The following is a 57,671-nucleotide window of genomic DNA, read 5'->3' as shown; positions in this document are numbered from 1 at the left end:
GCCTCCTTGCGCTTGACGCCGTCGAGCCGCAGCGGCAGGGCGACGTTCTCCAGGCACGTCAGTTCCGGTACGAGTTGGCCGAACTGGAAGACGAACCCGAATTCGCCCCGACGCAGCGCGCTGCGTTCCCGGTCGGACATTGCCGACAACTCCTGGCCCCGGTAGTGCACTTGGCCCGAGTCGGGCCGAACGATGCCGGCGAGGCAGTGCAGCAGGGTGGACTTGCCCGAGCCGGACGGGCCCATGATGGCGACGATCTCGCCGGCCGCGATGTGTACCGACGCGCCGGCCAGGGCGGGTGTGGACCCGTACGCCTTGTGCAGGTCGGTCGCGGCGAGCAGCGGGGTGGTGGTGGGCACGTCGTACTCCGGTGGGGGTGAGGTGTTCATCCGCGGACCGTCGCAGCGAGTTGGTCGAGCCGTGCGGTGGTCAGTTCCAGCCACCGCAGGTCGGCTTCCAGGTGGAACAGCGCGTGGTCGCAGATGAGCTGGTCGGCGAGGTCACCGCCGGCCTTGCGGCGGGTGAGTTCGCGCATGAGACGCAGGTGTTCGGCGCGCTGGGTGTCCAGGAGTTCGACGGCACCTCGGCCGGTCAGCAGGGCGAGTAGCACCTTGGTGTAGAGGGTGCTCTGCAGGTAGGCGTCCGGCTTCTCCGGCTGGGACAGCCAGCGTTGCACGTCGGTGATGCCGGCGGCGGTGATGGTGTAGCGCTTGCGTTCCGGCCCGCCGCCGGGCTCGACCCCGTCGACCTCGACGAGTCCCTGCTTCAGTAGCCGAGCCAGGGTCGAGTAGACCTGGCCGTAGTGCAGTGGGCGGCTGTGCGCGAACCGTTCGTCATATTCGCGCTTGAGGTCGTAGCCGTGTCGGGGTTGGGCTTCCAGGAGCCCGAGGAAGGTGTGTCCGACTGACATGTCGAAGGACTATACGCGAGGCGTATACACCGCGTGTATACGCCTCACGTATAGCTGTTGAGCAGGTGTTATCTGGATCGGGTGTCAGTTTCCGTGTCCGGGTGGGGGGCTACCAGCCGAAGCCGGCGGCGTACGACACATCGGCGAGCACCCGCTGGCCGCTCGCGTTGGGGTGGAAGTAGTCCCAGCCGGAGAGCTGCCCGAGGGTGAATGGGTAGTTGAACACCGCGTTGCCGTCGAACTTGCAGTTGGCGCCGTATGCCGCACACGCCTGGGCGAGCTGGGTGTTGAAGTCGGCGACCCGCTGACGTACCCGGGCGCGACGGTCGACGTCAGCCTGAGCGGTGGAGGTCGGGTTGGCCAGCAGCGACTGGCAGATGCCAAACAACGACCAGGTGTTTCGGGCGCTCGAGCTGTCCTTGCCGACGAACCACAGCCGGTGTACGTCCGGAATGCTGATCAGGTAGACCTTGGCGTTCGGCAGGCCCGACTTCAGTTGGTTGAGCGCCGCGTCGATGTTGGCCCGGTACGTGGTCACCGACGTCATGCTCGACTCGGAACTGGTGCAGGCATCGTTCGCGCCGATCAGCATGGTGACGTACCCGACGCCCTGGGAGACCGCGGTGCTCGCCTGGCCAGCCATGTCGGCGGACTTCGCGCCGGACTTCGCGTCGTTGTGGTTGCGGCCGTTGATGGCGGAATTGACCGCCCGGATGCGCGGGTAGTGGCCGTTGACCGAGGAGTCGTCGCCGGTGCTGAACGAGCGGGAGGTGCAGTCGACGTACCAGCCGCAGGCGTTGAAGCCCCGGGTGATCGAGTCGCCCAGGCTCGCCATCGAACTGGGCGGGGGACCTGGATCTGCGGCTGCCGGGCCAGCTGCCGGGGAGGCGCTGGCGGGGGCGGCGGCCAGTGCGGCGGCTGCGGTGACGGCGGAGAGGAGGATGGGGAGGAGACGGCTGCGTCGAGCGAGCGGCATGGTGGCCTCCGGATCGCGGTAGGACCGGGGGAGCGGAGCTCCGGTGGCCGGGATCGTATAGACGTCAATCACTTGTTACAACCGCTGGTCGGCTGCTGTCGAGGGTGGGGAGAATTAGCATTCAATCGGTTGTATTCGATCTCGTGTGCGCGAATAATCCTCGCCCCGTACGCGAATGGTCCTTACGCGTACACGAAGGCCCTGCTGGTTTCGACGTGTTGGCTGGTGCGCGTTCGGACGCTGACTGGCGAGCGTTCGGATGCCGACTGGCGCGCTTGGGCGCTGGCTATCGCACGTCGGCGACGGCGGTCGAACGACGTGCCACGCGGCGGGTCGCCAACACCACGACCGTTGGCCAGCACGCCTGAGTGCCGGCGGCTATCCGTTCGGACAGACCAATCCATGAACCACGGGACTGAAGTTCGAGCGCGAACCAACCCACCAGTACGAGCAGGAACCCGGTGACCGCCAGCGCCACCGGTGGTCGCAGCGCCCAGACCAGGCTGCTCACGGGTACCCCGGTCGGGCGCCCCACCAGTACGGCCCCGGCCGGCCAGATCGCGACCGAGAGGCAGGCGATCGAGGCGGTGACCCCGTGGGCATCGGAGGGGCCCGCCTCGGGTTGCGGAAACAGGGTGACCAGCATGGTGGCGATCCCGCCGATGGCCAGGATGGCCCGGCCGGTCACCGGCACCGGGCGCAGGCCGGCGGCGGTCACCACATAGCAGAGGCCGACGGCCAGCAGGGTGACGTTCATGATCCAGCGGTCGGCGGCACCGTTCGCGGCGAGTTCGCTGATCGTGTCGTTGACCCCGTTGTAGCCGTCGGGCTGCCGTTCACCTGCCACGGTCCAGCCGGCGAAGAGCAGCACCGGTGCGGCGGCAGCCGACGGTAACGTCCACCATGGCGGAGGTCGCACGCGGTAACCGTATGGTCACCTAAGAGTCGGGTGGTTCGAAATCCGGGAACCCGGCACGTTCCAGAACGGTGCTTTGACCGGTGCGGGATGCCGGCTGTCCGGCCCGTCCTGACCGAACGCCGGACCACCCTGACAGAATGCGGGGCAGCACTCGTACTCCGGTGGGACCGCGACCAACGCGGGCCATCCGGACGCTCGGTACCCGTGAGGAGACGCTTTCCGTGATCCGTACCCATGACGCCGGCAGCCTGCGCGCAACGGACGCCGGCACGACGGTGACGCTCGCCGGCTGGGTGGCACGCCGACGCGACCACGGCGGCGTGATCTTCGTTGACCTGCGCGATGCCTCCGGCGTGGTCCAGGTGGTGTTCCGCGAGGAGATGGAGTCCGCGCACGCCCTGCGCAACGAGTTCTGTGTCCGGGTGACCGGTGAGGTGACCCGCCGGCCCGAGGGCAACGAGAACCCGGAGCTGGCCACCGGTGAGATCGAGGTGACCGCCACCGTACTGGAGATCCTCTCCGAGGCGGCGCCGCTGCCACTGCCGGTGGACGACCAGATCGAGGCCGGCGACGACGTACGCCTCAAGTACCGCTACCTCGACCTGCGGCGCAGCGGCCCGGCCGCCGCCCTGCGGCTGCGCTCCAAGGCCAGCCAGCTGGTCCGCAACGTGCTGCACGACCGGGACTTCCTGGAGATCGAGACGCCGACGCTGACCCGCTCCACCCCGGAGGGCGCGCGGGACTTCCTGGTGCCGGTACGCCTCCAGCCCGGCACCTGGTACGCCCTGCCGCAGTCCCCGCAGCTGTTCAAGCAGCTGCTGATGGTCAGCGGCATGGAGCGCTACTACCAGATCGCCCGGTGCTACCGGGACGAGGACTTCCGGGCCGACCGGCAGCCGGAGTTCACCCAGCTCGACATTGAGATGTCCTTCGTCACCCAGGACGACGTGATCGAGCTGGGCGAGGCGATCGTCGGCACGCTCTGGAAGGAGCTGGCCGGGCACGAGATCAGCCTGCCGATTCCCCGGATCACCTGGCACGACGCGATGGACCGGTACGGCTCCGACAAGCCCGACCTGCGCTACGGCGTCGAGCTGACCGAGCTGACCGACTACCTGCGCGGCACCGAGTTCCGGGTCTTCGCCGGGGCGATCGACGCGGGCGGCTACGTCGGTGCGGTGGTGATGCCGGGCGGCGCTTCGCAGACGCGTAAGGAACTCGACGGCTGGCAGGACTGGGCCAAGGCGCGCGGTGCCCGGGGCCTGGCCTACGTGGTGCTGGACGCCGAGAGCGGCGAGGCTCGTGGCCCGGTGGCCAAGAACCTGTCCGAGGCACACCTGGCCGGGCTGGCCGACGCGGTCGGGGCCAAGCCGGGTGACGCGGTCTTCTTCGCCGCCAGCACCAATCGTCGCGAAGCGCAGGAACTGCTCGGCGCGGCCCGGATCGAGATCGCCAAGCGGGCCGGGCTGATCGACGAGAGCGCCTGGGCGTTCTGCTGGGTGGTCGACGCGCCGATGTTCGAGCCGGTCTCCGACCAGGGAGCCGGCGGAGCGGGTGGCTGGACCGCCGTGCACCACCCGTTCACCTCGCCGAACGCCGACTGGCTGGACCGCTTCGAGTCCGCGCCGGACGAGGCGCTGGCCTACGCGTACGACATCGTCTGCAACGGCAACGAGATCGGCGGCGGTTCGATTCGTATCCACCGGGCCGATGTGCAGCGTCGCGTCTTCGAGCTGCTGGGCATCACCCCGGACGAGGCGAACGACAAGTTTGGCTTCCTGTTGGAGGCGTTCAAGTACGGCCCGCCGCCGCACGGCGGCATCGCCTTCGGCTGGGACCGGACCTGCATGCTGCTGGCCGGGGCGGACTCGATTCGCGAGGTCATCGCCTTCCCGAAGACCCGGGGCGGGTTCGATCCGTTGACCAGTGCGCCGACGCCGATCACCGCGCAGCAGCGTACGGAGGCCGGTGTCGACGCCAAGCCCAAGCCGCCCGTACCGCCGGTGCACACCGGCACCGCCGGCGTCTCCGCCCCGGTCGAACCCTCCTGACCCACTCGCCCCGTCTTTCCCCGTTGATCAAGAGATTTGCGTCACGCGGCACGTGTCCACCTGACGTAAATCTCTTGATCAACACGGTCTGAGAGGTAGGGGCCGGTGACGCTGCTGGTGGTCGGGGCGAGTGGACACCTCGGGGGTGAGGTGTGTCGCCGGGCGCTTGCGGCGGGACAGCGGGTGGTCGGGACGTACCACCGGGCACCGGGTGCGGTCGAGGGTGTGGACTGGCGGCCGTTGGAGGTACGGGATCGGGCTGCCGTGGGCGCGCTGATCGGCACCCTGCGGCCCCGGGCCGTCGTCAACTGCGCCTCCGAGTACGCCAGTTGGGCGGTCACCGCGGACGGAGCCGCCCACGTGGCGCTCGCCGCCGCCGAGGCGGGTGCCCGGCTGGTGCACCTGTCCAGTGACGCCGTACACGGGGGACGCTCCACTGCCTACCTCGACGACGAGCCACCCGCCCCGGTCTTCCCGTACGGGGCGGCGAAGGCGGCCGCCGAGACCGCCGTACGACTTGTCGATCCGAGCGCCGCGCTGGTGCGTACCTCGGTGATCGTTGGTGATGCGGCGAGCCTGCAGGTGCAACTCTGCCTCGATGCGATTGCCCAGCGAAACGGCGTCGCCCTCTTCGCCGACGAGATCCGCTGCCCGATTTCGGTCGACGACCTGGCAACGGCGGTGCTCGAGTTGGTCGAGTCCGACCATGTGGGGCTGATCAACGTGGCTGGCCCGGAGGCGGTCAGCCGGGTGGAGTTCGGGCTGCTGGTGGCCCGCGCCCATGGTCTCGACCCGGCCCGGATGCGGACCACCACCATCGCCGAGTCGGGTCTTGTGCGCCCGCCTCAGGTACGGCTCGACTGTGGTCGGGCTACCGCGCTGCTGACCACCCGATTAAAGGCGGTCAGCGAGTTTCTGTCCCGACCCTGACCGTTCGGGTGGCCGTAGGCGTGGCGTCACCAGAGGGGCAGCGGCGAGCCATGGTGCTGGATCGGACACCGCAGGAGCGTATCGCGCACGATCACATGGATCATCGGCCCACGGTCATGCATAAAACTTGTGCACAGATTCTATGCACAGTTATTGTGCATCCATGGCAACGTCTACTCGACCGGCTGGTGACCGTCAGCCCGAGGTCTGGCTCGACAGTCGACAACTCCGCGTCCTCGCCCACCCGCTGCGCTCCCGGCTGTTGAGCGCACTGCGCCTCGACGGGCCCGCCACCGCCACCGGACTGGCCCAGGTGCTCGACACCAACACCGGCGCGACGAGTTATCACCTGCGCCAACTCGCCGAGGTCGGGTTGGTGGTCGAGGAGCCGGGCCGGGGCGCTGGTCGGCAGCGCTTCTGGCGGGCGGCGCATGCCAACCACGGTTGGTGGCTCACCGACCATCCGGACGACCAGGCCGCACTGGACTGGCTCGCCGAATACCAGGTGACCGCCTTCGCCGAAGAGGCGGCCAAGTGGCGGTCAGCGCAGCACCAGATGCCCCGGGAGTGGCAGGACGCGGCTTCGCAGAACGACTACAGCCTTCGGCTCACTGCCGAACGCCTGCGGGCGCTCAACGACGAGTTGGCCGAGGTGATCGTGCGCTACCACAACGAGGCGGCCCGCTCCACCGATGACCAGCCGACCGAGGAGGTGGCGGTCTTCTTTGCCAGCTTCCCGCGCGTGACGCTGGGGAAGCCCGGAGCGCCCGGGAAGCTCGAAACGCCCGACCGTGGCTCGGAAGAGTCCGGAACGCCCGGCCGGGAGCCGGGGAAGGCCGGAGCACCCGATCGTGGGCCGGGGAAGGCCGAAGACGCGACGGCAGACGGGCAGGTGGAGGACTGATGGCGGCGCTCACCGTACGTCAGGTCCACCGTCGCTATCTGATCCTGCACGGCCTGCGTTGGCTGCCCACCGGCCTGCTGATCCCGATCATGGTCCTGCTCATGTTGGAGCGTGGACTGTCCATCGCCCAGTTCGGCATGGTCGTCGCCGTTCAGGGCCTGGTCGTACTCGTGTTGGAACTGCCCACCGCCGGTCTGGCCGACGCGCTGGGCCGAAAGCCGTTGTTGATCGCGGCCGCGGTGATCAACCTGGCGTCGCTTGCGCTCTTCTCCGTTGCCCAGACAGTCGGCTTCTTCCTGGCGGTCTTCATACTTCAGGGGATCTACCGGGCCCTGGACAGCGGCCCGCTCGACTCCTGGTACGTCGACGCCGCGCTCGCTGCCGACCCGGATGCGGACATCGAACGCGGGCTGAGCCACGGCGGTACGGTGCTCGGCCTGGCCATCGGAGCCGGCGCGCTGCTGAGTGGGGGACTGGTGGCGCTCGGCCCGCTCGGCGGGGTCGGCGCTCTGACCGTGCCGGTGCTGGTGGCCGTCGGCCTACAGGTCGCCGCGCTGATCGCGCTGATGCTGCTGCTGGTCGAGGTACGGCCGGCGAAGGGCATCGCGGCGTTGCGTACCTCCGTACGGCAGGTGCCGAGCGCCATCGCGGGTGCCTTCGGTCTGCTGCGTCGGTCCCGGATCGTGCTCGCGCTGGTCGCAGTGGAGTTGTTCTGGGGCTTCGGGATGGTCACCTTCGAGTCGCTGCTGCCGGTCCGGCTGGCCGAGGTGGTCGGTGACCCGGACCGGGCGGCGGCCCTGCTCGGCCCAGCCGGCTCGGCGGCCTGGGTGGCCTCGGCGGCGGGTGCGGCCATAGTCCCGTTCGTCAGCCGCCGGATCGGCGTGGCCCCGGCGGCGGCGCTGCTGCGCATCCTCCAGGGCGCGACCGTCGTCGGGATGGCGCTGATTGCCGGCCCGATCGGGCTGATCGCCGCCTACCTCGCCTGCTACGTCACGCATGGAGCCTCCAACCCACTGCACATGGGTCTGTTGCATCGCCAGGTCGACGGGCCGTACCGCACCAGCGTCGTGTCGCTCAACTCGATGGTGGCCCAGCCGGCCGGTTCGCTCGGCGGGGTGACCCTGACCGCCCTGGCCGGGGCCACCACCACCAGCATCGCCATGCTCGTCGGAGCCGGTGTGCTCGCCCTCGCCGCGCCGCTCTATCTGCCGGCATGGCGGAGCAGGCAGGCCGTCGAGCCGGCCGAACCCCGCCCTTGCTCCGCGTCGGCCACCGGTCGAGGAGCCCACATGGAGATTGACGGACAGTGACGTTGGGTACATCCGGATGGACCTGCCGGATACCCCCACTGGAGGGCCACATGCTTGCCATCGCCGCTGCTGTCGTCTTCGGCTTCACCTTGCTGTTGGACCTGCTCAACAGCAATCTTGGTGCCCCGGACCTGTTCAACTGGCAAACCCTCACCCTGATCGGGCTGCTGCTGCTCGCCCTGCACCTGGGCGGCGTCGGCCACGGTACGGCCGGCAGCGGTCGTCGCTGGTATCGGGGCCGCCGCCCGGGGCGGGGCTGACCTCGCAGGACAGGGACAGCAAGCCACCGGAGAAGCACACATAGCGAGGCCGGCCGGCCAGGCCATGCTTGCCCGGTCGGCCGGCCAGCCACCTCCGGCCCGATTTCAGCGAATTTTCGGCACCTGACACCGGGCCGGTACTGTCTTCCTGATGGAGTCCGACGCCCTGTTCACCCTCGGCAACCCCGGTGGCTCGCCCGGCGCAGCCAGCGGTATCGATGGGTTCAACGCCCCCGACGCGGACTCGCCACTGCCGGTACGGATGCGCCCGACCAGCCTGGACGAGTTGGTCGGCCAGGAGCACCTGTTGGCACCGGGTGCTCCGCTGCGCCAGCTGGTGAGCGGTTCGACACCGATGTCGGTGATCCTGTGGGGGCCGCCAGGCAGCGGCAAGACGACCATCGCGCATCTGGTGGCTGGGGCGACCGACCGCCGTTTCGTGGCCATGTCTGCGCTCACCGCCGGGGTCAAGGACGTGCGCGCGGTGATCGAGGCCGCCCGGCGCGCTCGGCGGGTAGGTGCGATGCCCACCGTGCTCTTCATCGACGAGGTGCACCGGTTCAGCAAGACCCAGCAGGACTCGCTGCTCGCGGCGGTCGAGGACCGGACGATCACCCTGCTCGCGGCGACCACCGAGAACCCCTACTTCTCGGTCATCTCGCCACTACTGTCGCGGTGCGTAATGCTTACCCTCCAGCCGCTCGGGGACGAGGCGGTCCGGTCCCTGCTGCGCCGCGCGGTCGCCGATGAGCGCGGCCTGGGTGGGGCGGTGTCGCTGGAGACCGAGGCCGAAGACCATCTGGTACGCCTCGCCGGCGGCGACGTACGCAAGGCGTTGACCGCGCTGGAGGCGGCGTCCGGTTCGGCCGTGGCCCTGGGGTCAGGCCGGATCGACCTGGCAACCGCCGAGCAGGCCGTGGACGTGGCGGCTGTCCGCTACGACCGGGACGGCGACGCGCACTACGACGTGATCAGCGCCTTCATCAAGAGCATGCGTGGATCCGACGTGGATGCCGCGCTGCACTGGCTGGCCCGGATGCTGGTGGCCGGTGAGGATGCCCGGTTCATCGCCCGCCGGCTGGTCATCTTCGCCAGTGAGGACGTCGGCATGGCGGATCCGACTGCGTTGACCGTGGCGACCGCGGCCGCCCACGCCGTCGAGTACGTCGGCCTGCCCGAGGCCCAGCTCAACCTGGCCCAGGCAGTGATCCACCTGGCCACGGCCGCCAAGTCCAACTCGGCGACCGCCGCGATCGGTGCGGCCATTGCCGACGTACGCGCTGGGCGCGGCGGGTCGGTGCCCCGCACCTTGCGGGACGCGCACTATCCCGGCGCCCGTGGGCTGGGGCACGGTGCCGGCTACCGCTACCCGCATGACGATCGGCGTGGCATCGTCACCCAGCAGTACGCGCCGGACGACCTGGTCGGGATCGAGTACTACCGTCCCACCGGTCACGGCGTGGAGCGGGAGGTCGCGGCCCGGCTCCCGTTGCTACGGCGCATCGTCCGGGGGGAACCAGCTCCCGTCTCGGCCACCGAGCCGAGCAACGGCCGCGTGCCGGCCACCGAGATCGCTAACGGCCAGCCTGTCGCCACCGAGCCGGCCACCGGTCGGGTGACTGTGGCGACAGTGGATGATGTTGAAACGGGTGTGCCAGCGAACGGAAAGGACCCCGTATCGGCGGTCGGCCGTCCGGGTTCGACAAGTACGGACCTGATGGACGACCGGAGAACAGACGACAGCGGCAGGGTGCCTGCCGGGGAGGAACATCAGTGAGATCGCGCGGTTCCGATCGGCCCGAGAACGGCCCCGACGAGCGGCGGGATCCACCGGCCAAGGGACGACGCTGGGGTCGGGGCAGGTCGGAGGGCCCTACCGAGGAGCCGGTCAGCGGCGAAGAACTTGGTTGGATCGCCGACCTGCGTACGGCCAAACAGCAGCGCGCCGACCTGGGGCCGGAAGCGGCTGGCGGCGGGCTGCCGGAGGCGCCGACCATGGGGAGACCACCACAGCCGCCTGCTGGCCGTCCGGTCGAGGCTGCGCCTCCCGGCGGGGAATTTGGACCGGGCAGCCTGCCGGAGGCCGGCACTGGTCGCCGGCAGGCCGGTGTCGCCACGCCCCCGATCGGCGAGCCGGCGGGCCGTCCCGAAGTCACCCCTCCTGGTCGGTCGCCCGCCGGTTCGCCGCCGCCCGTAGTTCCGCAACCTGGCCGTACGCCTGCCGGTCCGCCGCCCGGTCGGCCAGTCTCCGGTCCGCCGTCGCCGGCCGCAGTTCCGCCGCCTGGTCGTGTGCCTGCCGGTCCGCCGCCACCCATAGCTCCTCCGGCCGGTCCGCCGTCGCCGGCCGCAGCTCCGCCGCCCGGCCGTGTGCCTGCCGGTCCGCCGCCATCTGCCGCCCGGCATGCTGCTGGGCCGCTCCCCGATGCCCGGCATGCTGCTGCGCCGCTCCCCGACGCCCGGCCGGGTCCGGCGTCGGACGCGACGGCCATCACCCCGGTCGTGCCGAGCACGGGTAACCCCCGACCGCCAGGGCCCGCGCCGATGCCGAGCGCGGCGCGCCGCGCCGCTCCGGTGCCCCGCCCCGAGGATCCGGGTGCCACTGGTGTCCTCCCGGCCTACCGGGACCCGGCCCGACCGCCGGCGGACCACGAAGCTGGCCGGCACGCCCCGGTGCCGCCGTCGGATCGCCGGTCGACACCCGGCCGTGTCCGCCCGGCTCCACCTGCCGGCGCAGTGCCGCCCGACACAGTGTCACCTGGTCGGGTTCCGCCGCCTGACATGCCGCCATCCGGTCCGGTCCCAGCATCCGGTTCGGTCCCGCCGCCTGGTCGGGTTCCGCCGCCAGGGCAGGGGCGAGCTGCGTCGCGTCCGGTAGCTCCGCCGGCCCCGCCGTCCCCGCCAGCTCGATCGTCGGCACCGGGCCCTGGACCGGACAGGCTGGACGGTCCAGCCGGTGGCCGGACCGTGGCGCGTCCCGCAGGTCCGGTGCCGCCGGGCGGGCCCGTGTCGATGGGCGGACCTGCGCCGACGGGCGGACCTGTGCCGCCCGGCGTACCACCGCGTGGTGCCGCAGCCGTAGGCGCGGCACGACCGGGTGGACCCGTACCGTCGCGTGAGTCGGCCCCACCCCGCGATCTTGTCCCGGTGCCCCGCCCGGCTGGGCCGGGACCGGTTACCCGGGCCGCCGCATCCGTTCCGGCCGCAACCGGTGTCGGAGGTGCCCGCCCAGATCTGGCTGGACCGCCCGGCAGCGGGCCCGACGCCGACCCGCGTCCGGGGCGGACGGCTCTGCCTGCGGTGCCGGCAGACGAGGAGAGGACCGACGAGACCCGCCCCGCCACCGGGCTCGGGACGCTGCGGGTCGCCCGCTCCGAGATCCGTCGCCAGATGCGCGAACGGCGACGGGTACGGGTCACCGTGGTGGTCATGATCAGCCTGCTGGTGCTCGCTGCGCTGCCGCTCTACTTCGGTGTTCGGGCCGCTATGCGGGATCCGGTGTTCAACTCACTGGATCAGTTGGACGTGCCGGCCTGGGCGGCGGTCGAGACGGTCGACGACGTCAGCGGCAGTCGGTGGTGTCTACAGGAATGCCGTTATCGGGAACGCACCGCGCAGTCCGAGCGGGCTACGGCCGAGACAGCACCGGTCTATGAGAAGGCGCTGGCCGCAGAGGGTTGGCAACCGTGGAAGGTGCAGTTCTGCCCGGACCAGCCGGTGCGGACGGAGCTGCCCGGCCGGTACACCTGCTGGAAGCGTGACGAACTGACGCTCGACCTGTGGGTCCGGGACGCCACCTGTGCCATCGAAGCCACCCCGGACGCCCCTGCGGTGGAGCCAACGGAGGGGGCAGCGCCTCCGGCAGCGGAGTGCACGGGTTCCCTGGTCTCGATCAAGGTGCGGAACGCCATCGCCGACGATCGGACCGGCCCGAGGCCCAGCACCGACCCTTCGCTTACCGGTGTGGACCCGGATCCGGTCTATAGCGACGATCCACTGGGCGATTTGACACCCTCACCGTCCTGAGCCGGCAGCGATCACAGAGGGTAGGGTCTGTCGGTGACGCGAAGTGGGGTGTTTGGCGGTCGGTGACCGACTGCCGCGCAGCCACGATACCGGGCCCGACCGGGCCCGGTCGCGTACTTCGAGACTGTGTGGGTGGAGGAGACAGGCGTGCAAGCTGGAGAGATCGCTGCGCTCGTCGCGGCTGGGGCATTCCTGATGCTGGTGCTCGTGCTGGCTGTGCCGATCCTGCGGTTGCGGCACACGGTCGATGCGGCGACCCGGACGATCAACGACCTGAACGACCAGACCGGCCCGCTGCTGCACAACGTCAACACGACGGTGGAGAACATGAACATCGCCGTGACGCAGGTCCACACCTCGCTGGACGGGGTCAACATCCAACTGGCCAAGCTCGACACGATGACCGGGCACGCCCAGAACGTGACCGCCAACATCGCCAACCTGACCACCGTGGTCTCCGCTGCGGCGGCGAACCCGCTGGTCAAGGTCGCGGCCTTCGGGTACGGCGTACGGCGGGCCACCGCCGCCCGCCGCAACGCCGAGGACGAGCGTGAGGTACGCGCCACGCTCAAGCAGCAGCGTCGGGCCGCCAAGCGGGGCACCGCCAACTGAAACCGCCCGGGTGTGGCGTACCCGCTGGGTGCGGCACTCCGGCATGGAGGAAGGATGAGGCCATGAAGCGGCTGCTGTGGTTGGGCGTCGGGCTCGCCGTCGGCGCGTTGGTCGTCCGGAAGCTGACCCGCACCGCCCAGGCGTACACCCCGGGTGGCATCGCCACGTCACTACAGGAATCGGCTGGCGGGGCAGTCGATGAGTTGCGTAGCTTCTGGGCAGACGTTCGGGATGGCATGGCCGAGCGCGAACAGCAGATCCACGAGGCGTTCGCCGAGGGGGTCGCGTTCGACGACCAGTTCGCTGAGCTACGCGAGGACCCGCGCATCGGCGATCGACAGATATTTGGAGAGGGACAGCGGTGAAGACAGCGGAGATCAAGCGGCGCTTCCTGGCGCATTTCGAGGCCAACGGTCATACCGTGGTGCCCTCGGCTCCGCTGCCCGCCATCGACGATCCGAACCTGCTGTTCATCAACGCCGGCATGGTGCAGTTCGTGCCCTATTTCCTCGGGCAGCAGACTCCGCCGTTCCGCACCGCGACGAGCGTGCAGAAGTGCATTCGTACGCCGGACATCGACGAGGTCGGCAAGACCAGCCGGCACGGCACGTTCTTCCAGATGAACGGCAATTTCTCGTTCGGTGACTATTTCAAGGCCGGGGCGATTCCGCTGGCCTGGGAGCTCTCCACCAAGAGTGTCGGCGAGGGCGGTTTCGGGCTCGACCCGGAGCGCATCTGGCCGACGGTCTACCTCGACGACGACGAGGCGTACGAGATCTGGCGCTCGGTCGGGGTGCCGGCCGAGCGGATCGTGCGCCGGGGGAAGAAGGACAACTACTGGTCGATGGGCATTCCCGGCCCGGCCGGTCCCTGCTCCGAGCTTTTCTACGACCGGGGCCCGGCCTACGGCCGTGAGGGCGGGCCGGAGGTCGACGAGGACCGGTACATGGAGTACTGGAACCTCGTCTTCATGCAGTACGAGATCACCGATGTGCGGAGCAAGGAGGAGTTCCGGATCGTCGGTGACCTGCCGGCCAAGAACATCGACACCGGCATGGGCCTGGAGCGGATGGCCTCCATCCTCCAGGGCGTCGACAATCTCTACGAGATCGACGAGGTGCACCCGATTCTGAGCCGCGCCGCCGAGATGACCGGCAAGCGGTACGGCGCGCACTCCGGCCAGGTGGCGAGCGAGTCGCACCCGGACGACGTACGCCTGCGGGTGGTCGCCGACCACGTGCGCACCGCGCTGATGCTCATCGGTGACGGCGTGGTTCCGAGCAACGAGGGCCGGGGCTACGTGCTGCGCCGGATCATGCGCCGCTCGATCCGGGCGATGCGGCTGCTCGGTTGGCAGGGGCCGGCGCTGCCGGAGCTGCTGCCGGTGGCCCGCGACTGCATGTCGCCCTCCTACCCGGAGCTGGCCACAGAGTTCCAGCGGATCTCGCAGTACGCGTACGCGGAGGAGGAAGCGTTCCTGTCCACGCTGCGGGCGGGTACGACGATCCTGGACACGGCGATCGCCGAGACCAAGTCGGCGAATAAGCCGGCGCTCTCCGGTGACAAGGCGTTCCAGCTGCACGACACGTACGGCTTCCCGATCGACCTGACCCTGGAGATCGCGGCCGAGCAGGGGCTGACGGTCGACGCCGACGGTTTCCGCCGGCTGATGGCTGACCAGCGGGCCCGGGCGAAGGCCGACGCGAAGGCGCGTAAGACCGGTCACGTGGACCTCTCCGCCTACCGCAGCGCGCTCGACGCGGGCGGTCCGGTGGAGTTCACCGGCTACACCGAGGTGTCCCGGGAGTCTCGGGTGCGTACCGTGCTCGCGGCCGGCGGCGCGGTGCAGGCGGCGGGCGAGGGGGAGATGGTCGAGCTGGTGCTCGACGCCACCCCGTTCTACGCCGAGGGCGGCGGTCAGCAGCCCGACCTGGGGCTGATCTCGGTGGGCGGCGGGCAGGTCGAGGTGCTCGACGTGCAGCAGCCGATCCCGGGGCTGATCGTGCACCGGGCGCGGGTGGTGCGTGGCGAGGTCCGTACCGGGGAGACCGGGTTCGCGGAGATCGACATCACGCGGCGGAAGGCGATCTCCCGGTCGCATACCGCGACCCACCTGGTGCATCAGACGATGCGCAACTTCCTCGGTGAGTCGGCGACCCAGGCCGGTTCGCTGAACGCCCCGGGCCGGCTGCGGTTCGACTTCAACACCCCGACCGGGGTGTCGCCGAGCGTGCTCGCCGACGTCGAGCAGCAGGTCAACGAGGTGCTCTTGGCCGACCTGGAGGTGAACGCCTTCATCACCAGCCAGGAGGAGGCGCGGCGGCTCGGCGCGATGGCGCTCTTCGGCGAGAAGTACGGCGAGGAGGTCCGGGTCGTCGAGGTCGGTGACTACGCCCGGGAGCTGTGCGGTGGTACGCACGTGTCCCGCTCCGGCCAGCTCGGCCTGGTGAAGATCCTCTCCGAGGCGTCGATCGGTTCCGGCGTACGTCGGGTCGAGGCGCTGGTCGGCATCGACGCGTTCCGGTTCCTGGCCAAGGAGCACCTGCTGGTGTCCCGGCTGGCCGAGCTGTACCGGGTGCCGAGTGAGCAGGTGGCTGACCGGGTGGAGCAGACCGTGGCGCAGCTGCGTGACGCGGAGAAGGAACTGGAGAAGCTGCGCGCCCAGATGGTCCTCGGCGGTGCGGCGGCGCTCGCCGCGCAGGCCAAGGATGTGCGGGGCACCGCGTACGTGGGCACCGAGGCGCCGGAGGGCGCGGCCGGTAACGACGTACGGACCCTGGCGCAGGAGATCCGGGGCAAGATCGACCCGGCGCGGCCGGCGGTGGTGGCGGTGGCGGCCCGCTCCGGCGGCAAGGCGTCGCTGGTGGTGGCGGTGAACGCGGCGGCCAAGTCGCGCGGCCTGTCGGCGGCGGTCCTGGTCAAGGCGGCGCTCTCCGGTCGGGGTGGCGGCAACGCCGACCTGGCCCAGGGCGGTGGCCTGCCGGCCACCGAGGCGCCGAACCTGCTGATCACGGTCGAGAAGGCAATTTCCGAGGCGTGACCTTCGGTCTGGTTGATCTAGGGCAAATCATTGTGGTTGGATCTGGTCCACAATGATTTGCCCTAGATCGTATTCAGCTCTGGATGGTACGGATTGAGCGACTTTTCGCCTGGAGTGCGACTAGGTGTCGACGTCGGAAAGGTCCGGGTCGGGGTTTCCATCTGCGATCCGCACGCGATTCTGGCCACGCCCCTGGTGACCCTGCCTCGGGACCTGACCGCCGCTGACGACGTACTTCCGGCCGACATTCGGGAACTCGCCCGACTCGTGACCGAGCACGAGGCGGTCGGAGTGGTGGTCGGCCTACCGGTGACCCTGGCGGGCGGGCACGGGCCGGCTGCGGCGCACGTCAAGGCGTACGCTGACCGACTGGCGGAGGCCATCGTCCCCGTACCGGTGGTTCTTGTAGACGAGAGGATGTCAACGGTTGTCGCATCTCGTAGGCTGTCCGAGCGGGGCGTACGAGGACGGCGGCAACGAGCGGTGGTCGATCAGGCGGCCGCAGTGGAGATTCTGCAGAGCTGGCTGGATGCGCAGCGGAGGCGGACGTGATGATCGACGAACTTGAGCTCGCTTTCGACGAGTCGGACAAGGGCCGACATCGGCGCAGCGCGCAGCGCAAGCGAAACAAGAAGCAGCGCGGCGGGCGCGGCAAGACGGTCTTCGCCCTGATGATGGTGCTCGTCCTACTGGGCGGTCTGGGTGGGGTCGGCTGGTACGGCTTCGACCGATTCCAGGGCTACTTCATGACGCCGGACTACGAGGGCGGCGGCACCGGCGAGGTGATCATCGAGGTCAAGCAGGGTGACCTCGCCGCCGACATTGCCAACACTCTGGTCGAGGCCGGCGCGGTCAAGAGCGCCAAGGCGTTCATCAAGGCCGCCGACGGCAACTCCCGCAGTCAGGGTATTCAGCCGGGGTTCTACAAGGTGCGCAAGGAAATGAGTGGCGAGACGGCGCTCAGCCTCCTGCTCGACCTGAAGAACAAGATCGTGAAGGGGTTCACCGTCCCGGAGGGGCGGACCGTCAAGGGGACCTTCAAGGTGCTCTCAGAGCAGACCAAGATCCCGATTGCCGAGTTCGAGGCGGCAGCCAAGGACCCGATTGCGCTTGGCGTGCCGGACTGGTGGTTCAAGCGCACCGACGGCAAGAAGGAGTTGCGGTCGGTCGAGGGTTTCCTCTTCCCGGACACCTACGAGTTTCCGCCGAACCCAACCGCCGAGGGCATTCTCAAGGAGATGGTCAACCGTTTCCTGACTGTCACCGGTGAGATGAAGTTCGCCGATGAGGTGCAGGCCAAGCGGGGCGGAATCAGCCCGTACGAGGCGTTGATCGTGGCGTCGTTGGCGCAGGCCGAGGCAGGGAACAAGGACGACCTTGGCAAGGTGGCGCGGGTCGCCTACAACCGGGCCTACAGCGAAACTTTCCCCTGCAAGTGCCTGGAGATGGATGTCACAGTCAACTATTACCTGGAGTCCATCGGTAAGGAAACCAAGACCTCCGGGCAAATGACCGAATCCGAACTGCTCGACGAGAAGAGCCCGTACAGCCGCAAGTTGCGGGGCATGATTCCGACGCCGATCAACAACCCGGGCAAGGACGCGTTGCAGGGCGCGATGGACCCGCCGCCCGGCAAGTGGCTGTACTTCGTGGCGATCGACAAGGAGGGCCACTCCGAGTTTGCCGAGACCTATGAGCAGCACCAGCGCAACGAGGACAAGGCGAGGAAGGCCGGAGTCATTCCGTGACGGAGCTGCGTCGGGCGGCGGTGCTTGGTAGGCCGATCGGGCACTCACTGTCTCGGTGATCCACACCGCGGGTTATGCGGCGGCGGCGCTCGCCGGCTGGTCGTACGTGGCGATCGAGTGTGCCGAGGCCGAACTGCCGGATCTGGTGGCTGGCCTCGGCCCGGAGTGGGCCGGGCTGTCGCTGACCATGCCGCTGAAGGAGGTGGCGCTCGACGTGGCCGACGAGGTCGCGCCGGTCGCCGCCACCGTCGGTGCCGCCAACACCTGTACGACCTGCATCGGCGATCTCTCATACTTGTCGGGAGCAGGGTGTGGCAGGCAGACGTGCCTTTCGTTATTGTTTTTAATCTGATGCTGCGTCCATCGCCTTTGTTGCTTAGCGACTTGCAAGTTGAAAGAATCTGCGCTTGCGAATTGTAGATGCGGGAACCGTGGATGCGGTAAACTCACGCTTACCGCATCCATGGAAGGTTGCGATGCTAGTCGCCGACGACGTCAGCGCCGGGTGGGATTTGGGAGATTCGTATACAGCCTAGCGCGACGTATCGAAGGGTGAGGCTGTATCCAACCTTCAGCCACTTATTGCTTGTGACGCCATTGCAGGTGTAGGAGTCGCCAGTTGTGACGCCTGTGCTGCCCTTATTGCAGTCACCAGTGGCTGGGTACCAGCAGGTCACCCACTGGCCCTGCCCCATTTGGGCTATCGCGGTATAGGTGGAGCCGGGGCCGGTGCGAATTCTGACGCCGTCGTTACCAGCGCTTGGGGTTGCTCCAGCGTTTAGGGTGCTGGCTGCAGCTGCGGGCTGAATCCATGCTCCGAGAGAGATGAGAGCGCCGGCTAAGGCGACAACTCCCAGTTTTCGTAGACGCACATCTCCTCCGTTCTTGGACGTGCATTTATGTAACCACATGTGTTGATCAGACTGCAAGGGGTTGCTTGTGTTGTGAGTCTGGGTTATCGTTGCCTCGCCGGTTATCCGGGGGTACCGTGCCTATTGCGTGGAGTGAACTAGCTTTGTGGATAGGCTCTGGGTTTTGTGGAAATCTGTTTGGTTCCAACCGCTATTCGAATAGCGGTATGTATGCAAAATATGGAACTTCGGCGGTTGGTCTCCTGTGGGGTATGCCTGATGGGCTTTATTATCGCGTCATGCGAATGGGATCGTCTGAGATGACGAAGCTGCGTCGGGCGGCGGTGCTGGGTAAGCCGATCGGGCACTCGCTCTCGCCGGTTATCCACAACGCGGGCTATGCGGCAGCCGGGCTCGCCGGCTGGTCGTACGTGGCGATCGAGTGTGCCGAGGCCGAGCTGCCGGATCTGGTGGCTGGCCTCGGCCCGGAGTGGGCCGGGCTGTCGCTGACCATGCCGCTGAAGGAGGTGGCGCTCGACGTGGCCGACGAGGTCGCGCCGGTCGCCGCCACCGTCGGTGCCGCCAACACCCTGGTACGCCGCCCCGACGGCTCCTGGTACGCCGACAACACCGACGTCGGCGGCATGGTCCGGGTGCTGACCGAGGCGGGGGTGGCTGACGGTGTGATGGTCACCGTGCTCGGTGCCGGTGGCACCGCCCGGGCCGCGTTGGCCGCTGCCGCGCAGCTCAAGGCGGCCGGGCTGACCGTGGTGGCCCGCCGGCCCGAGGCGATCGACGAGCTGCGCCCGGCCGCTGCCGCGTTGGGCATACCGCTCTCCGGCGCGGCCTGGTCGGACGCCCCGGTCCATGCCACCGCCGATGTGGTGATCTCGACCGTGCCGAAGGGCGTGGCCGATCCGCTGGCCGGTCAGGTCACCTGGCGACCGGAGACGGTCTACTTCGACGCCCTCTACGACCCGTGGCCCACCCCGCTCGCCGCCTCGGCGGCTGCCGCCGGCTGCCGGATCGTCTCCGGTCTCGACCTGCTGCTGGCCCAGGCGGTCGGCCAGTTCGAGCTGTTCACCGGCGTTGCTGCTCCGGTGTCGCAGATGCGTACGGCGTTACTGGCCGGTCGCGCCACCAACTGAGGAATGCTCCCCGGTCTCGGATCGATATTCGTGGGTCGAGGGGATATTGAAGCCCTGCCCTAGGGTAATCGTGTGGCGATGGGTGGATATCGGCTCGGTGTCGATTTCGGTACCTCTTCAACGGTGGCGATGTTGTCGGGTCCGGACGGGCGGGCGAAGCCGTTGCTGTTCGACGCGTCGCCGCTACTGCCGTCCGGGGTGTTCGCTGGACCAGGCGACACGCCACTGCTGACCGGGGCAGATGCGGAACGTGCCGCGTTGACCGACCCGGCCGGTTTTGAACCCAACCCGAAACGGCGTATCGACGACGGGGTGATCTGGCTCGCCGAGCGGGAGGTGGCCGTCACCGACGCGATTGCCTCGGTGCTGACTCGGGTGAGCGCCGAGGCGCGTCGGGTGGCCGGCGGCCCACCAGGTGAGGTGGTGTTCACGCATCCCGCCGGATGGAGCCGTACGCGACTGGGTGTCCTGGCCGCCGCCGCCGATCGGGCGCAACTCGGTGAATGCCGCTTCGTCGCCGAACCGGTCGCTGCGGCCGCCTACTTCGCCGACGTCCTCGGCCGGGATCTGTCGGTGGGGCAGTGCCTTGTCGTCTATGACCTCGGTGCCGGCACCTGCGACGTCAGCATCGTCCGTCGTACCGGGGGTGGGCTTGAGGTGGTGGCCACCGCCGGCCTCGACGACGTGGGCGGTCTTGACCTCGACGCCGTGATCGTTGCCCACGCCCGCTCGCTGACCACGGAAAACACCGACGCATGGCGGCGGCTGAACTGGCCGCAAACCCCCGCCGACCAACGTGCCCACCAATCGCTGTGGCGGGACGCCCGGGCCGCGAAGGAACAACTGTCCCGCCACGTCACCGCCGACCTGCACATCCCGCTCGTCGACACCGTCATCCACCTCACCCGGGACGAGTTCGAAACCGCCGCCCGCCCCCATCTGGACCGCACCACCGAACTCACCACCACGCTTCTGGGCGACGCCGGCATCCCCAGGGAAGACATCGTCGGGGTGTTCCTGGTCGGCGGCTCCTCCCGCGTACCCCTCGTCGCGTCCCTGCTGCACCGCACCCTGCGGATCGCCCCCACCGCCCTCGACCACCCCGAACTCGTCGTCGCCGAAGGCGCCCTCCATGCCCTCACCGAGGCCACCCGCCCGTCGGCCGAACCCACTCCTCCGACAAGCGCGACCCCGGCGCCCTCGGCCCAAGCGACCCCGATACGGCCGACAAGCGCGACCCCGGCACCCCTGGCGAGCGGGACCTCAGCACCCCCGATGGACAGCCCCACCATTGGCAACGCCCACCAAGCCAATCGTTGGCGGCCCCGAACCCCTCGCGACCGAGCCGTCGTCGCCGGTGCCGCTGCCTTGGTAGTAGTGATCGTCGCCGGGTTGTGGATCTTTCTGCCCGCCGAGCGACCGGATCGGGCCGGCGGTCAGCCGCAGGCCACCGTCACCGACCAGAACCCGCCGGCCACCGCCACCCCCACCAGCCAGAATTCGCCGCAGGCCACCCCCACTGCCACCCCCACGGACCACACCGACACTGTCCAGGATGTGGCGTTCAGCCCGGACGGTAAGACCCTCGCGACGGCCAGCAACGACAACACCGTGCGGCTGCGAGATGCCGGTACCGGAGCAACCAAGGTTGTCATCACCGGTCACACCGACAGCGTCTTCGACGTGGCGTTCAGCCCGGACGGTAGAACCCTGGCTTCCGCCAGCGGTGACGACACCGTGCGGCTGTGGGACGTGAGGACCGGAGGATTCGCCGGCATCCTCACCCACACCGGCTTCGTCAGCACCGTGGCGTTCAGCCCCGACGGGAAGACCCTCGCCTCGGCCGGCAGTGACCGGACCATACAACTGTGGGACGTGACTACCGGCAAATCCACCGCTACCCTCACCGGTCACGACGGCGTCGTCGACGGCGTGGCATTCAGCCCGGACGGCAAGACCCTCGCCTCCGCCAGTTGGGACTACACCGTACGGCTGTGGGAGGTGAGCAGCGGCAACCCCATCGCCACTTTCACCGGCCACACGTACATGGTCGAGAGTGTGGCGTTCAGCCCGGATGGGAAGACCCTGGCTTCCGCCAGCGGTGACGACACCGTGCGGTTGTGGGATGTGGCCGGCCGCAGGGCCGCCGCCACCCTCCGGGGCCCCGACGGTTTCGGCGACGTGGCGTTCAGCCCCGACGGAAGGACCCTTGCCACCGCCGGCCGTGACGGAGTCGTACGGCTGTGGAACGTAGCGACCCGCAAGACCACCACCACCTTCACGCACGCCGGGTACGTCACCAGCGTGGCATTCAGCCCCGACGGCAGGACCCTCGCCAGCGGCAGCACCGACGAAACCGTACGGCGGTGGAAGCTCGGCACCTGACCGTGGTCGTCCGCAGGGCGGGACGGTGTGACCGGTGCGTGGTACCGGACCATGCCCGTGACAGACTGACCATCGTGTTGCGCTGGCTGACCGCAGGTGAATCCCATGGCCCCGCTCTCGTCGCTCTCCTGGAGGGGGTACCCGCCGGGGTGGAGGTGACCAGCGCGGAGATCGTCCGTGAGCTGGCCCGCCGCCGGCTCGGCTATGGCCGGGGCGCGCGGATGTCCTTCGAGCAGGACGAAGTCGAGATCATCGGCGGAATTCGGCACGGGGCGACCCTGGGCAGCCCGGTCGCGATCCGGGTCGGCAACTCCGAGTGGCCCAAGTGGCAGACCGTGATGGCCGCCGACCCGGTCGACCTGGACGAGTTGGCCGGGCAGGCGCGCAACGCGCCGCTGACCCGGCCCCGGCCGGGCCACGCCGACCTGGCCGGCATGCAGAAGTACGGCCACACCGACGCCCGGCCGATCCTGGAACGGGCCAGCGCCCGGGAGACCGCCGCCCGGGTGGCGGTCGGCACGGTGGCCAAGGCACTGATCCGGCAGACCCTCGGCATCGAGATCGTCTCGCACGTGACCGAGCTGGGGTCCGTCGCCGCCCAGCCGGGCCTGCGTCCCCGCCCCGAGGACGCCGAGCGGATCGACGCCGACCCGCTGCGCTGCCTCGACCCGGAGGCGAGCAAGAGGATGGTCGCCGAGGTCGACGCGGCGAAGAAGGACGCGGACACGCTCGGCGGCATCGTGGAGGTGCTCGCCTACGGCGTACCGCCGGGGCTGGGCAGCCACGTCCAGTGGGACCGCAAGCTCGACGCCCGGCTGGCCACCGCGCTGATGTCCATCCAGGCGATCAAGGGCGTGGAGATCGGCGACGGCTGGCAGCAGGCCCGCTCCCGGGGGTCGGTCGCGCACGACGAGATCGTGCCGACCGAGACCGGGGTACGCCGGGTCACCGACCGGGCCGGTGGTCTGGAGGGCGGCATCACCACCGGCGAGCCACTGCGGGTACGGGCGGCGATGAAGCCGATCTCCTCGCTCAACCGGGCGCTGTCCACGGTGGACGTGACCACCGGCGAGCCGGCGACCGCGATCAACCAGCGCTCCGACGTGTGCGCCGTGCCCGCCGCCGCGGTGGTGGCCGAGGCGATGGTCGCCCTGGTGCTGGCCGAGGCGGCCACCGAGAAGTTCGGTGGCGACTCGGTCGCCGAGATCCGCCGCAACCTCACCGGCTACCTGGAAAACCTGGTGATCCACTGATGGCCCCGGTCTGCGTACTGGTCGGAGCACCCGGTTCGGGCAAGACGACCACCGGTCGGGCGCTGGCCGCCGCGCTCGGCGTCGACTTCCGGGACACCGACCAGGACATCGAGACGACCGCTGGCAAGCCCATTCCCGAGATCTTCATCGACGAGGGGGAGGAGCACTTCCGTACCCTCGAACGGGCTGCCGTGGCCACGGCGCTGGCCTCCTTCGACGGGGTGCTCGCCCTCGGCGGTGGGGCGATCCTGGCCGAGGAGACCCGGGCGGCGCTGGCCGGACACACCGTGATCCACCTGTCGGTGGAGTTGACCGACGCGGTCCGCCGGGTGGGGCTGGGCGTGGGTCGCCCGCTGCTGGCGATCAACCCACGCGCCACCCTCAAACACCTGCTCGACCAGCGGCGACCGCTCTACGAGCAGGTCGCCACCAGCACCGTCGTCACCGACGCCCGTAGCACCGAGCAGATCCTCGACGAGATCCTGAGCATCCTCAAGCGCTAGCACCCATCATTCGTCGCCCGGTGCTATCCGGCGGCGATCGCGGTGAGGATGTCGGTGCGTGCCGCCCGGCGGGCTGGCCACACAGCAGCGACCATCCCCACCAGCATCATGCCGGCCAGCGCGACACCGAACACCGGATACGGCACCATCAGCCCCCACAACGGACGGTCGAGGATCGCATGTTGCAACACGGCCCCGACCACCAGCCCCACCAGGATGCCGAGCAGCCCACCGTAGAGCGAGAGCACCATGCTCTCCCAGCGCACCGTGCCTCGGACCAGTCGCCGGGACGCGCCGATCGCGCGTAGCACCCCGACTTCCCGGGTGCGCTCCACCACCGCCAGAGCAAGCGTGTTGACCACGCCGAACACCGCGATCACGACCGCCGTACCGAGTAGCGCGTAGAGCACGGAGAGCATGAGCGCGAAGGGGGCGAGCACCTGCTCGATGCTGCCCGCGCGATCGGTCACCACCACGTCCGGCCGGTCCGCGAACGCCGTGTCGAGGGCGGAGCGGACGGCTGCCGGGTCGGGGCCGGTGGCGTACGCCGCGTGGATGTAGTCGCGGAACCGCTCCGGTACGACCGCGACATCCACCACGATGCCGGTGAGCACCTCCGAGGTCCGGTACGTACCGACGACGGCCACCTCGACGCTGCTCTCCTTGTCGTACCGGATGGTCAGCCGGTCACCCGGTCTGATGCCCAGCTCCCGGGCCCGGTCGGCGGGGACCAGTGCGCCCCGGGTCAGATCGGCAGAGCCTGCGGTGATCGGCGGAGTGAGCGCGGTGCCCACTCCAGCTGGTTCGATGGCGCTGATCGTCGCCCCGAACCGGGCAGGCCCGTGCGTCACCTCCCCGGCCGCCCAGCGGACCGCCCCGACCTGGGCGACCCCGGTGGTCGACGTGATGGTGTCGACGGTGGTCTCGGCAAGGCCAATGCCGGAGGAGGGGGACCGCACCACGGTCGTGGTGGCCGGCACGGTGTCCCGGACCGGCTGGGCGGTCGCCACCCTGAGGGTCTCGCCGACCGTCGCGAACGTGCAGATCAGCGCCAGGCCGAGCATCAGCGCCGAGGTGGTGGCGGCGGTACGGCGCGGGTCACGTGTGGTGTTGCCGATGGCGAGCCGGACGGCGGGACCGCCACGGCGATCGGCCCACCGGGACATCGGACGCAGCGTGCCGACCACCAGCATCGGGGCGAGCAACAGCACACCGATCCAGGCGCTCAGTGCGCCAGCCACGGCGAGGACCCGCTGCCCGCTGGACAGCCCGGTCCCGGCGGTCGCCGCTACCGCTGCCAGCCCAGCGACCAGGGCAGCTCCGCCCAGGTTTCGGCGCGTCTTCAACGACCGGCGGGGCAACCCGGCGTCGGTACGCAGTGCGGCGATCGGCGGTACGGCGGCCCCTCGGCGGGCGGAGCCGTACGCGGCGGCCACCGTCACGAGGATTCCGACCGCGTACCCCGCCGCGATCGCCGTCGGCGACACCGCGACCATCACGGACTGACCGGCTGGCCGGAGTAGGTGGAGGGCAACGACCCCGATGCCGATTCCGAGGGCCAGGCCGACGGTGCCGCCGATCAGGCCGACGAGGCCCGCCTCGGCGAGCACCGCCCGCCGTATCTGTCGGGGGCTCGCGCCCACCGCCCGTAACAGCGCGAACTGTCGAACCCGCTGCGCGACCAGCATGGTGAAGGTGTTCGCGATCACGAACGTGCCCACCAGTAGGGCCACGGCCGCGCACCCGAGCAGCAGGTTACGCGCCATGGCGGTGTCCCGCTCGGCCTGCTGGTTCGCCACCGCCCGCAACTCTGGCCCGGTTCCAACGAGGTAGCGGTCTGCGCCGAGTAGCTCGTCGACCGCCTGGGCGACCGAGCGTGGGTCCATGCCGGTGGCCAGGGTCAGCTCGACCCGGTCGATGCTCCCCCCGAGCAGGTTCCGGGCGGTGGCCGGCTCGTACGCCGCGACCGGTGTCTCCTCGCGGGCGATGGGCCGGTACAGGTAGAGCCCGACGAGTGTGGCGTGGTGGGAACTGCCGTCGGCAAGGATCACCCGGGGAGCGTCCCCGATTCGCAGCCCCGCCTCGGTGGCGGCCCGCTCCTCGATGGCGACTTCACCGGCACCGGCCGGCGGACGGCCGGAGAGCAGATGGAACCGGGATGAGCCGTCCCAGTTCGTGCCGCCGCGTTCCGGCGCAGCGGTGACAAGCTTGCCGGTGCTTCCCACGAGGGCGGCCCGCCCGATGAACACCGTGGCAGCGTTCGTCACCCCGGGTAGCTTCGCCAGCCGGTCCCGGTCGGCCTCGGTGAGCTTCGCCCCACCCCGGCCGACGGTCTGAACCGCCACCCCGATGTCGTGGCGTCTCTCGCCACCGGCCACGGTCTGAGCGTTGGAGTCGGAGATCACCCAGGTGGCGACCACGAACGCGACACCGAGCACGACAGAGAGGAGGGTCATCGCCAGGCGGGTACGGTGCGCCCGCAGGTCCCGCAGCATTGCCCGGAGCATCAGCGCCCCACCGCCGTACGGCTGGCCGTGGGGATGTCGGCATCGCCCTGAGCCAGGGTTGGCGTCTCCAGACCCTTCATCCGGTCGAGGACCAGGTCTGCCGTGGGTGCGGACAACTCGTCGACGAGAGCGCCATCGGCGAGGAACAGCACCCGGTCGGCGTAGGCGGCGGCGGTCGGGTCATGGGTCACCAGCACCACCGTCTGGCCGAGCTCGTCGACGCCGCGCCGCAGGAAGGAGAGCATCTCGGTGGAGGACCGGGAGTCCAGCGCGCCGGTGGGCTCGTCGGCGAACACCACCTCGGGGCGGGTGATGAACGCCCGGGCGCAGGCCACCCGCTGCTGTTGTCCGCCGGAGAGTTCACTTGGCCGGTGCCGCAGCCGGTCACGTAGCCCGAGGGCGTCGACGATCGTGTCGAAGAACCCCGGGTCGCGGGAGCGGCCGGCCAGGTCCAGCGGGAGGGTGATGTTCTCCATGGCGGTCAGCGTCGGGAGCAGGTTGAACGCCTGGAAGACAAATCCGATTCGGTCCCGCCGCAGCTGGGTGAGCGCATGATCGTCCAGGGCGGACAACTCGGTGTCCCCGACCCAGACCTGTCCCTCGGTCGGGGTGTCCAGGCCAGCGGCGCAATGCATCAGGGTCGACTTTCCGGAACCGGAGGGGCCCATGATGGCGGTGAGTCGACCACGGCCAAACTCCACCGTCACTGCGTCCAGGGCTCTTACCGGGGCGGCTCTCGAACCGTCGTACACCCTGGTCAGCTCTTCGATCCGGACCGCTGCCGAGGTAGTCGTGTGCGTCATGATCGAAAATCTGGCGAGTCCGGGCGGCAATCGGATCATGAGAACGTCGACCGGTGACCGCTACTTAAGTCGTAACGGGAGCCACCGGCCTGCGACCTTCGGAGTGGGGAGCCGACAGCGGCTCCGCCTAGGCTCTGGGCGTGGAGGAGCAGGCGGAACAGGCCATTGGTGGTCTGGTGTGGGCACGGCTCGGCCAGGTGGTCCGCTGGTTGTTGCCCTGGACGGTCGCGCTCGCCGCCGTCGGTCTCTGGTTCGTCGCACCGCAACAGTCACCGGTTGCGGCGGCGGCCGGTAATCCGGCTGTCATGGCACCCCAGCCGCCGGAGTTCCTGCTGATGCTGTCGTTCGCGTTGGCGACCGGGGTGGCGGTGCTGGTACGGCATCGGTGGCGCTGGCCACTGTGGGCGCTTGCGGTGGCGGGTTGGTTCGGGTTTTCCGCCTGGACCGGACTGGTGGTCGCCGTCTTTGCCATGGCGGAGACGACCCGACGCCGGGCCGAACTGGCGGCGCTGCTCGGGGTGGCGGCCGTTACCGTCTTCCTGCCGATCTGGCTGGGCCTTGCCGTCGACGAAGGTGTGGCACTGGCGATCCTGCCGGCGCTCGCGCTGACCCTGCTCCTGGTGGGGGTGCCGGCCCTCGCCGGGCTCTGGCTCGCCGCCCGGCGGCTGGTGATCGCCGGTCTGCGGGACCGGGCGGCTCGGGTGGAAAGCGAGCAGTTGGCCCGAGCGGAGGCGGCGCGGGCCGAGGAACGGGCCCGGATCGCCCGGGAGATGCACGACGTACTGGCCCATCGGGTGAGCCTGATGGTGCTGCACGCCGGAGCGTTGGAGGTCAATGCCAGCGACGAGCGAACCGTGTCGGAGGCGGCGCTGATCCGCACTACCGGCCGGGAGGCGCTCGCCGAACTGCGGGAGGTGCTCGGCGTCCTACGTTCCGCCCGGACCGAGACGCCACAGCCCTTGACGCCACAGCCCTTGACGCCACAGCCCTTGATGCCACAGACCCTGATGCCCCAGCCCACCCTGGCCGACCTCGACCTGATGCTGGCGAGGTCGCGGGCGGCCGGCATCACGGTCGTACGGCATGACGAGGGCGACGTTTGCCCGCTTCCCTCCACCGTCGAGCGGACCGGCTACCGGGTGGTGCAGGAGGCACTGACCAATGTCGCGAAGCACGCCGTCGGCGCTTCGGTGGATGTCGTCGTACGGCAGCTTCCCGGTGCGCTGGAGATCGGCGTACACAACGGTCCTCCGACGCAGCCGAGGGCCGGGGCGGTGCTGCCCGGCAGCGGACTCGGACTGGTGGGACTGCGGGAGCGGGTCGAACTGCTCGGCGGGCAGTTCCACGCTCGGCCCCGACTCGACGGCGGCTTCACGGTGCTGGCCCGCCTACCGTTGCCCGCGATGAAGGAGTTGACGTGATCCGAGTGCTTCTGGTCGACGACGAGATACTCGTACGCTCCGGGCTTCGGATGATCCTGGAGGCGTCCGGGGACATTGCCGTGGTCGCCGAGGCCCGCGACGGCGCCGACGCGCTCGTCGCCGTCCGTCGTCACCGTCCCGACGTCGTGCTGATGGACGTACGGATGCCTGGCACGGACGGGATCGCGGCTGCCGCCGCCCTGCATCGGCTGCCCGACCCGCCACGGGTGATCATGTTGACCACCTTCGACCTTGACGAGTACGTGCACGCGGCTCTGCAAGCCGGTGCGGTCGGATTCCTGCTCAAGGACACGCCGCCCCGGGATCTGGCCACCGCGGTACGCGCCGTCGCCGCCGGCAACGCCATGCTCGCACCCACTGTCACCCGGCGGCTGATCTCCGCCTTCGCCGGCCACCGCGCGGCCGAGCCGGATCGCGCCCGGGCCCGGCTGGCGGAACTCACCAGCCGAGAGCAGGACGTGATCCGGGCGGTCGCCCGAGGTCTGTCCAACGCCGAGGTGGGGCGGGCGCTGGGGATGAGTGAGGCGACGGTCAAAGCGCACGTCAGCCGATCGTTGGCCAAGCTCGGCCTGACCAACCGGGTGCAGGCCGCGATCCTGGTGCACGACGCCGGCCTGGGCTGACCGCTGTCGGGGCGGGCGGGCCCTCGACAACGGTCAGCACAACTCATGCCTGCTGCCTCAGCTACTCACACCTGCTGCCTCAGTTGGTCGCGTCGCTGGTGATGCGGTCGAGCAGTTCGGCGAGCCGCGTGGGCTCGCTGAACATCGGCCAGTGGCCGGTTGGCAACCCGTGGACCTCGGCACCGGCCAGCCCGGCGAAGAACGGGTGCCCCTGCGCGATCATCTGGCGGGCCACCTCGGCCGGAAACGTGCAGGCGATCAGCGCGGTCGGCACCGGCCGCCCGCCGCTGACCCGGACCGGGTCGGTGGCGGTACGCACCGGCTGCGGCGTGCTGCGGGCGCGCAGCAGCGCCAAGGTCACGTCGTCCAGCCCGACGTAGTTCTCCGGGTCCTCGTCCGGCTTCCAGGCCGGCGGGGGCAGCAGGTGACCGTCGCCGATCAGGGCTCGCAGCCGTTCCTGCTCCTCCGGCGGGTTGGTGTCGAACTGCGCGGTGCCGTCGGGCAGCGGGCCGCTGTCGACGTAGACCATCCGGGCGATCCGCTCCGGGATCCGGTCGGCAGCCTGGGCAGCCGGCATTCCGCCGCCGGAGTGGGCCACCAGCACCACGTCCCGCAGGTCCTCGGCCTCGATCAGCCGGACGATGTCGGCGGTGTGGGTGTCCAGGCCGACGTCCGGGGTGGCCAGATGCGACCGGTCGGCCAGACCGGTCAGCGTCAGCGGATGTACGTCGTGCCCGCCGGCGCGGAGCACCGAAGTGACGTCCCGCCACGCCCAGGCGCCGAGCCAGAAACCGGGAACCAGTACGAAGGTGCTCATCTCGATCTCCTTGATCGCGTTGCTGTCGAATAGAACGTAGAGTTGAATCCGGACAGATCCCGCCCGGATTTGGAGAGTGCTCTGTGTCACATCCCGCCGCCCGGGTGCTCGGCATGCTTGAGCTGCTCCAGAGCCATCCCCGGCTTACCGGCGCTGAGCTGGCCGAACGCCTCGATGTCGATGAGCGCACCATCCGCCGCTACGCGACGACCCTGGCCGATCTGGGCATCCCGGTCGTTGCCGCCCGGGGCCGGTACGGCGGTTACCGACTGTTGCCCGGCTACAAACTTCCGCCGCTGATGCTCACCGACGACGAAGCGGTGGCGGTGCTGCTCGGGCTGATCGCCGCCGAACGGATCGGCCTCGGCACCGAGGCGCCCGCCACCGCGCTCGCGCAGGCCAAGATTCGTCGGGTGCTGCCCACCGCGTTGGCCGAACGGCTCTCCGCCGTACAGGAGACGCTCGGCTTCACCCTGCACCCGCGTACGGCGCTGCACCGGCCGGCGACCGCGATCCTGCTCGCCCTCGGGGCCGCCACCCGATCCCGGCAGCGGGTCACCATCGACTACCGGTCCTGGCGGGGTGGACAGTCCCGGCGGGACCTCGACGCGTACGGACTCGTCTTCCATTCCGGCCGTTGGTACGTCACCGGCCACGACCACCAGCGTGACGAGATCCGCACGTTCAGGTTGGACCGGATCACCGCCGTCGAACCGGGGCGGGAGAGTTTTACCGTGCCGGACGGATTCGACCCGGTCGGCCACGTCACCCGCTCCCTGGCCGGGGTGCCCTACGCCTGGGAGGTCGAGGTGCTGCTGGAAACCGACCTCACCGAAGCCCGGCGTCGGGTACCGCCCAGCGTGGCCGAGCTGACCGAGGCACCGGGCGGCGTGCTGTTCCGGGCCCGCGCCGAACACCTCGACGGGATGGCCCAGATGCTGGCGGGTCTCGGCTGGGACTTCACCGTCGTACGCCCCGCCGAACTGCGGGCCGCCGTCGCCATGTACGCCACTCGGCTCGCCGCCCTCGCCCAGCGAGGGGTCAGTGTGCCCGCCCAGCAAGTGTCCAGTGTGCTCGGTCATAGTCGACCGGTTGGGGAATCAACTGGTTCGGCATAGCTTTCGATCAAGCAGATGGATGGCTGGCACACAACGGGGAGGCCCAGGCCAATGCGCGCAGTGGTGATGGACGAGTTCGGCGGTCCGGAGGTGCTCCGATACCGGCAGGTGGCCGACCCGGTCGCCGGCCCCGGGCAGGTGCTCGTGGCGGTGGAGTACGCCAGCATCACCTTCGTCGAGACCCAGGTACGGGCCGGTCGGGGGCCGGCGGCCCTCAACCGGCCGACGCTGCCCCGGGTGCCCGGCAACGGGGTCGGCGGCCGGATCGTCGCCGTCGGACCGGACGTCGACCCGGCACTGGTCGGTACGACCGTGGTGACCACCACCGGCGGCGAAGGCGGGTACGCCGAACTCGCCCTGGCCCGGGTCGAGGACACGGTCCCGGTTCCGGCCGGGCTGGCACTGCGGGACGCGACCGCCCTGCTGGCCGATGGTCGTACGGCCCTCTGGCTGCACCGCCGCGCGCAGGTGCAGCCCGGCGAGTGGGTGCTCGTGGAGGCTGCTGGCGGCGGGGTGGGCAGTCTCCTGGTGCAGCTCATGGTCGACTCCGGTGCTCGGGTGATCGGTGCCGCCGGCGGTCCGGGCAAGAGTGAGCTGGTGGCCTCGCTCGGTGCCGTCGGTTACGTCGACTACTCGACGCCCGGCTGGTCCGGTCAGGTCGTCGAGATCACCGGGTGTGCCGGGCTTGATCTCGTCCTCGACGGTGTCGGCGGCGACGTCGTCGTCGAGGCGGTCACCGCCCTGCGCGACGGCGGCCGGGTGCTCAACTACGGGATGGCCAGCGGATTGTGGTCCGCCCTCGAGGCCCCCGACCTCGCCGCCCGTTCGATCACCATCGTCGGTGGTGCGCCCCTGACTCCCGCCGAGGCGCAGGCGCTCAGCAGCGAGGCGCTTGCCCTGGCTGCCGCCGGCCGGCTGCGGCCGACCATCGGCCAGATCCTCCCGCTCGCCGAGGCAGCGGCGGCCCACGCCGCCATCGAGGCCCGCGCCACGACCGGCAAGACGCTGCTCGTCCCCGACCGGTCCGCCGGCCGATCGGCGCACTAGGCTCTGGGGCGATGGACGAGGTGACCCGGATCCCGGTTGGTGGCGAGCGGCCTTACGAGGTGCTCGTCGGTCGTGACCTGCTCGACGCGTTGCCGTCGCTGGTCGGCGGGGCGGCGCAGGTGGCCGTACTGCACGCCGCACCGCTGAAGGCCCGTGCCGACGAGGCCGCCGAGGCGCTGGCGGCAGCCGGCGTACGACCGACGTTGATCGAGGTGCCGGACGCTGAGGCAGGCAAGACCATCGAGGTCGCCGCAGCCTGCTGGGATCGGCTCGGCGAAGCCGGGTTCACCCGTACCGATGCGGTGGTCGGAGTCGGCGGCGGTGCGGTCACCGACCTGGCCGGTTTCGTGGCCGCGAGTTGGCTGCGCGGGGTGCGTTGGGTGCCGGTGTCGACGTCGCTGCTCGGCATGGTCGACGCGGCGGTCGGCGGCAAGACCGGCATCAACACAGCGGCTGGTAAGAACCTGGTCGGGGCGTTCCACCCGCCGGCCGGGGTGCTGTGCGACCTCACCACCCTGGAGACCCTGCCCCCGATCGACCTCACCGCCGGCCTGGCCGAGGTGGTCAAGTGCGGCTTCATCGCTGACCCGGCCATCCTCGACCTGATCGAGGCGGACCCGGCGGCGGTCACCGACCCGGCCAGTCCGGTGCTGCGGGAGCTGGTCGAACGCGCGGTCCGGGTCAAGGCCGACGTGGTCACCGGTGACCTGCGCGAGTCGGGTCGCCGCGAGATCCTCAACTACGGTCACACGCTGGCCCACGCGATCGAGAAGGTCGAGGGCTACCGCTGGCGGCACGGTCACGCGGTGGCGGTCGGACTGGTCTATGCCGCCGAGCTGGCCGAGCGCGCCGGCCGGCTCGGCGACCCCGACACGGTTGCCCGGCACCGGCGCGTACTGGAGAGTCTGGGACTGCCCACCGCCTACCGGGCCGACGCTTGGCCGGATCTGCTGGCCGCGATGCGCGTCGACAAGAAGGCCCGGGGCGCGCGGTTGCGTTTCGTCGTACTGGATGGGTTGGCCCAACCGTCCATCCTGGCCGGTCCGGACGACACACTGTTGCATTCCGCGTACGAGGAGAGCGTGGCCAGCTAGCAGTGAGCGCGAGGAGTGAGCGTAGCGAGCCCCGCAGTCGCGAACGAAGGAAAGAACCATTATGAAGACGTATGTGCTCAACGGGCCCAATCTGGGGCGGCTCGGCACCCGGCAGGTGGACGTCTACGGGCTGGTCAGCTACGCCGGGTTGGTCGAGCTGTGTCAGGCCAGCGGCGCGGAACTCGGCCTGGACGTCGAGGTACGCCAGACCGACGCCGAGCACGAGATGCTCGCCTGGCTGCACGCGGCAGCCGACGAGCAGGCAGCGGTGGTGCTCAACCCGGGTGCCTGGTCGCACTACTCGTACGCGGTCCGGGACGCCTGCGCGCTGCTGCGCGGCCCCCTGGTCGAGGTGCACATCTCCAACATCCACGCCCGGGAGGAGTTTCGGCACCATTCGGTGGTCTCCGCCGTCGCGACCGGGGTCATCTGCGGGCTCGGGGTGAACGGCTATCGGCTGGCCCTGGCGCACGTCGCGCACCTGGCGCAGGCCGACGAACCGACGGTAGGACGAGGCTGACCGGGTAACCCGAGCCAGCGGCTACACCGTCCGGCCCAGTAGACTTGTCAGGTCTGTCCGCCAATTGAAGATCAAGGCAGGAAATGGCCACCACCAACGACCTCAAGAACGGTTTAGTACTCAACCTCGACGGCGAGCTGTGGGCCGTCGTGGAGTTCCAGCACGTCAAGCCCGGCAAGGGTGGCGCTTTCGTGCGCACCACGCTCAAGAATGTGCTGTCCGGCAAGGTCGTCGACAAGACCTTCAACGCGGGCACCAAGGTGGAAACCGCCACCGTCGACAAGCGCACCATGCAGTACCTCTACGCCGACGGCGAAGACTACGTCTTCATGGACCTGGAGACCTTCGACCAGATCCAGGTGCCGGGCGGGACCGTTGGCGAGGCCGCCAACTACCTGCTGCCCGAGGCTGAGGCGATCGTCGCGACGCACGAGGGTGTGCCGCTCTACATCGAGCTGCCGACCAGCGTCGTGTTGGAGGTCACCTACACCGAGCCGGGCCTTCAGGGCGACCGCTCGACCGGCGGCAACAAGCCGGCCACGGTCGAGACCGGGGCGACCGTGCAGGTTCCGCTCTTCATCACCACCGGTGAGAAGATCAAGGTCGACACCCGCGACGGCCGTTACCTCGGCCGATCCTGATGGCGGAGGGGCCCAAGTCACAGATGCCCGCTCGCCGCAAGGCGCGCAAGCGGGCGTTGGACGTCCTCTACGAGGCCGACCTGCGTGACCTCCCGCCGAAGCAGGTGCTCACCGGTTACGTACAGCGGCTGGAGTTGCCGCGTCCGGAGCACCTGGAGTACGCGGTGGGGCTGGTCGAGGGGGTGGCGGCGCATCTGGACCGTATCGACGAGCTGATCGCCAGCTACGCCGAGGGCTGGACGCTGGAGCGGATGCCGGTTGTGGACCGCAACCTTGCCCGGATCGCCGTCTACGAGCTGCTCTATGTCGACGAGATCGACGATGCGGTGGCGATCAGCGAGGCGGTCGAGTTGGCCAAGCAGATGTCGACCGATGATTCACCTCGATTCCTCAACGGCATCCTCGGCCGGATCGCCGAGTACGCCACCCGGTAGTACTCGCTACTGTCCGGTTTCCTACCGGATGCGCTCCTCGGGTTGTTCCCGACACACTGAGTAGCTACGGTGATCGCGGCTTGCAACCGGCAGGACGCGAACGGGGATCTGATGCAGCAACAATCCGGGGAACCCTCCCCGGCGGTGGCCATGGTGCGTCTGCGGGACGAGATGTTGGCGCTGGCCGGTCAGCTCAAGGCCGCGTCCAGCGCCACGACGCAGACCTTCACCGGCAAGGACGACACCGGCAGCGTACGGGTCACGCTCGACCCGGCCGGTCGTCCCGGCGAAGTAGTGGTCACAGCGGGTTGGCGCGACTCGGCGGCTGGCCGGGACGGCCTCGCCGAGGCGGTACGCCAGGCGTGGCGGGCTGCGGTCAGCGCCCGTCTGACGGCGTGGAGCGAGGCGGTGGAGAAAACTTCCCCGCCCGCTCCGACCGTTGGAGTCGAACAATCAGCCAGCACCGATCTGCCTGTCGATGCCGTCCCCGGCGACCCGCTGGACTACCGCGCACAGAGCAACCTGTCTGGCCTCACGTCACTGCTTGCCGACGCCGAGGCTGCCCTCGACGAGCTGTCAGCGATCAGTGCTGTCGGCAAACCGGCCACGGCGGAGGGGCACAGCCCCGGCCGCGAGGTCACGGTGACCATCGCCGATGGCGAGTTGATCGAGCTGCGCCCCGAGAGTCGGTGGCTGGCTGACGCGGCTCCGGCGACCATCGGCCGCATGATCCACGCCGCGCTCGTCGATGCGTACCGCAACCTCGACCAGAGTCAGGTCCGTGCCCAACCGGCCGCCCTGCGGGAGTTGGTCGAGTTGACCAATGATCCAGTCGCCCTGATGCGCACCGTCGGCCTGCTCCGCGACTAAGGAACGGGGAACCCCCATGCCGCCACCCGATGGTCTGACCGAGGACCAGCTGAAGGTCGCCACGGACGCCCTTCGCAAGGACGCGAAGGAATGGATCCGCTGGTCCCACACCCTCTACACCGCGTCTCAGACTGCTGCCAGTCTCACCCTGCGCGACGGTGAGATGTGCGTCCTGAGCGAGATGATCGGCCTGCCCGACCTGTACGCGGCGGTCCAACAACAGGCGGCCGAACTCGCCCTGGCAGGGGCGCGGAGCTTCGTCGACGTGTCGGATGCGCTGCTTCTTGCCGCGCGTTACTACGACGAGTCGGACCAGAACGCGAGCCAGCGACTGACACCACGGTAGGGAGACGATGTGACCATCGCGATGGCCGTACCGGTCGTCATCACGAAGTTCGACGAGCTGGAAGAGCAGGTACGTCGGTTGCTCGCTCGACTGTCCGCGGGCATCGACCGGGTGATCGACACCGCCCGTGGGTCGACCCGCCTGCTGCCCAACGCTGCTCAGGTCGACGCGCTCTGTGTGCGGTTGCGGGAGTTCTGGGAGCAGGTCCGCCAGGGGATCAAGCGAGCGCTGGAGCCGGTGGGCAAGCCGTGGACGGTGTGGGAAACCGGGGCTGCGTGGGCGGAGAAGTTCGCCGGCCCGCTCAGCGCGCATGTGGGCGAGATGAACGAGCTTCATCTGAGCGCCGACTACGAGTGGGACGGCCGGGCCGCCGAGATGTACGCCGCAGCGACCAGCCGACAGAAGGAAGCACTCGCCGCGTTACAGGGGATCGGTAACGACCTGCACACCTCGCTCGGTCATGTGGCGGTGGCGATCTGTGCCCTCTGGGTCACCGTTGCCGCTGCCCTGCTGGTGACATGTGCCGGCCTTGCCGCCGCAGGGGTGTCCGCCGGCACTGGGGTCGGGGCTCCAGCGGCGATAGGACTGGTGATCTCGTCTTTGGTGGCCTTAGCCCAGGGGGTCGCGGCCGGCATTACTGCCTTCATGCTGACTGTTGAGCGGGCCAACGACGCCATGACCACCCTGCGGAGCCGGCTGCTCGACAAGAGCGCCCTCGACGGCGGCCAGTGGCCGGCCTCCAAGAGCGAGCGTTACCGGGACGGCGCGTCGTGGAAGTTGGCGCAATGAATTGGCCAACCGAGCCCCCGGCGCGCGGTGTTCAAGATCTACGGGCGTTCCCGCAACGACTGCAAGGGTGGCGGGTGTTCCACCTGGTCACGGGAGGAATCGGCGTTCTCATCGCCTTGGGCGGGGTGCCGTCGGGCATCGGCTCTGCCCGAATACTGCTTCCGCTGAGCTTTATCACGTTTGGACTGTCGGGGATGATCCTGCTGTTGGTGGGCCTGAGCCGAGCGATTGCGGCCATCGATGCGACTTCTTGGACTGTTTCCCAAACTGGCCTCTCGGCAGCGAGAAACTATTCCTGGGCAGCCGGTCTGGTCCTGTTCGCCGGCTTTCTTGCCCTGCTGACCGCTGCCCTGATCCAGTCCAGGATCTCGTTCTACCTGCTACTCGTGATACCACTGGGCCTTGTTGCGGCGATTGGTGCGGTTGCTGGCGGATCCTTTGGGTGGGACTACCACCGGCTTGCGAAATGGCATCGTGAAGCTCCGCCCGACATGCTGCGGACGCTGCCACCGGAATTTCCCCCGCTCGCACCGAGGGTTGTTCCGTTCTAAGCGTCTCCTGACGGATGTGGACGGATGCGGACGCGGCTGAACAGCAACACGAACTGCCTGCCGGTCAACCGCCCGGCAGGGCGAAGTGGTCATGCCCGGCTGGCGTGGGCTCAGCTCACGTTTCCGGTCATCGAGGTGATGTGCCCGGAACCGGCGAGGTTCAGCGCCGCATCCTGGTAGCTCGTGCGCAGGTCGTTATGGACGCAGAGCACTCCGGACGACGCGGAGTCCGCCGAGATGGCGTACCGGGGCGCCGGATTCGCCGAAGCCACCTTGTTGCCCTGGACCATGCTCGAGGTCACCCCAAGCAACTGGATCGCGTCCCGGGCCTGGTCGGTGGCGCGCGCCGCGTTCAGTACCGAGTTGTCGGTGATCCGGTGGTCTCCGCCGCCGTTGATGGAGATTCCCGCCCACTGGGCGTCCCGGGTCAGGTTGCCCGAGAGGGTGGCGGACGTGCAGTTGATCGCCTCGACGCCATGCTTGCCGGAGACATGGATCGAGTTGTCGCGAATCTGGACCTCCGGTGCCCAGACCGCCGAGATGCCGCTGCCGGCGGTCCGGCGGAGGACGTTCCCGCTCACCGAGGTACACCAGACCTGTCCGTCTCCGGCGCTGCCGCCGTTCGCCCCGGTCAGTCGGATTCCCTCATCGACGGTGGTCGTGTCGATCACGTTGTCCGCGACCACCACGCTGGTGAGCGATCGACGGGCGGTGGCGTCGTCGTGACACCGGATCATGACTCCGCCGCCGACGTTGAGCATGGTGTTGTCGGTTACCACCGCGCGACTGGTGTTGCGCAGGCTCACCCCCCAGGCGGTGAGGTCGCGGACGGAGTTGCCGGAGATCACCACCTCCTCGTGCCCGGAGGTCGCCAGCCCGGTGTGGCAGCCGGCGAACGTCGGCCAGCCCGTACAGCGGTTGTCGATGATTCGGATGCCGCGGCACTGGGTGTTGTCGGCGGCGCCGAACGGCACCAGTCCGGGAGCGGCGAGGTCGAAGCTGACTGCCTCCTGGTTCCACGCCGCGCTGGGGCGCACCCGGGCACCGACGAAGGTGCAGTTCTGCACCAGGGCGTCCGCCGTGGAGTTCAGTTCGATGGCGTGCCACTCGGAGACGTCGCGAATTTCCAGGTCCCGCACCGTAATGTTGCGGGCGTGCGCGAAGACGATGGCCCAGCCCGGGGTGGGCACGCTGTCCGCGTTGGCATCCCAGACGCCGCCCTCGACGATGATGTTGCCGGCACCGTTGTAGCCGGTGCTGGTGTCCGACGAGTCTCCGTTACGGAGCATCGCGTTGACTGCGCCGGTACGACGCAGCACGGTCGCGGGGGTCAGGGTCAGTCGGGTGTTAGCCCAGATGCGTAGCGGCGAAGTAACCTGCCAGGTGCCCGGGCCGACGACGACGTGCCCGCCGCCGGCAGCGTGTGCCTCGGTGAGCGCGGCCTGGATGCCGCTCTGCGTCGGGGTGCCGCCGGGGTGTTCGACGAAGAAGACCTTCCAACCGGTCGGCGCGGCGAGGGCGGCACCGGGGGCGAACAGGGCACCCGCCGTGGCACCGCCAACCAGCGCGCTGCCGAGGAGTGCGCGTCGGGCCAGTCGGCCGGTGGTGGCCGGAGATCCCTCGGACTGTGCCACGACGCCCCCATGATCATGCCTATCGATGATCAGCCATCGTACGCGCGCGGTAGGGTCGCGCATCGAAGCTGGGGCATCCGGGGCTGGTCTAGGGCCCCGGACGGCCAGCGGGGCCCGTGCCGGTGGGCACGGACCCCGCTAGTCGGACTGGCTCAGGAGGCGAAGAGCGCCCGAGGGTCGGCGACGAGGACACCGTGCTCGGTCAGCCGCTCGATCAGCCCGGACGGGGACGAGTCGTAGACGATGGCGAGCGACCGAAGGTCGTCCGCACGGATCGACAGGACCCGGCCGTTGTAGTCACCCCGCTGCTGCTGGATGGCCCGGGCGTAACGGGCGACGTACGCGAGCTCTTCGGAGGCGTCGTCGTAGAGACGCTCCAGGTCGAGCACGATCTTGTTCGTGGGCTCGTGCCGGACACCACTGCCGTCGGGCAGCAGTTCCGCGACGGGCACCCGGTAGAAGTCGGCCAACTCGGCGAGACGAGAAACCGTTACGGCACGGTCACCCCGCTCGTACGAGCCGACTACGACAGCCTTCCAGCGCCCGTTCGACTTCTCCTCCACCCCCTGCAGGGACAGCCCCTGCTGCTGGCGGATAGAGCGCAGACGGGCACCCAACGACTTGGCGTACTCAGAGGGCATGCGGACACTCCCAATGCTGGTTTGGGGTTCTCCCCAGCGATCGCTACGGAGCGTGACGGTACGGGGATTGCGACACCGGGTCAAGTAGTCGTGACCGTACTGTTGACAAGATCGCCCGCCGTGGGCGATTTGCCGACGACTGATTCGGCGATCAGCGACCCGCAGCGGGAATCGCCGTGGCCACTGGTAACGTGGCGTGAAGCCCCGGTACGGAACCGTTCGCGGCCCGGCCGGAATTAGACATCCTTTAACGACCCGTCCCGTGAGGCGGGGAAGGAGGTCCGCTGTGGCCTACTCGCCGGCTGCTCAGCCTGCGCCGGTGTCACCACCGTCTGTGAAGGTCATCCTCTCTAGCGCTGATCTTCAGCGGGTGGTGGACCGGATCGCCCACCAGATCCTGGAGAAGACCCAGGGCGCCGCCGACACGGTATTGCTCGGCATTCCGACCCGGGGTGTTCCGCTGGCTCGCCGACTGGCCGCCCGAATCAGCACCTTCGAGGATGTGGCCGTCCCGGTGGGTGTGCTCGACATCACGCTTTATCGCGACGACCTGCGCCGTAACGCCACTCGGGCGGTCGGCCCCACCGAGGTGCCCGCCAGCGGCATAGACGGCAAGCGGGTGATCCTGGTTGATGACGTCCTCTTCTCCGGCCGTACCGTGCGCGCCGCCCTCGACGCGCTGAGCGACCTGGGCCGGCCCAGTTCGGTGCAGCTCGCGGTCCTGGTCGACCGCGGCCACCGGGAGTTGCCGATCCGCGCCGACTACGTGGGCAAGAACATCCCCACGGCGCTCGCCGAGAGCGTCCGGGTCACCCTCGCCGAGATCGACGGCACCGACGAGGTCAAGCTCCTGGGAGGTGGGCAACTGTGAGTGCGAGGAGCGCAGCGCAGCGGAGCACCGCAGTCGCGAACAAAGGTGGGCAACCGTGATCAGGCATCTGCTCTCCGGTGCGGACCTCGACGCGGCGACCGCCACACTGATCCTGGACACCGCAGCCGAGATGGCGACCGTGGCCGGACGTGAGGTCAAGAAGCTCCCCGCGCTGCGTGGTCGTACCGTGGTCAACCTCTTCTACGAAGATTCCACCCGGACCCGGATCTCCTTCGAGGCGGCGGCGAAGCGACTCTCCGCCGACGTGATCAACTTTTCGGCCAAGGGGTCGAGCGTCTCCAAGGGCGAGAGCCTGAAGGACACCGCGCTGACCCTCCAGGCGATGGGTGCCGACGCGGTGGTGATCCGCCACCCGGCCTCCGGCGCCCCGCACCGGCTGGCCAACTGGGTGGACGGGTCGGTGGTCAACGCCGGCGACGGCACCCACGAGCACCCGACCCAGGCGCTGCTCGACGCGTACACGATGCGGTCCCGGCTGGGTCGGCTGGCCGGTCTCCAGGTGACCGTGGTCGGGGACGTGCTGCACAGCCGGGTGGCCCGCTCCAACGTCCTGCTGCTGTCGACGCTCGGGGCGAAGGTCACCCTGGTCGGCCCGCCGACGCTGATCCCGGTGGACATCAGCGCCGCACTCGCACCCGGCACCCAGGTCTCCTACGACCTGGACGCGGTGCTGCCCACCACCGACGTGGTGATGATGTTGCGGGTGCAGCGGGAGCGGATGGACAACTCCTACTTTCCGTCCGCCCGGGAGTACGCCCGCCGCTACGGTATGGACGGCGCGCGGCTGCGCCGGCTGCCCGAGCATGCCATCGTCATGCACCCGGGGCCGATGAACCGGGGCATGGAGATCGCCCCGGAGGTCGCCGACTCGCCCCGGTCCACCATCGTCGAACAGGTCACCAACGGGGTCTCCGTCCGGATGGCCGTTCTCTATCTGCTGCTCGGGGGAAAGAACCAGTGACTGGGGGAGAAGAACAGTGAGCGCGTACCTGCTCAAGGGCGCGAGTGTCGTGGGTGCCGCGCCCACCGATCTGCTGGTGCGTGACGGTGTGGTGGCCGAGGTGGGTCGCAACCTGGACGCGCGGGGGGCGACCACGGTCGACGCCGACGGGCTGGTCGTTCTGCCCGGCCTGGTCGATCTGCACACCCACCTGCGGGAACCGGGCCGGGAGGACGCCGAGACGGTCGAGTCCGGGTCGCGGGCGGCGGCGCTGGGCGGCTACACGGCGGTCTGCGCGATGGCCAACACCTCGCCGGTGGCCGACACCGCCGGTGTGGTGGAGCAGGTATGGCGGCTGGGCCGCGAGGCCGGTCTGGTCGACGTACAGCCGATCGGCGCGGTCACCGTCGGGCTGGCCGGTGAACGGCTGGCCGAGTTGGGCGCGATGGCCGACTCCGCAGCCCAGGTGCGGATCTTCTCCGACGACGGGCACTGCGTGGCCGACCCGCGGCTGATGCGCCGGGCCCTGGAGTACGTCAAGGCCTTCGACGGGGTCATCGCCCAGCACGCCGAGGAGCCCCGGCTGACCGAGGGCGCCCAGATGCACGAGGGGGAGGTCTCCACCCGGCTGGGGCTGACCGGCTGGCCGGCGGTCGCCGAGGAGGCGATCATCGCCCGGGACGTGCTGCTCGCCGAGCACGTCGGCAGCCGGCTGCACGTCTGCCACGTCTCCACCGCCGGCAGCGTCGAACTGCTGCGCCAAGCCAAGGCCCGAGGGGTACGGGTCACCGCCGAGGTCACCCCGCACCACCTACTGCTCACTGACGAGCTGACCGTCAGCTACGACCCGGTGTTCAAGGTCAACCCGCCGCTGCGGACCGCCACCGACATCGCCGCGCTGCGCGCCGCGCTGGTCGAAGGCGTGATCGACATCGTGGCCACCGACCACGCCCCGCACGCCTTGGAGGACAAGGAGTGTGAGTGGGCGTACGCCCGGCCGGGAATGCTCGGGCTGGAGACGGCGTTGTCGATCGTTCTCGACGTACTTGGCCCCGAGTGGGAGCTGATCGCCGAGCGGATGTCCCGCACCCCGGCCCGGATCGCCGGGCTGACCGAGCACGGGCTCAACCCGGCACCCGGGGTGCCGGCCAACCTCACCCTGGTCGACCCGGCCGTGCGACGCACCATCGTCGCCGACGAGATGGCCAGCCGAAGCCGTAACACGCCCTACGCCGGCACGGTGCTGCCCGGCCGGATCATGGCAACGTTCCTGCGGGGCGAGCCGACGGTCCTCGATGGAAAGGCGGTCAAGTGATGACCAACAGGCGCAGGCCCGCGATCCTCGTACTGGAGGATGGCCGTATCTTCCGCGGGGAGGCGTACGGCAGCATCGGGGAGACCTTCGGTGAGGCGGTCTTCACCACCGGCATGACCGGCTACCAGGAGACGCTGACCGACCCGTCCTACCACCGGCAGGTGGTGGTGCAGACCGCCCCGCACATCGGCAACACCGGGGTCAACACCGAGGACGACGAGTCCAGTCGGATCTGGGTCGCCGGGTACGTCGTGCGGGACCCGGCCCGGGCCAGCTCCAACTGGCGGGCGACCGGCGACCTGGAGGACCGACTGGCCACCGAGGGTGTGGTCGGCATCAGCGGGGTCGACACCCGGGCACTGACCCGCCATCTGCGGGAGCGGGGCGCGATGCGGGTCGGGATTTCCAGCCGGGACGACGACCCCCAGGCACTGCTGGAGCGGGTACGGCAGGCACCGGAGATGACCGGCGCGAACCTTTCGGCCGAGGTCACCACCGATAAGCCGTACACGGTCCAAGCCGAGGGCGAGCACCGGTTCACCGTCGCCGCGCTCGACCTGGGGATCAAGCGCAACGTGGCACGACGGCTCGCAGCCCGGGGCGTGACCACCCACGTCATGCCGGCCTCGTCCACAATAGACGATCTGTTGGCGACGGGTGCGGACGCGGTCTTCCTCTCGCCCGGCCCGGGTGACCCGGCCACCGCCGATCACCCGGTGGCGTTGGCCCGCGAGGTGATGCGCCGCGAGATCCCGCTCTTCGGCATCTGCTTCGGCAGCCAGATCCTCGGGCGGGCGCTGGGCTTCGGCACCTACAAGCTCGGCTACGGCCACCGGGGTGCCAACCAGCCGGTGCTGGACCGGACCACCGGCAAGGTCGAGGTGACCAGCCACAACCACGGCTTCGCGGTGGACGTGTCCGGCCGCGAACCGGGGAAGAGCGCGGTCGATGCGCCGCTGAACCAGGTTATCGACACCGACTTCGGCGGGGTCGAGGTCAGTCACGTGTGCCTCAACGACAACGTGGTCGAGGGCCTGCGGGCGAAGGACGTGCCCGCCTTCACCGTCCAGTACCACCCGGAAGCGGCGGCCGGACCGCACGACGCGGACTACCTGTTCGACCGCTTCGCGGAGCTGATCGAGCGTGGCGGTCGGCCCGGCACCAAGTTGAGCGAGGATGAGCGTGCCTAAGCGGACAGATCTGAAGCATGTCCTGGTGATCGGCTCCGGCCCGATCGTCATCGGACAGGCCTGCGAGTTCGACTACTCCGGCACCCAGGCGTGCCGGGTGCTGCGCAGCGAAGGGCTGCGGGTCAGCCTGGTCAACTCCAACCCGGCCACCATCATGACCGACCCGGAGTTCGCCGACGCCACCTACGTCGAACCGATCACCCCGGAGTTCGTCGAGCTGGTCATCGCCAAGGAACGCCCCGACGCGCTGCTGCCCACCCTCGGTGGCCAGACCGCTCTCAACACCGCGGTCGCGCTGCACGAGTCGGGGGTGCTCGACAAGTACGGCGTGGAGCTGATCGGCGCGGACATCGACGCGATTCGGCGCGGCGAGGACCGGCAGCTGTTCAAGGAGATCGTCGCCAAGGCCGGCGGCGAGACCCCGCGCAGCCGGGTCTGCCACTCGATGGACGAGGTCCGGGCCACCGTGGCCGAGTTGGGCCTGCCGGTGGTGATCCGGCCGTCGTTCACCATGGGTGGTCTCGGCTCGGGCATGGCGCACACCGACGAGGACCTGGAACGGATCGCCGGGGCCGGCCTGGCCGCCAGCCCGGTGCACGAGGTGCTCATCGAGGAGAGCGTGCTCGGCTGGAAGGAGTACGAGCTGGAGCTGATGCGCGACCGCAACGACAACGTGGTGGTCGTCTGCTCCATCGAGAACCTCGACCCGATGGGTGTGCACACCGGTGACAGCGTCACCGTCGCCCCGGCGATGACCCTGACCGACCGGGAGTACCAGCGGCTGCGTGACCTGGGCATCGCGGTGCTGCGCGAGGTCGGCGTGGACACCGGCGGATGCAACATCCAGTTCGCGATCAACCCGCGCGACGGTCGACTGGTCGTCATCGAGATGAACCCCCGGGTGTCCCGCTCGTCGGCGCTGGCCTCCAAGGCCACCGGCTTCCCGATCGCGAAGATCGCCGCGAAGCTGGCCATCGGCTACACCCTGGACGAGATCCCCAACGACATCACCCTGAAGACGCCGGCCGCGTTCGAGCCGACCCTCGACTACGTGGTGGTGAAGATCCCCCGGTTCGCGTTCGAGAAGTTCCCCGGCGCGGACGCGGAGCTGACCACCACGATGAAGTCGGTGGGCGAGGCGATGAGCCTGGGCCGTAACTTCGCCGAGGCGCTCAACAAGGCGATGCGGTCGATGGAGACCAAGGCGGCCGGCTTCTGGACCCAGCCGGACCCGGCCGAGGCCACCCTGGAGAACACGCTCGCCGCGCTGGGTACGCCGCACGACGGGCGGCTCTACACGATCGAACGGGCACTGCGGCTGGGTGCCTCGGTGGCCGAGGTGTCGGCCGCCTCCGGCGGTGTCGACCCGTGGTTCCTGAACGAGATCGTCGCCCTGATCGAGCTGCGCGCGGAGATCGTCGGTGCGGCCGTACTGGATGGGGAGCTGCTGCGGCGGGCCAAGCGTGCCGGGCTCTCCGACCGGCAGATCGCGGCGCTGCGTCCGGAACTCGCGGCCGAGGACGGGGTACGCGCGCTGCGCCACCGGCTCGGGCTGCGCCCGGTCTACAAGACCGTGGACACCTGCGCGGCCGAGTTCTCCGCGGCCACGCCCTACCACTACTCGTCGTACGACGAGGAGACCGAGGTAGCTCCCTCGACCGGGGCGAAGGTGCTGATCCTCGGATCCGGGCCGAACCGGATCGGGCAGGGCATCGAGTTCGACTACTCGTGCGTACACGCGGTGATGGCACTGCGCGACGCAGGCTCTGCGGCGCGTGGAGTCGACGGGCCGGGCTTCGAGACCGTCATGGTCAACTGCAACCCGGAGACGGTCTCCACCGACTACGACACCGCCGACCGGCTCTACTTCGAGCCACTCACCTTCGAGGACGTGCTGGAGGTCTGGCACGCGGAGGACTCCTCCGGCCGGGCCGCCGGTGGCCCCGGGGTCGTGGGAGTGATCGTTCAGCTCGGCGGCCAGACCCCGCTCGGCCTCGCCCAGCGGCTCAAGGACGCCGGGGTGCCGATCGTCGGCACCTCGCCGGAGTCCATCGATCTGGCCGAGGACCGGGGTGCCTTCGGCGCGGTGCTGGAGCAGGCTGGGCTGCGTGCCCCCGCGCACGGCACGGCCACCTCGTACGACGAGGCGAAGGCGATCGCCGACGAGATCGGCTACCCGGTGCTGGTCCGCCCGTCGTACGTGCTCGGCGGCCGGGGCATGGAGATTGTCTACGACGACGCCACCCTGCGCGACTACATTGGCCGGGCCACCGACATCTCACCGGAACACCCGGTGCTGGTCGACCGGTTCCTGGACGATGCGATCGAGATCGACGTCGACGCGCTCTGTGACGCCACGGGCGCGGTCTACCTCGGCGGCGTGATGGAGCACATCGAGGAGGCCGGCATCCACTCCGGCGACTCGTCGTGCACGCTGCCGCCGATCACGCTGGCCGGATCGCACCTGGCCGAGGTACGTCGCTACACCGAGGCGATCGCCCGGGGTGTCGGAGTACGCGGCCTGCTCAACGTGCAGTACGCGCTCAAGGACGACGTGCTCTACGTACTGGAGGCGAACCCGCGCGCGTCGCGGACCGTGCCGTTCGTCTCGAAGGCCACGGCGGTGCCGCTGGCCAAGGCCGCCGCCCGGATCATGCTCGGGGCGAGCATCGCCGACCTGCGTACCGAGGGCTTGCTGCCACCCACGGGCGACGGTGGGACGGTGCCCGACGGCGCGCCGATCGCGGTCAAGGAGGCGGTGCTGCCGTTCAAGCGGTTCCGGACCAAGGCCGGTCAGGGGATGGATTCGCTGCTCGGACCGGAGATGAAGTCCACCGGCGAGGTGATGGGCATCGACACCGCCTTCGGGCAGGCGTTCGCCAAGTCGCAGTCGGCCGCGTACGGCTCGCTGCCCACCTCCGGGAAGATCTTCGTGTCGGTGGCCAACCGGGACAAGCGCGGCATGATCTTCCCGGTGAAGCGCCTGGCCGACCTGGGCTTCGAGATCGTTGCGACCGCCGGCACCGGGGAGGTGCTGCGCCGGCACGGCATCGAGTGCGAGGTGATCCACAAGCACTACGAGGAGGCTGGCGACGGCCGCAACGCGGTGTCGCTGATCACCGCCGGTGAGGTTGCCCTGGTCATCAACACCCCGCAGGGTTCGGGGGCCAGCGCCCGCTTCGACGGGTACGAGATCCGCAGCGCGGCGGTCACCGCCGACATCCCGTGCGTCACCACCGTTCCCGGTGCCGCCGCTGCGGTCATGGGCATCGAGGCCCGGATCCGAGGAGACGTGACGGTGCGTCCGTTGCAACAGCTGCACGCCGCCCTTCGGGCAGACAACCAGTGAGCGCGAGGAGTGAGCGTAGCGAGCCCCGCAGTCGCGAACAGGAGTTGGCCCAGTGAGTGCGAGGAGTGAGCGTAGCGAGCCCCGCAGTCGCGAACAGGAGTTGGCCCAGTGAGCGCGAGGAGTGAGCGTAGCGAGCCCCGCAGTCGCGAACAGGAGTTGGCCCAGTGAGCACCCCGAACCGGCCCGAATCTGTCGAGGCGACGTGGTGATGTTCGAGCAGGTGGTACGGCCGGTGCTGTTCCGTCTCGGTGGCGGCGACGCCGAGACCGCGCACCAGTGGACCACGCGCCGGCTGGCGGGCCTGTCCCGCCGGCCGGCCGCCCTGGCGGCGCTGCGCAGCCGGTACGCCGTCTCGGCTCCGCGCACCGTCTTCGGTGTGGACTTCCCCAATCCGGTGGGGCTGGCAGCCGGTATGGACAAGGACGGCCACGCGTTGCCCGCCTGGCCGGCGCTGGGCTTCGGATTCGTCGAGGTCGGTACGGTCACCGCGCACGCCCAACCGGGCAACCCACGCCCCCGGGTGTTCCGGTTGCCGGCGAGCACCGCGCTGATCAACCGGATGGGTTTCAACAACGCCGGTGCCGAGGCGCTGGCCGCGCGCCTGGCGGCGCTGCCCCGCCCGCTGGGCGTACCGTTGGGCATCTCGCTCGGCAAGTCGAAGATCACGCCGATCGACGAGGTGGTGGCCGACTATCGGGCCTCCTATCGAGCGCTGCGCGACCATGGCGACTACTTCGCGGTGAACGTCTCCTCGCCCAACACCCCCGGCCTGCGGGCCTTGCAGGACCGGGACCACCTCGATGCGTTGCTCGCCGAGCTGGTGGGGGAGAAGCCGATCCTGGTGAAGATCGCACCGGATCTGACCGAGTCGGCGATCGCGGAGGTGCTGGCGGTCTGCCTCGACCGGGGTGCGGCCGGGATCATCGCCACCAACACCACGCTGAGCCGGGACGGGCTCGCTGCGGTGGACACCGTCCGGGGCACCGAGACGGGGGGCCTGTCCGGCCGGCCGTTGACCGCCCGGGCTCGTGAGGTGGTCGCCTTCGTGCACCGCGAGACCAGCGGGAAGCTGCCGGTGATCGGGGTCGGCGGCATCGCCGACGCCGACGACGCGGCCCGGATGTTCGACGCCGGAGCGAGCCTGGTGCAGCTCTACACGGGATTCATCTACCGGGGACCGGCGTTGGTGCGGTCCGTCGCGCAGGCAGCCCGGTCGCGGCTGGCCGAATAGGGGAGCACGGCACAGTGACACCCGAGGAGATCGTCGCCCTCGACCAGGCACACGTCTGGCACCCGTACGCGCCGATGCCCGCGACGGTCGCACCGTACCCGGTGGTCAGTGCCGAGGGGGTACGGATCCGGCTGGCCGACGGCCGGGAACTCGTCGACGGCATGTCGTCCTGGTGGGCAGCGATCCACGGCTACCGGCACCCGGTGCTGGACGCCGCCGTCACCGACCAGCTCGGCCGGATGAGTCACGTCATGTTCGGTGGACTCACCCACGAGCCGGCCGTTCGGTTGGCCCAGACCCTGGTCGAGCTCACCCCACCCGGGCTGGAACACGTCTTCCTCTGTGACTCCGGCTCGGTCGGGGTCGAGGTCGCGGTGAAGATGTGCCTCCAGTACCAGCGGGGGCGGGGCCGTCCGCAGCGGTACCGGATGGCCACCTGGCGGGGCGGCTACCACGGCGACACCTTCCATCCGATGAGCGTGTGCGACCCCGAGGGGGGCATGCATCACCTGTGGACGGACGTCCTGCCCCGGCAGATCTTCGCCGACCTGCCCCCGGCCGGCTTCGACGCCCCGGTCGACGACGCGTACGTCACGGCGTTGACCGACGCGGTGGCCCGGCACGCCGACGAGTTGGCCGGCGTCATCGTCGAGCCGGTGGTGCAGGGGGCCGGTGGCATGCGGTTCCACAACCCGCACTACCTGCGGGTGCTGCGGGAGGTGACTCGGGAGTACGACATTCCACTGGTCTTCGACGAGATCGCGACCGGCTTCGGTCGTACCGGTGCGCTGTTCGCCGCCGACCACGCCGGGGTGGCGCCGGATGTGATGTGTCTCGGCAAGGCGCTCACCGGTGGTTACCTGAGCCTCGCGGCCACCCTGTGCACCCCGGCGGTGGCCGCCGGGATCGGGGCCGGCGGAGGCACGTTGGCGCACGGGCCCACGTTCATGGGAAACCCAATCGCCTGTGCCGTCGCAAACGCCTCTATCGGGCTGCTACACGCCGAAAACTGGGCAGCTGGGGTGGCGAGGGTGGAAGCGGGGTTGCGGGCCGGTCTGGAGCCGTTACGGGCTGTGCCAGGGGTACGCGACGTACGGGTCCTGGGCGCGATCGGCGTGGTGCAGTTGGACCACGAGGTGGACATGGCGGCGGCCACCGCCGCGACTGTCGCCAATGGGGTGTGGCTGCGGCCGTTCCGGGATCTGGTCTACACCATGCCGCCGTACGTGACAGACGACGCGGACCTGGCTCGGATCGTCGCCGGAGTGGCTGCCGCCGTTGCCGCCGGCTGAGTGCAAGGAAGGGCCCCTTCCTATCGCTTTTTGTATAGGAAGGGGCCCTTCCTAACAGCAAGGCCGGGTGTCTCGGGCGGATGTCTCCGAGGCAACCGGCCCCGGTTGGTGGCCTCGGGGAGAGGACGTCGCGGCGGATCCCGCGACGGGGGAGAGGAGACAGCGATGGAGAGCTTCGGAGCTCGACTGCACCGGGCGATGGCCGACCGGGGGCCGTTGTGTGTGGGGATCGACCCACATCCGGCACTGCTGCACCGGTGGGGTCTGACCGACGACCTGGACGGGCTGGCGCGGTTCAGTCAGACCGTGGTCGACGCCCTCGGCGACCGGGTTGCGGTGTGTAAACCGCAGTCCGCCTTCTTCGAGCGTTTCGGCTCTAGAGGGGTCGCCGTGCTTGAGTCAACTATCCGACAGTTGCGGGATTCCGGTGCGCTCGTACTGCTTGACGTGAAGCGTGGCGACATCGGCTCGACTGTCGCCGCGTACGCGGCGGCATATCTGGAACCATCCAGCTCCCTGTATGTCGACGCGGTCACTGCGAGTCCATATCTGGGCGTTGGTTCGCTCGCGCCGATGTTCGAAACGGCGACGGCGCACGGGGGCGGCGTATTCGTGCTCGCGCTCACCTCCAACCCCGAGGGGCCGAGCGTCCAGCACGCGCGCGGCGCGGACGGTCGTACCGTCGGGCAAACTGTCATCGACGAGATTTCGCAGCTCAACCGGGGTGCGCAACCGCTCGGCAGCTTTGGGCTGGTGGTCGGCGCGACGATTGGTGAGACCGGTCACGATCTGTCGCGAGCGGGCGGACCGCTGCTCGCTCCGGGCCTCGGCGCGCAGGGCGCGAGCGCGGCGGACCTGCGTACGGTCTTCGGTCGGGACCTCTCCACGGTGCTCCCGTCGTACTCCCGGGAGGTGCTCAACGCCGGCCCCGATAGGTCCGGATTGCGGGCGGCATTCGACCGGGTTCTAGCCGACTGTCGAGCCGTACTGGGCAGTAGCTCCTGACTGACGAGTCGGTCACTCTTTGGTGATCATGGCGTGCCCACGTTGCCGAAAACTCCGGCGGCAGCTAGTTTTCCCCGCGCTGGGAACCACAAACCCCTTTGGTTTTCAGGCACACCACGTTTCACAGCGGCGGCGTGTCCCGCCGTCGCGATAGGGACCTGAGGAGAACTGGCGCCGCTCCCGTCACTGAGCCCCGAGCAGCGCGCTGCCGCGCTGGAGAAGGCTGCGGAGATCCGCAAAGCCCGTGCTGCATTGAAGGAGCAGCTCAAGCAGGGCAAGACCACCCTCGCCGCCGTCCTCGACCGGGCGGAGTCGGATGATGTCGTCGGCAAGCTGAAGGTTTCGGCCGTCTTGCAGGCGATGCCGGGCATCGGCAAGATCCGGGCGACCCAGATCATGGAAAAGCTCAAGATCGCTGACAGCCGGCGGCTGCGCGGCCTCGGCGAGCAGCAGCGCAAGGCACTGCTTGGAGAGTTCGCCTCGAACTGATCCGCGTCAGCGGGTAGAAACGAGCAGTGAGCACGGTTGACGACGCGCGCCCGGCGGCTCGGCTCACCGCCCTTGTCGGTCCCTCCGGGGTCGGCAAGGGCGGCGTGGTCGAGTTGATCCGGGCGCGTTCGTCGTCAGTGTGGATATCAATTCCGGTCACCACCCGGCCGATCCGGGAACACGAGGTGGATGGGGTGGACCGGTTCTTCGTCGACCGGGCCGAGTTCGAGCACATGATCGCCGACGGGCGACTGCTCGACTGGACCGAAATCGCCGGCCAGCTGTACGGCATTCCCGCCGAGCCCATTCGGAGCCGACTACGGGCCGGGCAGCCGGTGTTGTTGACGACCGACCTACCGGGTGCCCGTCGGGTTCGGGCCGCGATGCCCGAGGCGAGACTGGTGTTTCTCGCCCCGCCCGCAACATGCGTGACGCGAGCGCATCCCGTCGATTCCGATCGGCCAGCGCCACTACCCCGCGAATTCGACCAGACGGTGGTGAACGAGCACGTCGAGCGCGCTGCGGCCGAACTGGTAGGCTTACTCGGTTGTTCTTTTCCGACTCCGGCCCAACCGCGGGTTCGCGGTTGAGACCCCAACCGCAGGTTCGCGGTTGAGAGACGCAGAGGTTTATCCCGTGGGATCCATCGCCAGCCCCGAAGGCATCACCAACCCGCCGATCGACGAGCTGCTGGAGAAGACCTCGTCGAAGTACGCGCTGGTGATCTTCGCCGCCAAGCGCGCCCGTCAGGTCAACGCCTACTACAGCCAGCTCGGCGAGGGCCTGCTGGAATACGTCGGCCCCCTGGTCGAGACCACGCCGCAGGAAAAGGCCCTTTCGATCGCGATGCGTGAGATCAACGCTGGGCTGCTCACCGCTGAGCCGACCGACCAGCCGTAGTTCTGCCGAACGTCGATGGCCGAGGTCGTCCTGGGGGTAGGCGGCGGAATTGCCGCCTACAAGGCGTGTGAGTTGCTGCGCCTGCTCACCGAGTCGGGTAATCGGGTCCGGGTCGTGCCGACCTCCGCCGCGCTGCGTTTCGTCGGTGCACCGACCTGGGCAGCATTGTCCGGGCAGCCGGTCGCCGACGACGTCTGGTCCGACGTGCACGAGGTGCCGCACGTCCGCCTCGGTCAGCAGGCCGACCTGGTCGTGGTCGCACCGGCCACCGCCGACCTGCTGGCCCGAGCGGCCCACGGGCTCGCCGACGATCTGCTCACCAACACCCTGCTCACCGCCCGTTGTCCGGTGGTTCTCGCGCCGGCCATGCACACCGAGATGTGGGAACACCCGGCGACGGTCGACAACGTCGCCACCCTGCGTCGCCGGGGAGTGGTGGTAATCGAGCCGGCCAGTGGGCGGCTTACCGGCGCGGACACCGGCAAGGGTCGGCTGCCCGATCCCGCCGAGATCTTCGCTGTCGTCCAGCGGGTGCTGCGTCGAGGGCCGGCGGCCCCGCGTGACCTGGCCGGCCGGCGGATCGTGGTCACCGCCGGCGGCACCCGGGAACCACTCGATCCGGTTCGGTTCCTCGGTAACCGCTCCTCCGGCAAGCAGGGCTACGCGTTCGCGCGTACCGCTGCCGCCCGGGGAGCCCAGGTGACCCTGATCGCGGCGAATGTCACCCTGCCCGATCCGGCCGGTGTCGACCTGGTGCGGGTCGCCACTACCGAGGAACTGCGTAAGGCCACCCTGGAGGCGGCCGACGCCGCCGACGTGGTCGTGATGGCGGCGGCACCGGCCGATTTCCGGCCGGCGACGTACGCGGCCAACAAGATCAAAAAATCGGAGACCGGTTCCGCGCCCACGATCGAACTGGTCACCAACCCCGACATCGCCGCCGAGCTGGGCGAACGCCGTCGGCCGGGGCAGGTGCTGGTGGCCTTCGCGGCCGAGACCAGCGACGCCGTCGCGAACGCTCGGGCGAAACTGACTCGTAAGAAGGCCGACCTCATCGTGGTCAACGAGGTCGGGCCGGACAAGGTTTTCGGTGCCGACGCCAATACCGCGACCGTGCTCGGCGCTGACGGATCTGTGACACCTTTTCCAGAGCAATCCAAGGAAGACCTCGCCGATGCGGTCTGGGATCTGGTAACAACGCGCTTAACCAGCATGTCCTAACCGTTGAGCACGATGTGTTAGTCGATCAACGGGTCGGACGACGGTTAGTACACTGCGCGCAACCATCCAACGAGATCTGAGGAGCACCGTGGCACGTCGCTTGTTCACTTCCGAGTCGGTCACGGAGGGCCACCCGGACAAGATCGCTGACCAGATCAGCGATGGCATCCTGGACGCGTTGCTGGCGCAGGACCCGCGCAGCCGGGTCGCTGTGGAGACCCTGATCACGACCGGACAGGTGCATGTCGCGGGTGAGGTGACGACCAAGGCGTACGCGGACATCCCGACCATCGTCCGGGAAACGATCCTGGGCATCGGCTACGACTCCTCGAAGAAGGGATTCGACGGAGCATCCTGCGGGGTGAGCGTGTCGATCGGATCGCAGTCGGCCGACATCGCGCAGGGCGTCGATTCGGCGATCGAGCTGCGGTCCGGTGCGTCGGAAAGCGCATTGGACGCGCAGGGCGCCGGCGACCAGGGAATGATGTTCGGTTTCGCCTGCTCCGAGACACCAGAGCTGATGCCGCTGCCGATCGCGTTGGCACACCGGTTGTCGCGCCGGCTGGCTGCCGTACGCAAGGACGGAACGGTGCCGTACCTGCGCCCGGATGGCAAGACGCAGGTGACGATCGAATACGACGGCTTCCGCCCGGTCCGGCTGGACACCGTCGTCGTCTCCAGCCAGCACGCCGCCGACATCTCCCTGGAGTCGCTGCTGACTCCGGACGTGCGGGAGCACGTGATCGCGCCGGAGCTGGAGGGCCTGGAGCTGGACACCGAGGGCTACCGGCTGCTGGTGAACCCGACCGGGCGCTTCGAGATCGGCGGCCCGATGGGTGACGCCGGACTGACCGGTCGGAAGATCATCGTGGACACCTACGGCGGCTACGCGCGGCACGGCGGTGGCGCGTTCTCCGGCAAGGACCCGTCGAAGGTGGACCGCTCCGCGGCGTACGCCATGCGGTGGGTCGCCAAGAACGTCGTGGCGGCGGGCCTCGCCGAGCGCTGCGAGGTGCAGGTCGCGTACGCGATCGGCAAGGCGCACCCGGTCAGCCTCTTCGTGGAGACCTTCGGCACCGAGACCGTCCCGGTGGAGCGGATCGAGCAGGCGATCGGCGAGGTCTTCGACCTGCGTCCGGCGGCGATCATCCGCGACCTGGACCTGCTGCGTCCGATCTACCAGCAGACCGCGGCGTACGGCCACTTCGGCCGGGAACTGCCCGACCTGACCTGGGAGAACACCGACCGCGCCGCCGACCTCAAGTCGGCAGCGGCGGCCTGACCAGCGGTAAGCGCGGCGACCGGCAGCCCGCCGAGGGGCTGCCGGTCGCTCGCGTCTGCGTGGACGTACCGCTGGCCCACCTGGATCGTCCCTTCGACTACCTCGTGCCCGCCGAGTTGGCCGAGACGGCGCAGCCCGGCACCCGGGTACGGGTCCGATTCGCCGGTCAACTGGTCGACGGCTGGCTGCTGGAGCGGGCCGAGTCCTCGGCGCACGACGGGCGACTGATGTTCCTGGAGCGGCTGGTCTCGCCCGAGCCGGTCCTGACTCCGGAGGTCGCCCGGCTGGCCCGGGCCGTCGCTGACCGGTATGCGGGCCACCTCGCCGACGTGTTGCGCTTGGCCGTCCCGCCCCGACACGCCCGGGTTGAACGAGAACCGGTCCCGGACGCGGCCGACGACCCCGCGTCGGCCGGAAGCACCGATACGGACGCCGATACGCCCGGAACCACCAGCGCGGATCCCGGACCGGGCGGTTGGCGGGACTATCCGGCCGGGCCGGGCTTCCTGCGGGCCCTGGCCGACGGCCGCGCCCCCCGCGCGGTGTGGTCGGCGTTGGCCGGCGAGGACTGGGCTGCCCGGCTCGCGGAGGCGGTCGCGGCGACCGTACGCGGCGGTCGGGGTGCGCTCGTGGTGGTCGCCGACGCCCGCGACCTCGACCGGCTGGACGCCGCCCTGACCAGCACCCTGGGCGAGGGGCGGCACGTGGCCCTCTCGGCGGCGGTTGGGCCGGCCAAGCGGTACCGCGCCTTCCTGGCCGCCCGACGCGGCACCGTACCGGTGGTGATCGGCACCCGGGCGGCGATGTTCGCGCCAGTGCACCAGCTGGGCCTGGTCGCGATCTGGGACGACGGAGACGATCTGCACGCCGAGCCCCGCGCACCCTATCCGCACGCTCGGGAGGTGCTGCTCACCCGCGCCCAGCTCGGCGCGACGGCGGTGCTGGTGGCGGGGCACACCCGTACCGCTGAGGCGCAACTGTTGGTGGAGACCGGCTGGGCCAAGGAGGTCGTGGCGGACCGGGCGACGGTGCGCCGACGTACCCCGCTGGTGACCCCGACCGGCGACGACCCGCAACTGGCCCGCGACCCGGCGGCGGCCACGGCGCGACTGCCCAGCCTGGCGTGGGAGGCGGCCCGGGGGGCGTTGCGGGCCGACACGCCGGTGCTGGTGCAGGTACCCCGACGTGGCTACCTGCCCTCGGTGGCCTGCGCCGACTGCCGGGCCCCGGCCCGGTGCCCGCACTGCGCCGGGCCGCTGGCCCTGCGCTCGGCCGGGGCCGCCCCCGCCTGCCGCTGGTGTGGCCGGGTCGCCGCCGCCTACGCCTGCCCGCACTGCGCCGGCCGCCGGCTGCGCGCCGCCGTGGTCGGAGCCCGCCGTACCGCCGAGGAACTCGGTCGGGCGTTCCCCGACATTCCGGTACGGACCTCCGGGCGGGACGAGGTGCTCCACCGGGTACCCGGCGGCGCCGGATTGGTGATCTCCACCCCGGGGGCCGAACCGGTCGCCGACGGCGGGTTCGGTGCGGTGCTGCTGCTCGACTCGTGGGCCCTGCTGACCCGGGCCGACCTACGCGCCGGTGAGGAGGCGCTACGGCGCTGGCTGACCGCCGCGGCCCTGGCCCGACCCGCCTCGGCCGGCGGTCGGGTGGTGGTGGTCGCCGACGGTGGGTTGGTTCCCGTACAGGCGTTGCTGCGCTGGGACCCGGCCTGGTTCGCCGCCCGGGAGCTGGCCGAACGGCGGGAACTGGGCTTTCCCCCGGCCGTCCGGATGGCCAGCCTGACCGGCGTACCGGAGGCCGTCGCCGACCTGCTCGCCGCCGCCCGGCTGCCGGCGGAGGCGGAGGTGTTGGGGCCGGTTCCCGCCGAGGCAGACCAGGAACGGATGTTGGTCCGAGTGCCGCGGTCCCGGGCCGCTCTGCTCGCTGAGGCCCTGCATGCGGCGGCCGGGGTACGGACCGCCCGACGGGCCAGCCAGCCGGTCCGAGTCCAGGTCGATCCGCTCAGCCTCTTTTGAGCAGCGTGCTAGCATCGTCCGTCATGCCGGGCGCCCCTCGCGGCGCGGCGGAGCAAAGACCGCGTTAATCTGGCAGTGAGTCGATTGACGTCAACCAGCCGGTGATCAGGGGTGGGTAAGTCGTGACCGTTCGTCAGTCGATCGTCCTGAACGGTGACCTGGGCAGCGGCAAGAGCACGGTGTCGATCGAACTTTCGCGTCGGCTCGGGCTGCGTCGGATCAGCGTCGGCGATCTCTATCGCGAAATGGCCCAGCAGCGGAAGATGACGGCGCTGCAGCTCAATCTGCACGCCGAGCTGGACCAGGCAGTGGACGGCTACGTCGACCAGCTGCAGCAGGACATCGCCAACTCCGGCGAGCAGTTGATCGTCGACAGCCGGCTCGCCTGGCACTTCTTCAGCTCCGCGCTCAAGGTCCACATGATCACTGAGCCCACCGAGGCAGCCCGACGGGTGCTGGCCCGGCCATCCGGCCCGGCGGAGAGCTACACCTCGATCGAGGAGGCCCGGACCAAGCTGCGGGAGCGTAGCGAGAGCGAGCGCGGCCGGTTCATCCTCCGCTACGGCGTCGACAAGGCGAAACTGCGCAACTACGACCTGATCTGCGACACGACCCGGGCGTCGGCGATGGAGGTCGTCGACTACGTCATCGCCGCCTTCACCGGCTCGCTCGGCGCGGAGATCCTGCAGGACTCCCCGCCGCTGTTGCTGCTCGACCCGGCCCGCGTCTTCCCCACCCAGGGAATCGAGAACCTGCGGGGAACGTGGGAGTCGGAATTCGCCGAGCAGGTGCAGCAGGCCGGACAGGCCGCGCTGGAGCCGCTGAGCATCGGCTACACCGGGGAACACTT

The 57,671-nt window shown here is 69.6% G+C and carries 53 protein-coding genes and 2 pseudogenes (2 of these 55 cut by a window edge); 44 read left to right on the top strand and 11 right to left on the bottom strand.

What is annotated here, in order from left to right; translation table 11 throughout:
• The 4 genes from ACWDV4_RS21555 to ACWDV4_RS21540 form a co-directional block, all read right to left on the bottom strand.
• Nucleotides 1-389 carry the 5' portion of an ABC transporter ATP-binding protein gene (locus ACWDV4_RS21555; protein WP_449981525.1) on the bottom strand. The gene continues 331 nt to the left of window position 1, outside the view, so 389 of the gene's 720 nt are visible here — the first part of the coding sequence; its start codon is at nucleotides 387-389; the stop codon falls past the left edge of the window.
• Complete coding sequence (locus ACWDV4_RS21550; protein ID WP_449981523.1) at nucleotides 386-910, bottom strand: PadR family transcriptional regulator; 525 nt, start codon at nucleotides 908-910, stop codon at nucleotides 386-388. Before ACWDV4_RS21550 ends, ACWDV4_RS21555 begins: the two co-directional genes overlap by 4 nt.
• 109 nt (nucleotides 911-1,019) lie before the next feature.
• Entirely contained in the window at nucleotides 1,020-1,958 is a 939-nt protein-coding gene (locus tag ACWDV4_RS21545; RefSeq protein WP_449981521.1) for an SGNH/GDSL hydrolase family protein, read from the bottom strand.
• A gap of 214 nt (nucleotides 1,959-2,172) precedes the next feature.
• Complete coding sequence (locus tag ACWDV4_RS21540) at nucleotides 2,173-2,805, bottom strand: DUF998 domain-containing protein (RefSeq protein ID WP_449981519.1); 633 nt, start codon at nucleotides 2,803-2,805, stop codon at nucleotides 2,173-2,175.
• A 221-nt stretch (nucleotides 2,806-3,026) separates the two neighbouring features.
• On the opposite strand from ACWDV4_RS21540, the gene aspS reads away from it, so the two are divergent.
• From aspS to ACWDV4_RS21510, 6 genes and pseudogenes are all read left to right on the top strand, one after another.
• Entirely contained in the window at nucleotides 3,027-4,856 is a 1,830-nt protein-coding gene (aspS, locus tag ACWDV4_RS21535) for an aspartate--tRNA ligase (RefSeq protein ID WP_449981518.1), read from the top strand.
• Between the two features lie 105 nt (nucleotides 4,857-4,961).
• Nucleotides 4,962-5,786, top strand: coding sequence for an SDR family oxidoreductase (locus ACWDV4_RS21530; RefSeq protein ID WP_449981516.1), 825 nt, complete (start codon nucleotides 4,962-4,964; stop codon nucleotides 5,784-5,786).
• A gap of 163 nt (nucleotides 5,787-5,949) precedes the next feature.
• Nucleotides 5,950-6,525, top strand: a pseudogene (locus ACWDV4_RS21525) (helix-turn-helix domain-containing protein); the annotation flags it as partial.
• A 164-nt stretch (nucleotides 6,526-6,689) separates the two neighbouring features.
• Nucleotides 6,690-8,000 (top strand): MFS transporter, encoded by a 1,311-nt coding sequence (locus ACWDV4_RS21520; RefSeq protein ID WP_449981514.1) that lies wholly within the window; start codon nucleotides 6,690-6,692, stop codon nucleotides 7,998-8,000.
• A 50-nt stretch (nucleotides 8,001-8,050) separates the two neighbouring features.
• A complete protein-coding gene (locus tag ACWDV4_RS21515; RefSeq protein WP_449981512.1) occupies nucleotides 8,051-8,260 on the top strand; it encodes a hypothetical protein in 210 nt (69 codons plus the stop codon).
• A 151-nt stretch (nucleotides 8,261-8,411) separates the two neighbouring features.
• Nucleotides 8,412-10,037, top strand: a complete 1,626-nt coding sequence (locus ACWDV4_RS21510; RefSeq protein ID WP_449981510.1) for a replication-associated recombination protein A — start codon at nucleotides 8,412-8,414, stop codon at nucleotides 10,035-10,037.
• Between the two features lie 375 nt (nucleotides 10,038-10,412).
• On the opposite strand, the gene ACWDV4_RS21505 is transcribed toward ACWDV4_RS21510, so the two are convergent.
• Complete coding sequence (locus ACWDV4_RS21505) at nucleotides 10,413-10,649, bottom strand: hypothetical protein (protein WP_449981508.1); 237 nt, start codon at nucleotides 10,647-10,649, stop codon at nucleotides 10,413-10,415.
• A 99-nt stretch (nucleotides 10,650-10,748) separates the two neighbouring features.
• A complete protein-coding gene (locus tag ACWDV4_RS21500) occupies nucleotides 10,749-11,387 on the bottom strand; it encodes a hypothetical protein (protein WP_449981506.1) in 639 nt (212 codons plus the stop codon).
• Nucleotides 11,388-11,647: 260 nt separating this feature from the next.
• Between ACWDV4_RS21500 and ACWDV4_RS21495 the strand changes: the two genes are divergently transcribed.
• The 11 genes and pseudogenes from ACWDV4_RS21495 (at nucleotide 11,648) to ACWDV4_RS21445 (ending at nucleotide 23,823) form a co-directional block, all read left to right on the top strand.
• Nucleotides 11,648-12,283 carry a hypothetical protein gene (locus ACWDV4_RS21495; RefSeq protein ID WP_449981551.1) on the top strand — a complete coding sequence of 212 codons (636 nt, stop codon included), beginning with the start codon at nucleotides 11,648-11,650 and terminating at the stop codon, nucleotides 12,281-12,283.
• Between the two features lie 147 nt (nucleotides 12,284-12,430).
• The gene (locus tag ACWDV4_RS21490; RefSeq protein ID WP_449981505.1) at nucleotides 12,431-12,895 is read left to right on the top strand and encodes a DUF948 domain-containing protein; all 465 of its coding nucleotides are present in this window, start codon (nucleotides 12,431-12,433) and stop codon (nucleotides 12,893-12,895) included.
• 62 nt (nucleotides 12,896-12,957) lie between these two features.
• Nucleotides 12,958-13,260, top strand: a complete 303-nt coding sequence (locus tag ACWDV4_RS21485; RefSeq protein ID WP_449981503.1) for a hypothetical protein — start codon at nucleotides 12,958-12,960, stop codon at nucleotides 13,258-13,260.
• Nucleotides 13,257-15,935: an alanine--tRNA ligase gene (gene alaS, locus ACWDV4_RS21480; RefSeq protein ID WP_449981501.1), complete on the top strand. Its 2,679-nt coding sequence runs from the start codon at nucleotides 13,257-13,259 to the stop codon at nucleotides 15,933-15,935. The genes ACWDV4_RS21485 and alaS overlap by 4 nt, the downstream gene beginning before the upstream one ends.
• Nucleotides 15,936-16,028: 93 nt before the next feature.
• On the top strand, nucleotides 16,029-16,487 hold the full coding sequence (ruvX, locus tag ACWDV4_RS21475) for a Holliday junction resolvase RuvX (RefSeq protein ID WP_449981499.1): 459 nt from the start codon (nucleotides 16,029-16,031) through the stop codon (nucleotides 16,485-16,487).
• The gene (mltG, locus tag ACWDV4_RS21470; protein WP_449981497.1) at nucleotides 16,487-17,683 is read left to right on the top strand and encodes an endolytic transglycosylase MltG; all 1,197 of its coding nucleotides are present in this window, start codon (nucleotides 16,487-16,489) and stop codon (nucleotides 17,681-17,683) included. Before ruvX ends, mltG begins: the two co-directional genes overlap by 1 nt.
• A 20-nt stretch (nucleotides 17,684-17,703) precedes the next feature.
• Nucleotides 17,704-17,948, top strand: a pseudogene (locus ACWDV4_RS21465) (shikimate dehydrogenase); the annotation flags it as partial.
• A gap of 906 nt (nucleotides 17,949-18,854) precedes the next feature.
• The gene (locus tag ACWDV4_RS21460) at nucleotides 18,855-19,682 is read left to right on the top strand and encodes a shikimate dehydrogenase (RefSeq protein WP_449981495.1); all 828 of its coding nucleotides are present in this window, start codon (nucleotides 18,855-18,857) and stop codon (nucleotides 19,680-19,682) included.
• Between the two features lie 129 nt (nucleotides 19,683-19,811).
• Nucleotides 19,812-22,067: an Hsp70 family protein gene (locus ACWDV4_RS21455; protein WP_449981549.1), complete on the top strand. Its 2,256-nt coding sequence runs from the start codon at nucleotides 19,812-19,814 to the stop codon at nucleotides 22,065-22,067.
• Between the two features lie 74 nt (nucleotides 22,068-22,141).
• Nucleotides 22,142-23,320, top strand: a complete 1,179-nt coding sequence (gene aroC / locus ACWDV4_RS21450) for a chorismate synthase (RefSeq protein WP_449981547.1) — start codon at nucleotides 22,142-22,144, stop codon at nucleotides 23,318-23,320.
• Nucleotides 23,320-23,823 carry a shikimate kinase gene (locus ACWDV4_RS21445; RefSeq protein ID WP_449981493.1) on the top strand — a complete coding sequence of 168 codons (504 nt, stop codon included), beginning with the start codon at nucleotides 23,320-23,322 and terminating at the stop codon, nucleotides 23,821-23,823. The genes aroC and ACWDV4_RS21445 overlap by 1 nt, the downstream gene beginning before the upstream one ends.
• A 23-nt stretch (nucleotides 23,824-23,846) precedes the next feature.
• Here ACWDV4_RS21445 and ACWDV4_RS21440 read toward each other — a convergent pair whose 3' ends face one another.
• Nucleotides 23,847-26,330 (bottom strand): ABC transporter permease, encoded by a 2,484-nt coding sequence (locus tag ACWDV4_RS21440; protein ID WP_449981491.1) that lies wholly within the window; start codon nucleotides 26,328-26,330, stop codon nucleotides 23,847-23,849.
• Entirely contained in the window at nucleotides 26,330-27,133 is an 804-nt protein-coding gene (locus ACWDV4_RS21435) for an ABC transporter ATP-binding protein (protein ID WP_449981489.1), read from the bottom strand. The genes ACWDV4_RS21440 and ACWDV4_RS21435 overlap by 1 nt, the downstream gene beginning before the upstream one ends.
• A 140-nt stretch (nucleotides 27,134-27,273) precedes the next feature.
• On the opposite strand from ACWDV4_RS21435, the gene ACWDV4_RS21430 reads away from it, so the two are divergent.
• Together ACWDV4_RS21430 and ACWDV4_RS21425 are read left to right on the top strand one after the other, a co-directional pair.
• Entirely contained in the window at nucleotides 27,274-28,554 is a 1,281-nt protein-coding gene (locus ACWDV4_RS21430; RefSeq protein ID WP_449981487.1) for a sensor histidine kinase, read from the top strand.
• A complete protein-coding gene (locus ACWDV4_RS21425) occupies nucleotides 28,551-29,198 on the top strand; it encodes a response regulator (RefSeq protein ID WP_449981485.1) in 648 nt (215 codons plus the stop codon). The genes ACWDV4_RS21430 and ACWDV4_RS21425 overlap by 4 nt, the downstream gene beginning before the upstream one ends.
• Before the next feature lie 79 nt (nucleotides 29,199-29,277).
• On the opposite strand, the gene ACWDV4_RS21420 is transcribed toward ACWDV4_RS21425, so the two are convergent.
• Nucleotides 29,278-30,015, bottom strand: a complete 738-nt coding sequence (locus tag ACWDV4_RS21420; RefSeq protein ID WP_449981483.1) for an alpha/beta fold hydrolase — start codon at nucleotides 30,013-30,015, stop codon at nucleotides 29,278-29,280.
• An 83-nt stretch (nucleotides 30,016-30,098) separates the two neighbouring features.
• Between ACWDV4_RS21420 and ACWDV4_RS21415 the strand changes: the two genes are divergently transcribed.
• From ACWDV4_RS21415 to ACWDV4_RS21370, 10 genes are all read left to right on the top strand, one after another.
• A complete protein-coding gene (locus tag ACWDV4_RS21415; protein WP_449981481.1) occupies nucleotides 30,099-31,133 on the top strand; it encodes a helix-turn-helix transcriptional regulator in 1,035 nt (344 codons plus the stop codon).
• A 51-nt stretch (nucleotides 31,134-31,184) separates the two neighbouring features.
• A complete protein-coding gene (locus ACWDV4_RS21410) occupies nucleotides 31,185-32,180 on the top strand; it encodes a zinc-binding dehydrogenase (protein ID WP_449981479.1) in 996 nt (331 codons plus the stop codon).
• An 11-nt stretch (nucleotides 32,181-32,191) separates the two neighbouring features.
• Nucleotides 32,192-33,274: a 3-dehydroquinate synthase gene (gene aroB, locus ACWDV4_RS21405; protein WP_449981477.1), complete on the top strand. Its 1,083-nt coding sequence runs from the start codon at nucleotides 32,192-32,194 to the stop codon at nucleotides 33,272-33,274.
• Nucleotides 33,275-33,335: 61 nt separating this feature from the next.
• Nucleotides 33,336-33,794, top strand: a complete 459-nt coding sequence (gene aroQ / locus ACWDV4_RS21400) for a type II 3-dehydroquinate dehydratase (RefSeq protein ID WP_449981475.1) — start codon at nucleotides 33,336-33,338, stop codon at nucleotides 33,792-33,794.
• Nucleotides 33,795-33,877: 83 nt separating this feature from the next.
• Complete coding sequence (gene efp, locus ACWDV4_RS21395) at nucleotides 33,878-34,435, top strand: elongation factor P (protein ID WP_449981473.1); 558 nt, start codon at nucleotides 33,878-33,880, stop codon at nucleotides 34,433-34,435.
• A 23-nt stretch (nucleotides 34,436-34,458) separates the two neighbouring features.
• Nucleotides 34,459-34,869 (top strand): transcription antitermination factor NusB, encoded by a 411-nt coding sequence (gene nusB, locus ACWDV4_RS21390; protein WP_449981472.1) that lies wholly within the window; start codon nucleotides 34,459-34,461, stop codon nucleotides 34,867-34,869.
• A gap of 111 nt (nucleotides 34,870-34,980) precedes the next feature.
• Nucleotides 34,981-35,739: a hypothetical protein gene (locus tag ACWDV4_RS21385; RefSeq protein WP_449981470.1), complete on the top strand. Its 759-nt coding sequence runs from the start codon at nucleotides 34,981-34,983 to the stop codon at nucleotides 35,737-35,739.
• A gap of 16 nt (nucleotides 35,740-35,755) precedes the next feature.
• Complete coding sequence (locus ACWDV4_RS21380; RefSeq protein ID WP_449981468.1) at nucleotides 35,756-36,085, top strand: hypothetical protein; 330 nt, start codon at nucleotides 35,756-35,758, stop codon at nucleotides 36,083-36,085.
• Between the two features lie 9 nt (nucleotides 36,086-36,094).
• Nucleotides 36,095-36,874, top strand: coding sequence for a hypothetical protein (locus ACWDV4_RS21375; protein WP_449981466.1), 780 nt, complete (start codon nucleotides 36,095-36,097; stop codon nucleotides 36,872-36,874).
• A 74-nt stretch (nucleotides 36,875-36,948) separates the two neighbouring features.
• Nucleotides 36,949-37,425, top strand: coding sequence for a hypothetical protein (locus tag ACWDV4_RS21370; RefSeq protein WP_449981464.1), 477 nt, complete (start codon nucleotides 36,949-36,951; stop codon nucleotides 37,423-37,425).
• Nucleotides 37,426-37,535: 110 nt separating this feature from the next.
• Here the strand turns inward: ACWDV4_RS21370 and ACWDV4_RS21365 are convergent, their stop codons facing one another.
• Nucleotides 37,536-39,059 carry a right-handed parallel beta-helix repeat-containing protein gene (locus ACWDV4_RS21365; RefSeq protein WP_449981462.1) on the bottom strand — a complete coding sequence of 508 codons (1,524 nt, stop codon included), beginning with the start codon at nucleotides 39,057-39,059 and terminating at the stop codon, nucleotides 37,536-37,538.
• Between the two features lie 152 nt (nucleotides 39,060-39,211).
• The gene (gene bldD, locus ACWDV4_RS21360; RefSeq protein WP_184537356.1) at nucleotides 39,212-39,700 is read right to left on the bottom strand and encodes a transcriptional regulator BldD; all 489 of its coding nucleotides are present in this window, start codon (nucleotides 39,698-39,700) and stop codon (nucleotides 39,212-39,214) included.
• 286 nt (nucleotides 39,701-39,986) lie between these two features.
• Between bldD and pyrR the strand changes: the two genes are divergently transcribed.
• The 15 genes from pyrR to ACWDV4_RS21285 form a co-directional block, all read left to right on the top strand.
• The gene (gene pyrR / locus ACWDV4_RS21355) at nucleotides 39,987-40,571 is read left to right on the top strand and encodes a bifunctional pyr operon transcriptional regulator/uracil phosphoribosyltransferase PyrR (RefSeq protein ID WP_449981459.1); all 585 of its coding nucleotides are present in this window, start codon (nucleotides 39,987-39,989) and stop codon (nucleotides 40,569-40,571) included.
• 55 nt (nucleotides 40,572-40,626) lie between these two features.
• Complete coding sequence (locus tag ACWDV4_RS21350) at nucleotides 40,627-41,553, top strand: aspartate carbamoyltransferase catalytic subunit (RefSeq protein WP_449981457.1); 927 nt, start codon at nucleotides 40,627-40,629, stop codon at nucleotides 41,551-41,553.
• A gap of 16 nt (nucleotides 41,554-41,569) precedes the next feature.
• Nucleotides 41,570-42,847 (top strand): dihydroorotase, encoded by a 1,278-nt coding sequence (locus ACWDV4_RS21345; protein WP_449981455.1) that lies wholly within the window; start codon nucleotides 41,570-41,572, stop codon nucleotides 42,845-42,847.
• Complete coding sequence (gene carA / locus ACWDV4_RS21340) at nucleotides 42,847-44,037, top strand: glutamine-hydrolyzing carbamoyl-phosphate synthase small subunit (RefSeq protein ID WP_449981453.1); 1,191 nt, start codon at nucleotides 42,847-42,849, stop codon at nucleotides 44,035-44,037. Before ACWDV4_RS21345 ends, carA begins: the two co-directional genes overlap by 1 nt.
• A complete protein-coding gene (carB, locus tag ACWDV4_RS21335; protein ID WP_449981451.1) occupies nucleotides 44,030-47,386 on the top strand; it encodes a carbamoyl-phosphate synthase large subunit in 3,357 nt (1,118 codons plus the stop codon). The genes carA and carB overlap by 8 nt, the downstream gene beginning before the upstream one ends.
• A 205-nt stretch (nucleotides 47,387-47,591) precedes the next feature.
• On the top strand, nucleotides 47,592-48,617 hold the full coding sequence (locus tag ACWDV4_RS21330; protein ID WP_449981449.1) for a quinone-dependent dihydroorotate dehydrogenase: 1,026 nt from the start codon (nucleotides 47,592-47,594) through the stop codon (nucleotides 48,615-48,617).
• Between the two features lie 14 nt (nucleotides 48,618-48,631).
• Nucleotides 48,632-49,909 carry an adenosylmethionine--8-amino-7-oxononanoate transaminase gene (locus tag ACWDV4_RS21325; protein ID WP_449981448.1) on the top strand — a complete coding sequence of 426 codons (1,278 nt, stop codon included), beginning with the start codon at nucleotides 48,632-48,634 and terminating at the stop codon, nucleotides 49,907-49,909.
• A 165-nt stretch (nucleotides 49,910-50,074) separates the two neighbouring features.
• A complete protein-coding gene (gene pyrF, locus ACWDV4_RS21320) occupies nucleotides 50,075-50,914 on the top strand; it encodes an orotidine-5'-phosphate decarboxylase (protein WP_449981446.1) in 840 nt (279 codons plus the stop codon).
• 168 nt (nucleotides 50,915-51,082) lie between these two features.
• Nucleotides 51,083-51,403, top strand: coding sequence for an integration host factor, actinobacterial type (mihF, locus tag ACWDV4_RS21315; protein WP_449981545.1), 321 nt, complete (start codon nucleotides 51,083-51,085; stop codon nucleotides 51,401-51,403).
• Nucleotides 51,404-51,429: 26 nt separating this feature from the next.
• Nucleotides 51,430-51,993, top strand: coding sequence for a guanylate kinase (locus ACWDV4_RS21310; protein WP_449981444.1), 564 nt, complete (start codon nucleotides 51,430-51,432; stop codon nucleotides 51,991-51,993).
• Nucleotides 51,994-52,039: 46 nt separating this feature from the next.
• The gene (rpoZ, locus tag ACWDV4_RS21305) at nucleotides 52,040-52,303 is read left to right on the top strand and encodes a DNA-directed RNA polymerase subunit omega (protein WP_449981442.1); all 264 of its coding nucleotides are present in this window, start codon (nucleotides 52,040-52,042) and stop codon (nucleotides 52,301-52,303) included.
• Between the two features lie 15 nt (nucleotides 52,304-52,318).
• Nucleotides 52,319-53,524 carry a bifunctional phosphopantothenoylcysteine decarboxylase/phosphopantothenate--cysteine ligase CoaBC gene (gene coaBC / locus ACWDV4_RS21300; protein WP_449981440.1) on the top strand — a complete coding sequence of 402 codons (1,206 nt, stop codon included), beginning with the start codon at nucleotides 52,319-52,321 and terminating at the stop codon, nucleotides 53,522-53,524.
• Nucleotides 53,525-53,612: 88 nt separating this feature from the next.
• Nucleotides 53,613-54,806: a methionine adenosyltransferase gene (gene metK, locus ACWDV4_RS21295; protein WP_449981438.1), complete on the top strand. Its 1,194-nt coding sequence runs from the start codon at nucleotides 53,613-53,615 to the stop codon at nucleotides 54,804-54,806.
• The gene (locus tag ACWDV4_RS21290) at nucleotides 54,803-56,821 is read left to right on the top strand and encodes a primosomal protein N' (protein ID WP_449981543.1); all 2,019 of its coding nucleotides are present in this window, start codon (nucleotides 54,803-54,805) and stop codon (nucleotides 56,819-56,821) included. The genes metK and ACWDV4_RS21290 overlap by 4 nt, the downstream gene beginning before the upstream one ends.
• A 122-nt stretch (nucleotides 56,822-56,943) precedes the next feature.
• Nucleotides 56,944-57,671 carry the 5' portion of an AAA family ATPase gene (locus tag ACWDV4_RS21285; protein ID WP_449981436.1) on the top strand. 256 nt of this gene lie beyond the right edge of the window, so only the first 728 of its 984 coding nucleotides appear in the window; its start codon is at nucleotides 56,944-56,946; the stop codon falls past the right edge of the window.

The organism is Micromonospora sp. NPDC003197 (genome assembly GCF_053590565.1).
The sequence above is the reverse complement of the archived record's forward strand: the minus strand, read 5'-3'. Positions and strand labels throughout refer to the sequence as shown.

Bases quoted from the DNA above. Each gene is read 5' to 3' on its own strand.
- ACWDV4_RS21420 (WP_449981483.1), bottom strand. From the start codon at position 30,015: ATGAGCACCTTCGTACTGGTTCCCGGTTTCTGGCTCGGCGCCTGGGCG.
- ACWDV4_RS21445 (WP_449981493.1), top strand. From the start codon at position 23,320: ATGGCCCCGGTCTGCGTACTGGTCGGAGCACCCGGTTCGGGCAAGACG.
- ACWDV4_RS21485 (WP_449981503.1), top strand. From the start codon at position 12,958: ATGAAGCGGCTGCTGTGGTTGGGCGTCGGGCTCGCCGTCGGCGCGTTG.
- ACWDV4_RS21505 (WP_449981508.1), bottom strand. From the start codon at position 10,649: ATGGCGGCGGACCGGCAGGCACACGGCCGGGCGGCGGAGCTGCGGCCG.
- ACWDV4_RS21455 (WP_449981549.1), top strand. From the start codon at position 19,812: ATGTTGTCGGGTCCGGACGGGCGGGCGAAGCCGTTGCTGTTCGACGCG.
- ACWDV4_RS21550 (WP_449981523.1), bottom strand. From the start codon at position 910: ATGTCAGTCGGACACACCTTCCTCGGGCTCCTGGAAGCCCAACCCCGA.
- bldD (WP_184537356.1), bottom strand. From the start codon at position 39,700: ATGCCCTCTGAGTACGCCAAGTCGTTGGGTGCCCGTCTGCGCTCTATC.
- ACWDV4_RS21385 (WP_449981470.1), top strand. From the start codon at position 34,981: ATGCAGCAACAATCCGGGGAACCCTCCCCGGCGGTGGCCATGGTGCGT.
- ACWDV4_RS21410 (WP_449981479.1), top strand. From the start codon at position 31,185: ATGCGCGCAGTGGTGATGGACGAGTTCGGCGGTCCGGAGGTGCTCCGA.
- aroB (WP_449981477.1), top strand. From the start codon at position 32,192: ATGGACGAGGTGACCCGGATCCCGGTTGGTGGCGAGCGGCCTTACGAG.
- coaBC (WP_449981440.1), top strand. From the start codon at position 52,319: ATGGCCGAGGTCGTCCTGGGGGTAGGCGGCGGAATTGCCGCCTACAAG.
- mltG (WP_449981497.1), top strand. From the start codon at position 16,487: ATGATCGACGAACTTGAGCTCGCTTTCGACGAGTCGGACAAGGGCCGA.
- ACWDV4_RS21495 (WP_449981551.1), top strand. From the start codon at position 11,648: ATGCGCGAACGGCGACGGGTACGGGTCACCGTGGTGGTCATGATCAGC.
- ACWDV4_RS21515 (WP_449981512.1), top strand. From the start codon at position 8,051: ATGCTTGCCATCGCCGCTGCTGTCGTCTTCGGCTTCACCTTGCTGTTG.
- ACWDV4_RS21435 (WP_449981489.1), bottom strand. From the start codon at position 27,133: ATGACGCACACGACTACCTCGGCAGCGGTCCGGATCGAAGAGCTGACC.
- ACWDV4_RS21460 (WP_449981495.1), top strand. From the start codon at position 18,855: ATGACGAAGCTGCGTCGGGCGGCGGTGCTGGGTAAGCCGATCGGGCAC.
- efp (WP_449981473.1), top strand. From the start codon at position 33,878: ATGGCCACCACCAACGACCTCAAGAACGGTTTAGTACTCAACCTCGAC.
- pyrF (WP_449981446.1), top strand. From the start codon at position 50,075: ATGGAGAGCTTCGGAGCTCGACTGCACCGGGCGATGGCCGACCGGGGG.
- ACWDV4_RS21520 (WP_449981514.1), top strand. From the start codon at position 6,690: ATGGCGGCGCTCACCGTACGTCAGGTCCACCGTCGCTATCTGATCCTG.
- carA (WP_449981453.1), top strand. From the start codon at position 42,847: ATGACCAACAGGCGCAGGCCCGCGATCCTCGTACTGGAGGATGGCCGT.
- ACWDV4_RS21510 (WP_449981510.1), top strand. From the start codon at position 8,412: ATGGAGTCCGACGCCCTGTTCACCCTCGGCAACCCCGGTGGCTCGCCC.
- aroQ (WP_449981475.1), top strand. From the start codon at position 33,336: ATGAAGACGTATGTGCTCAACGGGCCCAATCTGGGGCGGCTCGGCACC.
- ACWDV4_RS21380 (WP_449981468.1), top strand. From the start codon at position 35,756: ATGCCGCCACCCGATGGTCTGACCGAGGACCAGCTGAAGGTCGCCACG.
- ACWDV4_RS21440 (WP_449981491.1), bottom strand. From the start codon at position 26,330: ATGCTCCGGGCAATGCTGCGGGACCTGCGGGCGCACCGTACCCGCCTG.
- nusB (WP_449981472.1), top strand. From the start codon at position 34,459: ATGCCCGCTCGCCGCAAGGCGCGCAAGCGGGCGTTGGACGTCCTCTAC.